This window comes from Aquitalea sp. ASV15, from assembly GCF_016429115.1.
Lineage (GTDB): Bacteria > Pseudomonadota > Gammaproteobacteria > Burkholderiales > Chromobacteriaceae > Aquitalea > Aquitalea magnusonii.
Map to the genome: position 1 here is coordinate 1 of NZ_JAELTZ010000020.1, position 57,058 is coordinate 57,058.

The 57,058-nt window shown below is 62.0% G+C and carries 53 protein-coding genes (1 of these 53 cut by a window edge); 35 read left to right on the forward strand and 18 right to left on the reverse strand.

Translation table 11 applies throughout. The annotated features are described in order from the left end of the window. Positions 1–309: 309 nt before the first annotated feature. From JHD64_RS10780 to JHD64_RS10805, 6 genes are all read right to left on the reverse strand, one after another. A complete protein-coding gene (locus JHD64_RS10780; protein ID WP_199053230.1) occupies positions 310–684 on the reverse strand; it encodes a hypothetical protein in 375 nt (124 codons plus the stop codon). 79 nt (positions 685–763) lie between these two features. Then, positions 764–1,216, reverse strand: a complete 453-nt coding sequence (locus JHD64_RS10785) for a DUF2214 family protein (protein WP_199053231.1) — start codon at positions 1,214–1,216, stop codon at positions 764–766. A 167-nt stretch (positions 1,217–1,383) separates the two neighbouring features. Next, positions 1,384–2,643: a glutamate-5-semialdehyde dehydrogenase gene (locus JHD64_RS10790; RefSeq protein WP_199053232.1), complete on the reverse strand. Its 1,260-nt coding sequence runs from the start codon at positions 2,641–2,643 to the stop codon at positions 1,384–1,386. Between the two features lie 108 nt (positions 2,644–2,751). Further along, positions 2,752–3,138 (reverse strand): DUF1987 domain-containing protein, encoded by a 387-nt coding sequence (locus JHD64_RS10795; RefSeq protein ID WP_103523007.1) that lies wholly within the window; start codon positions 3,136–3,138, stop codon positions 2,752–2,754. Between the two features lie 11 nt (positions 3,139–3,149). Beyond that, positions 3,150–3,710, reverse strand: a complete 561-nt coding sequence (locus JHD64_RS10800; protein WP_059287137.1) for a SiaB family protein kinase — start codon at positions 3,708–3,710, stop codon at positions 3,150–3,152. 32 nt (positions 3,711–3,742) lie between these two features. Beyond that, positions 3,743–4,984 carry a PP2C family protein-serine/threonine phosphatase gene (locus JHD64_RS10805; protein WP_059287138.1) on the reverse strand — a complete coding sequence of 414 codons (1,242 nt, stop codon included), beginning with the start codon at positions 4,982–4,984 and terminating at the stop codon, positions 3,743–3,745. A gap of 306 nt (positions 4,985–5,290) precedes the next feature. Here JHD64_RS10805 and JHD64_RS10810 point away from each other — a divergent pair, with 306 nt between their 5' ends. Beyond that, positions 5,291–7,189 (forward strand): propionate--CoA ligase, encoded by a 1,899-nt coding sequence (locus JHD64_RS10810; RefSeq protein WP_199053233.1) that lies wholly within the window; start codon positions 5,291–5,293, stop codon positions 7,187–7,189. Between the two features lie 105 nt (positions 7,190–7,294). Here JHD64_RS10810 and JHD64_RS10815 read toward each other — a convergent pair whose 3' ends face one another. Together JHD64_RS10815 and JHD64_RS10820 are read right to left on the reverse strand one after the other, a co-directional pair. Next, positions 7,295–8,920 (reverse strand): methyl-accepting chemotaxis protein, encoded by a 1,626-nt coding sequence (locus tag JHD64_RS10815; protein WP_199053234.1) that lies wholly within the window; start codon positions 8,918–8,920, stop codon positions 7,295–7,297. A gap of 370 nt (positions 8,921–9,290) precedes the next feature. Next, the gene (locus JHD64_RS10820; RefSeq protein ID WP_199053235.1) at positions 9,291–10,616 is read right to left on the reverse strand and encodes a DUF3422 family protein; all 1,326 of its coding nucleotides are present in this window, start codon (positions 10,614–10,616) and stop codon (positions 9,291–9,293) included. A gap of 419 nt (positions 10,617–11,035) precedes the next feature. Between JHD64_RS10820 and JHD64_RS10825 the strand changes: the two genes are divergently transcribed. From JHD64_RS10825 to JHD64_RS10840, 4 genes are read left to right on the forward strand one after another with little or no spacing between them, the layout of a single operon-like run. Beyond that, positions 11,036–12,028 carry a sulfate ABC transporter substrate-binding protein gene (locus JHD64_RS10825; RefSeq protein ID WP_199053236.1) on the forward strand — a complete coding sequence of 331 codons (993 nt, stop codon included), beginning with the start codon at positions 11,036–11,038 and terminating at the stop codon, positions 12,026–12,028. A gap of 20 nt (positions 12,029–12,048) precedes the next feature. Next, entirely contained in the window at positions 12,049–12,879 is an 831-nt protein-coding gene (cysT, locus tag JHD64_RS10830) for a sulfate ABC transporter permease subunit CysT (RefSeq protein ID WP_110313098.1), read from the forward strand. 9 nt (positions 12,880–12,888) lie between these two features. Continuing rightward, positions 12,889–13,767 carry a sulfate ABC transporter permease subunit CysW gene (gene cysW / locus JHD64_RS10835; protein ID WP_059287492.1) on the forward strand — a complete coding sequence of 293 codons (879 nt, stop codon included), beginning with the start codon at positions 12,889–12,891 and terminating at the stop codon, positions 13,765–13,767. A gap of 47 nt (positions 13,768–13,814) precedes the next feature. Continuing rightward, on the forward strand, positions 13,815–14,897 hold the full coding sequence (locus JHD64_RS10840; RefSeq protein ID WP_199053237.1) for a sulfate/molybdate ABC transporter ATP-binding protein: 1,083 nt from the start codon (positions 13,815–13,817) through the stop codon (positions 14,895–14,897). Between the two features lie 97 nt (positions 14,898–14,994). Here the strand turns inward: JHD64_RS10840 and JHD64_RS10845 are convergent, their stop codons facing one another. From JHD64_RS10845 to JHD64_RS10870, 6 genes are all read right to left on the reverse strand, one after another. Continuing rightward, positions 14,995–16,605 carry an inorganic phosphate transporter gene (locus JHD64_RS10845; RefSeq protein WP_199053238.1) on the reverse strand — a complete coding sequence of 537 codons (1,611 nt, stop codon included), beginning with the start codon at positions 16,603–16,605 and terminating at the stop codon, positions 14,995–14,997. Between the two features lie 160 nt (positions 16,606–16,765). Continuing rightward, entirely contained in the window at positions 16,766–17,197 is a 432-nt protein-coding gene (locus JHD64_RS10850) for a DUF721 domain-containing protein (RefSeq protein WP_110313039.1), read from the reverse strand. A gap of 118 nt (positions 17,198–17,315) precedes the next feature. Beyond that, entirely contained in the window at positions 17,316–18,257 is a 942-nt protein-coding gene (locus JHD64_RS10855) for a fimbrial protein (protein ID WP_146215911.1), read from the reverse strand. Between the two features lie 651 nt (positions 18,258–18,908). Beyond that, positions 18,909–20,225 carry an AAA-associated domain-containing protein gene (locus JHD64_RS10860; RefSeq protein WP_059285983.1) on the reverse strand — a complete coding sequence of 439 codons (1,317 nt, stop codon included), beginning with the start codon at positions 20,223–20,225 and terminating at the stop codon, positions 18,909–18,911. A gap of 13 nt (positions 20,226–20,238) precedes the next feature. Then, positions 20,239–21,978: an ABC transporter permease subunit gene (locus JHD64_RS10865; protein WP_233170441.1), complete on the reverse strand. Its 1,740-nt coding sequence runs from the start codon at positions 21,976–21,978 to the stop codon at positions 20,239–20,241. A 22-nt stretch (positions 21,979–22,000) separates the two neighbouring features. Next, positions 22,001–22,309: a hypothetical protein gene (locus tag JHD64_RS10870; protein ID WP_199053239.1), complete on the reverse strand. Its 309-nt coding sequence runs from the start codon at positions 22,307–22,309 to the stop codon at positions 22,001–22,003. Between the two features lie 157 nt (positions 22,310–22,466). Between JHD64_RS10870 and secA the strand changes: the two genes are divergently transcribed. The 7 genes from secA (at position 22,467) to JHD64_RS10905 (ending at position 30,766) form a co-directional block, all read left to right on the forward strand. Beyond that, entirely contained in the window at positions 22,467–25,184 is a 2,718-nt protein-coding gene (gene secA / locus JHD64_RS10875) for a preprotein translocase subunit SecA (RefSeq protein WP_199053240.1), read from the forward strand. Between the two features lie 176 nt (positions 25,185–25,360). Further along, entirely contained in the window at positions 25,361–25,957 is a 597-nt protein-coding gene (locus JHD64_RS10880; RefSeq protein ID WP_199053241.1) for a nucleoside triphosphate pyrophosphatase, read from the forward strand. Positions 25,958–25,969: 12 nt separating this feature from the next. Further along, positions 25,970–27,466, forward strand: a complete 1,497-nt coding sequence (gene rng / locus JHD64_RS10885) for a ribonuclease G (RefSeq protein ID WP_059285980.1) — start codon at positions 25,970–25,972, stop codon at positions 27,464–27,466. A gap of 45 nt (positions 27,467–27,511) precedes the next feature. Next, a complete protein-coding gene (cysE, locus tag JHD64_RS10890; protein ID WP_059285979.1) occupies positions 27,512–28,294 on the forward strand; it encodes a serine O-acetyltransferase in 783 nt (260 codons plus the stop codon). Next, entirely contained in the window at positions 28,291–29,082 is a 792-nt protein-coding gene (locus tag JHD64_RS10895) for a DUF3658 domain-containing protein (protein ID WP_199053242.1), read from the forward strand. Before cysE ends, JHD64_RS10895 begins: the two co-directional genes overlap by 4 nt. Positions 29,083–29,186: 104 nt before the next feature. Continuing rightward, entirely contained in the window at positions 29,187–30,029 is an 843-nt protein-coding gene (locus JHD64_RS10900) for an isopenicillin N synthase family oxygenase (RefSeq protein ID WP_059285977.1), read from the forward strand. A 269-nt stretch (positions 30,030–30,298) separates the two neighbouring features. Then, entirely contained in the window at positions 30,299–30,766 is a 468-nt protein-coding gene (locus JHD64_RS10905) for a hypothetical protein (RefSeq protein WP_199053243.1), read from the forward strand. On the opposite strand, the gene JHD64_RS10910 is transcribed toward JHD64_RS10905, so the two are convergent. Beyond that, a complete protein-coding gene (locus JHD64_RS10910) occupies positions 30,753–31,433 on the reverse strand; it encodes a flagellar basal body L-ring protein FlgH (RefSeq protein ID WP_255524345.1) in 681 nt (226 codons plus the stop codon). The two genes, JHD64_RS10905 and JHD64_RS10910, sit on opposite strands and share 14 nt — an antisense overlap. Positions 31,434–31,635: 202 nt before the next feature. On the opposite strand from JHD64_RS10910, the gene JHD64_RS10915 reads away from it, so the two are divergent. Beyond that, a complete protein-coding gene (locus tag JHD64_RS10915; RefSeq protein ID WP_199053245.1) occupies positions 31,636–31,863 on the forward strand; it encodes a hypothetical protein in 228 nt (75 codons plus the stop codon). A gap of 41 nt (positions 31,864–31,904) precedes the next feature. On the opposite strand, the gene JHD64_RS10920 is transcribed toward JHD64_RS10915, so the two are convergent. Then, the gene (locus tag JHD64_RS10920; protein ID WP_199053246.1) at positions 31,905–32,681 is read right to left on the reverse strand and encodes an ABC transporter substrate-binding protein; all 777 of its coding nucleotides are present in this window, start codon (positions 32,679–32,681) and stop codon (positions 31,905–31,907) included. A gap of 174 nt (positions 32,682–32,855) precedes the next feature. Here JHD64_RS10920 and JHD64_RS10925 point away from each other — a divergent pair, with 174 nt between their 5' ends. The 18 genes from JHD64_RS10925 (at position 32,856) to JHD64_RS11010 (ending at position 51,060) form a co-directional block, all read left to right on the forward strand. Further along, the gene (locus tag JHD64_RS10925; protein ID WP_199053247.1) at positions 32,856–35,012 is read left to right on the forward strand and encodes a UvrD-helicase domain-containing protein; all 2,157 of its coding nucleotides are present in this window, start codon (positions 32,856–32,858) and stop codon (positions 35,010–35,012) included. A gap of 31 nt (positions 35,013–35,043) precedes the next feature. Continuing rightward, positions 35,044–36,756: a response regulator gene (locus JHD64_RS10930; RefSeq protein ID WP_199053248.1), complete on the forward strand. Its 1,713-nt coding sequence runs from the start codon at positions 35,044–35,046 to the stop codon at positions 36,754–36,756. After that, positions 36,744–37,478: a LytTR family DNA-binding domain-containing protein gene (locus JHD64_RS10935; RefSeq protein WP_110313035.1), complete on the forward strand. Its 735-nt coding sequence runs from the start codon at positions 36,744–36,746 to the stop codon at positions 37,476–37,478. The genes JHD64_RS10930 and JHD64_RS10935 overlap by 13 nt, the downstream gene beginning before the upstream one ends. Before the next feature lie 170 nt (positions 37,479–37,648). After that, the gene (locus tag JHD64_RS10940; protein WP_199053249.1) at positions 37,649–39,154 is read left to right on the forward strand and encodes a sensor domain-containing diguanylate cyclase; all 1,506 of its coding nucleotides are present in this window, start codon (positions 37,649–37,651) and stop codon (positions 39,152–39,154) included. 106 nt (positions 39,155–39,260) lie between these two features. Further along, a complete protein-coding gene (locus JHD64_RS10945; protein WP_059285970.1) occupies positions 39,261–39,440 on the forward strand; it encodes a DUF3460 family protein in 180 nt (59 codons plus the stop codon). Between the two features lie 123 nt (positions 39,441–39,563). Next, the gene (locus JHD64_RS10950) at positions 39,564–40,229 is read left to right on the forward strand and encodes a class I SAM-dependent methyltransferase (protein ID WP_199053250.1); all 666 of its coding nucleotides are present in this window, start codon (positions 39,564–39,566) and stop codon (positions 40,227–40,229) included. A 139-nt stretch (positions 40,230–40,368) separates the two neighbouring features. Then, the gene (locus JHD64_RS10955) at positions 40,369–40,782 is read left to right on the forward strand and encodes a biopolymer transporter ExbD (RefSeq protein ID WP_199053251.1); all 414 of its coding nucleotides are present in this window, start codon (positions 40,369–40,371) and stop codon (positions 40,780–40,782) included. Between the two features lie 3 nt (positions 40,783–40,785). Next, positions 40,786–41,745 carry an energy transducer TonB gene (locus JHD64_RS10960; RefSeq protein WP_199053252.1) on the forward strand — a complete coding sequence of 320 codons (960 nt, stop codon included), beginning with the start codon at positions 40,786–40,788 and terminating at the stop codon, positions 41,743–41,745. Positions 41,746–41,848: 103 nt separating this feature from the next. Further along, complete coding sequence (gene tolB / locus JHD64_RS10965; RefSeq protein WP_233170442.1) at positions 41,849–43,114, forward strand: Tol-Pal system beta propeller repeat protein TolB; 1,266 nt, start codon at positions 41,849–41,851, stop codon at positions 43,112–43,114. A gap of 31 nt (positions 43,115–43,145) precedes the next feature. Continuing rightward, positions 43,146–43,676: a peptidoglycan-associated lipoprotein Pal gene (gene pal / locus JHD64_RS10970; protein WP_199053254.1), complete on the forward strand. Its 531-nt coding sequence runs from the start codon at positions 43,146–43,148 to the stop codon at positions 43,674–43,676. Between the two features lie 134 nt (positions 43,677–43,810). Beyond that, positions 43,811–44,563 (forward strand): tol-pal system protein YbgF, encoded by a 753-nt coding sequence (gene ybgF, locus JHD64_RS10975; protein ID WP_199053255.1) that lies wholly within the window; start codon positions 43,811–43,813, stop codon positions 44,561–44,563. A gap of 53 nt (positions 44,564–44,616) precedes the next feature. Further along, on the forward strand, positions 44,617–45,438 hold the full coding sequence (locus JHD64_RS10980) for a CPBP family intramembrane glutamic endopeptidase (RefSeq protein ID WP_199053256.1): 822 nt from the start codon (positions 44,617–44,619) through the stop codon (positions 45,436–45,438). 120 nt (positions 45,439–45,558) lie between these two features. Next, positions 45,559–46,047, forward strand: coding sequence for a 5-(carboxyamino)imidazole ribonucleotide mutase (gene purE / locus JHD64_RS10985; protein ID WP_059286675.1), 489 nt, complete (start codon positions 45,559–45,561; stop codon positions 46,045–46,047). After that, the gene (locus JHD64_RS10990) at positions 46,048–47,178 is read left to right on the forward strand and encodes a 5-(carboxyamino)imidazole ribonucleotide synthase (protein ID WP_199053257.1); all 1,131 of its coding nucleotides are present in this window, start codon (positions 46,048–46,050) and stop codon (positions 47,176–47,178) included. It begins immediately after the preceding gene. 111 nt (positions 47,179–47,289) lie between these two features. After that, the gene (locus JHD64_RS10995) at positions 47,290–48,171 is read left to right on the forward strand and encodes a phosphoribosylaminoimidazolesuccinocarboxamide synthase (RefSeq protein ID WP_199053258.1); all 882 of its coding nucleotides are present in this window, start codon (positions 47,290–47,292) and stop codon (positions 48,169–48,171) included. Between the two features lie 129 nt (positions 48,172–48,300). Next, the gene (locus JHD64_RS11000; RefSeq protein ID WP_199053259.1) at positions 48,301–48,882 is read left to right on the forward strand and encodes a GNAT family N-acetyltransferase; all 582 of its coding nucleotides are present in this window, start codon (positions 48,301–48,303) and stop codon (positions 48,880–48,882) included. Between the two features lie 190 nt (positions 48,883–49,072). Beyond that, entirely contained in the window at positions 49,073–50,014 is a 942-nt protein-coding gene (locus tag JHD64_RS11005) for an AEC family transporter (protein WP_199053260.1), read from the forward strand. A 62-nt stretch (positions 50,015–50,076) separates the two neighbouring features. Further along, positions 50,077–51,060, forward strand: coding sequence for an alpha/beta hydrolase (locus JHD64_RS11010; RefSeq protein ID WP_233170443.1), 984 nt, complete (start codon positions 50,077–50,079; stop codon positions 51,058–51,060). Positions 51,061–51,070: 10 nt separating this feature from the next. Here the strand turns inward: JHD64_RS11010 and JHD64_RS11015 are convergent, their stop codons facing one another. Next, positions 51,071–51,439: a DUF1294 domain-containing protein gene (locus JHD64_RS11015; RefSeq protein WP_199053261.1), complete on the reverse strand. Its 369-nt coding sequence runs from the start codon at positions 51,437–51,439 to the stop codon at positions 51,071–51,073. A 238-nt stretch (positions 51,440–51,677) separates the two neighbouring features. Between JHD64_RS11015 and JHD64_RS11020 the strand changes: the two genes are divergently transcribed. Next, complete coding sequence (locus tag JHD64_RS11020; RefSeq protein WP_199053262.1) at positions 51,678–53,699, forward strand: NADPH-dependent 2,4-dienoyl-CoA reductase; 2,022 nt, start codon at positions 51,678–51,680, stop codon at positions 53,697–53,699. Positions 53,700–53,777: 78 nt separating this feature from the next. Here JHD64_RS11020 and JHD64_RS11025 read toward each other — a convergent pair whose 3' ends face one another. Next, positions 53,778–54,266 (reverse strand): TlpA disulfide reductase family protein, encoded by a 489-nt coding sequence (locus tag JHD64_RS11025; protein WP_110313032.1) that lies wholly within the window; start codon positions 54,264–54,266, stop codon positions 53,778–53,780. Positions 54,267–54,512: 246 nt separating this feature from the next. On the opposite strand from JHD64_RS11025, the gene gshA reads away from it, so the two are divergent. The 3 genes in view from gshA to gshB are tightly spaced (at most 57 nt apart) and all read left to right on the forward strand, a layout consistent with a single transcriptional unit that may run on beyond the window. Further along, the gene (gshA, locus tag JHD64_RS11030) at positions 54,513–55,796 is read left to right on the forward strand and encodes a glutamate--cysteine ligase (RefSeq protein ID WP_059286682.1); all 1,284 of its coding nucleotides are present in this window, start codon (positions 54,513–54,515) and stop codon (positions 55,794–55,796) included. Positions 55,797–55,800: 4 nt separating this feature from the next. Beyond that, positions 55,801–56,733 carry a lysozyme inhibitor LprI family protein gene (locus JHD64_RS11035; protein WP_199053263.1) on the forward strand — a complete coding sequence of 311 codons (933 nt, stop codon included), beginning with the start codon at positions 55,801–55,803 and terminating at the stop codon, positions 56,731–56,733. A gap of 57 nt (positions 56,734–56,790) precedes the next feature. Continuing rightward, positions 56,791–57,058, forward strand: partial view of a glutathione synthase gene (gene gshB, locus JHD64_RS11040; RefSeq protein ID WP_199053264.1) — the 5' end (the start) only. Its footprint extends 689 nt past the window's final position; 268 of the gene's 957 nt are visible here — the first part of the coding sequence; its start codon is at positions 56,791–56,793; its stop codon lies off the right edge, out of view.

Below are 57,058 nucleotides of genomic sequence, written 5' to 3' on the forward strand. Positions count from 1 at the left end.
TTGCAGCAGGCAGTGCAGCAATTGCTGGCGCTCGTGCCGGGCCGCTGCGGGATGGGTGGAAGGCGCCGTCTGAAGCCGGGGGCGGGTGAGGGTCATGCCGATTTTATCCACAGATTCATGCACAGGCTGTGCACAATATCCACAGCAGAATGGCCATCTGGAAAAATATGCACAGCGGCGGCGGCGCCATGTGCGGGGCATTGTCACGCATTGCGGGCAGGTTGCGCATATCTTATGCACAGCTTGTTCAGGTTTTATCCCGCTCATCCACAGCGCAGACGCTACAGGTGGACTTGTCCACAGCTGGCGTCAGCTGGCGCAGCGCTTGATCAGGCGCAACCAGGGCGGGGTCAGCGGGATGCCGTTCTGGTCGACCTGCAGCCGGCTGTGCTCGCCATCGGGCTGTACATCCACTTGCAGGCTGGTGTTGCCACTGACCGGGTTGAGTAGCCTGATGGTTTCCGTACCGTCGGCCTTGCTGTCGCGCCGTACATAGTCATCGGGAATCTTCAGCTGGCGGATGCCCTGTTTCAGGCAATCCGCCACCTCTGCGGGCTTTTTGTCGGATGACAGCTGCAAGCTGCTGTCGGCAAGGGTGGTGAGCGGGATGAGCAGCAGGACGGCAAACAGGTGTGCACGGCGAAAAGCTTGGCACAAGGCCGTAAAGAATGGGGGTGTTGGCATGAGGTTCTGCTCTGGCAAGTGATATGCGGATGGAGGCCCGATTGCGCCTGCTGGTTCCGCCAGGCTGCGCCAACAGATGTTAAGGAGTGTTGAACGCGCCGCTTTGCCAGGCGCTGGACAGCATGAGCAACAGCAATAACAGCAGCAATTGCCGCCGGCTCTGGCCTGCCAGCTGGCTGCACAGCTCTTCTGCTGGCAGGCGGCCACGCTCCAGCCGCTGTCGGCACTGGCAGAGCAGCGGGCGGATGCGCCATTCCAGCAGTAGCAGCAGGAGCATGCCCAGCAGCTTGGCCATGGCAAGCGGGACCGGCCGCCCTTGTTGCCACAGCATGGCGGCATGGTAATACGCCAGCCCGGCACCGCTGCACAGCCACAGCAGCAGGCTGAGCCGCCACCAGTTGTCGGCGCGCAGGCAGCGTGTCAGGGCGGCAGCATCCAGTGGCGGAGCCAGGTTGCGGGCTCGCGCCGCCAGCGCGCCCAGGCCGCAGCCCAGGGCCAGCAGATGTAGCGTGGCAAACAGCCATTGCAGCATGATGACCCCCCGGCCAGCCAAGTCTGACTACACTAGTGAAGCCGGCTGCTGCTGGCAAGCATTCAGCGGTATTTGCCTGTCATACTGGCGGCGGCTGTGACATTTGTCCGCCGGCGGCAGGCGCAAAAAAACCGGCCGCAGCCGGTTTCATGGCACCGCAACGGGGGTCAGCCGCGTACCTGGCCATCGCCCAGCACGATCCATTTCTGGCTGGTGAGGCCTTCCAGGCCGACCGGGCCACGGGCATGGATCTTGTCGGTGGAAATGCCGATTTCCGCGCCCAGGCCATATTCGAAGCCATCGGCAAAGCGGGTGCTGGCATTCACCATCACGCTGGAGGAGTCCACCTCGCGCAGGAAGCGGCGGGTACGGCCGTAATCCTCGCTGATGATGGCATCGGTGTGATGGCTGCCGTAGTGGTTGATGTGCTCGATGGCTTCGTCCAGGTCCTTGACCACCTTGATGGCGAGGATGGGTGCCGAGTACTCGGTATACCAGTCGTCCTGGGTGGCCGGCACGATCTTCTCGCCCAGAATCACCCGTGTGCGCTCGCAGCCGCGCAGCTCCACGCCTTTTTCCCAATAGGCTTCCGCCAGGCGCGGCAGGATGAATTCGGCAAAGGCGGTGTGCACCAGCAGGGTTTCCATGGTGTTGCACGGCGCATAGCGCTGGGTTTTTGCGTTGATGGCGATATTGAAGGCTTTTTCCGGATTGGCCGTGTCGTCGATATAGACATGACAGTTGCCATCCAGATGCTTGATCACCGGTACCCGTGCTTCGGCACTGATGCGGGCGATCAGGCTCTTGCCGCCACGCGGCACGATCACGTCCACGTATTCCTGCATGGTGATCAGCTCGCCCACGGCGGCGCGGTCGGTGGTTTCCACCACTTGCACCACTTCGGCCGGCAGGCCGGCCAGGCGCAGGCCTTCGTGCACGCAGGCGGCAATGGCCTGATTGCTGTGGAAGGCTTCCGAGCCGCCACGCAGGATGGTGGCGTTGCCGGATTTCAGGCACAGGCCGGCGGCATCGGCGGTGACGTTGGGGCGGGCTTCGTAAATGATGCCCACCACGCCCAGCGGCACGCGCATCTTGCCCAGCTGGATGCCGGAGGGGCGGTAGCAGAAATCGTCCATCTCGCCCACCGGATCGGGCAGGCTGGCGATCTGGCGCAGGCCTTCGGCCATGCCGGCCACGGTGGCCTCGGACAAGGCCAGGCGGTCGATGAAGGCCGCATCCAGACCGGCGGCACGCGCGGCATCCAGGTCCTGCTGGTTGGCGGCCAGCAATTTGGCGCTGTCGCGCAGGATGGCGTCAGCCATGGCGTTCAGCGCCTGGTTTTTCTGGCGGGTGTCGGCCTTGGCAATCGCGCGGCTGGCTTTGCGCGCCGCCTGGCCGACGCGCTGCATGTAGTCCTTCACATTCATGGCAATGTCCTGATGCTGATCACTGTTCGGGTAGTGAGCCAGATTACCGCAAAACTGCCTGGCCAAGCCAGTGACAAGCAGGTGGATATTGTCGGACAGCGTGCCGCCCTAGCCCACCATGGCGCAGGGATGGAAGTCCAGTGCCATGAAATCGTCTGCCACTTCCTGGCCGAATTCGAGAATGGTTTCGTCGTCTTCGATGTAATGCCAGTTCAGGGTGACATAGTTGCCGGCCACGGCAGCGTCGTTGAACAGGCTGAACAGTTCCAGCAGCACCTTGGTACTGGAGCTGTTGAAGTAGGCCAGCTGGATGTCGACGGTGATCTGGGTGGATTGCAGGCTGGGCAGGTAGTTTTGCACCGCCTGCATGATGGGGCCGAAAAAGGCTTGCGCGTTTTCCGGGTAGCTTTCTCCGCGCAGACTCAGCTGGTGCTGGTCGAACTGGAAGTTCACTTCCGGCGTGGACGAAGTCGGGGCGATATACAGGTTTTGCATGGCTCGGTGCTTTAAATGGTGGCTTTGAGATAAAAGGTGGTGAACGGGCCGGCTGTGCCGGTTTCATCGACGAAATCAAATTCGATGGGATTGCTGGAGTCGCGGGCCACGGTGAGGAAGCCCAGGCCGGCGCCCTTGCTGCCGGCTTCGCCTTCGGCGCGCAGCTTTTCCTTGTACAGGGCCTTGATTTCGTCATTGGTCATGGTGCGCAGCGGTTCCAGCTTGGCGCGGATATGCGCGGCCCCTTCGCTGCTGATGGGATTGGCACATACCACGTAGTAGTGGCCGTCGGCCTCGCCCACCCACAGCGAACCCATGCGGATTTCATGGTCGGATTCATCGGTGGCGGTCAGGTGATCAGCCGAGTAATGCACCACGTTCTGCGCCATTTCCACGAATACGGAAAACAGCTTGCGGCGGGCGGTCTGGCTGGCGTCCAGGCTGGACAGGCGCAGGCGCAGCGAGTCACCCATGGCGGTGACAATGCTTTGCGAGAAATAGCCGGTGTAATAGAACACCACGTTTTCCTGGCGGGCCAGTTCCTTGAAGCGGTGGAAATCGGTCAGGCTCATGTGCGTTCTTTCTTGATGGGTGGTCGCTGGAATCAGAGCAGGTGGACGCCAAACAGGCTGACGTCATCGCGGCGGCTGTTGTCGCCCTGCCATTTGAGGAAGGCGTCGATCAGCTGCTTCTGTTGTTGCTGCATCGGCTTGTCGGCATGTTTGAGGATGTTTTCCTTCAGGCGCTTCTTGCCAAAGCAGATGCGCTTGGGGCCGCCGATCTGGTCGATGATGCCGTCGGTGCTGATATACAGGCGGCTGCCCGGCGGCAGCTGCACGGCGTGGTTGTCCCATTGGTAGTCCAGCGGTGTGCCGACATAGCCCACGCCCTTCTTGTTGGCATCCAGGGTGTGGACTTCGTCCGCGCCCGGCTCCAGCACGAACAGCGGGGTCTTGGCCGAGGCATAGGTGAGGGTGCGGCTGGCGTAGTCGAACCAGCAGAAGGCACCGTCCATGCCGTCGTCGGAGTTCAGCTCCGGGTGGTCGGCGAGGCCGGCTTCTTCCGGGGTAAGCTGGCCCAGCGACTGCTTGACCTGCTGGTTGATCGCCTGCAACAGGGCTGCCGGGTTGTGCAGGTCGTGGCTGGTCAGCACCTGCTTGAGCGTGGAGGCCATGATCAGCGTCATGAAGGCGCCCGGCACGCCGTGGCCGGTGCAGTCGATGACCGCGACAAAGAAACCATCCGGCCGTTTGACAAAGTAGTAGTAGTCGCCGCCGACGATGTCACGCGGGGCCCATACCATGAAGTAATCGTCCAGTGCGGCCGCCATGTCACGGCGCGAGCTTTGCAGGAAGGATTGCTGGATCACGCTGGCGTAATTGATGCTCTCCATCATCTGGCGGTGTTTTTCCGCCTGCTGGTCGGCCAGGGCCTGCATCAGCGACACGCCCAGTCCCATGCCGGCATAGGCATTGTCCAGATTGATGATGAAGCCGTCCGACAGCACTTTCTTGTCCGCTTCCAGCGCCATGAAGGACAGCTCGGTAATCGGCGTCAGGTAGTCGACGATCAGCGGGCTGGCGTTCATGAAGGCGGTGCAGGGCTTGCGGCCGAAGATTTCGCGGTGGAAGGGCCGGGCCAGCGTGCTCATGAAGGTATTGCGGTTGATGATGCCGATTGCGCGCTGCTGCTCCACCACCGGGATATTGCTCAGCCCTTCATCCTGGGTGAACAGTTCCAGCACGTGGTAGTTGTTGTCATTGGGGCTGACAGTCGGCGGCGTTTGCAGCAGATGTCCCGCCATGGATTGCGAGCGAGCGGCGTGGGGGGTGCTATCTAGCGGCATGATGTTCTCGGCGGAATTGACGTGGCCGCAGTCTAGTTTTGCCGGATGATGATTCGGTTACTACAAGATGAATTTTGTTTTATTGCTAACTAAACTCGGTGTTATTTATTAGATGTTTTGATTATTGAATGAATACAAGCTGGCAGATCCATGGCCTGTTGTTTCGCCCCGACGGCTATTGGCGCCGGCCTGCCCGAGATGGCGATGCTGCTTGACCCTGTGGCATAAAGGGCTTATTTTGCTTGTCTAGCAACCGCTTGGTTGATAAATAAAACAAAGATCTAGCTACCATCCTCGGGAGAATGCATGAGCGACTATCAAGAATTCCATCGCCGTTCCATCGAGCAGCCAGAAGCATTCTGGGGTGCCGAGGCCGCGCGCATTTACTGGCACAAGCCCTATACCCAGGTATTGCAGTACGACAATCCCCCCTTTCGCCAGTGGTTTGCCGGCGGCGAAACCAATCTCTGCTACAACGCGGTAGACCGCCATCTGGAAACCCGGCCCGACCAGGCCGCGCTGATTCATGTTTCCAGCGAAACCGGTGCCGAACTCACCTACACCTACCGCCAGCTGCATGAGGAAGTCAGCCGCTTTGCCGCCATCATGCAGGCGCAGGGCGTGGGCAAGGGCGACCGGGTATTGATTTACATGCCGATGATTCCGGAGGCGCTGTTTGCCATGCTGGCCACGGTACGGTTGGGGGCGATTCATTCGGTGGTGTTTGGTGGTTTTGCTTCGGCCAGCCTGGCCACCCGCATCGAGGACGCCGCCCCCAAGCTGCTGGTCACCGCCGATGCCGGCATGCGTGGCGGCAAGGTGATTGCCTACAAGCCACTGGTGGATGAGGCGATGGAGCTGGCCGGCAGCGCGGCCGCGGACAAGGTGATCCTGGTCAATCGCGGTCTGGCCGAAGCGCCGATGATGAAGCCGGGGCGCGACCTGGATTACGCTACCCTGCGTGAGCAGCACTGGCATGACCGGGCCGAAGTGGAGTGGGTGGAGTCCAACCATCCCAGCTACATCCTGTATACCTCGGGCACCACCGGCAAACCCAAGGGCGTGCAGCGCGATACCGGCGGCTATGCCGTGGCGCTGGCCTCCACCATGGACTACATCTATGGCGGCAAGCCGGGCGAAACCTATTTTTCCACCTCGGACATCGGCTGGGTGGTGGGGCACTCCTACATCGTGTATGCCCCGCTGATTTGCGGCATGGCCACGCTGGTGTATGAAGGTCTGCCCGTCCGCCCCGATCCGGGCATCTGGTGGCAGCTGGTGGAGAAATACCGCGCCACGGTGATGTTCTCGGCTCCCACTGCCTTGCGCGTGCTGAAAAAGCAGGACCCGGCATGGCTGCACAAATACGATCTGTCCAGCCTGCGTGCCCTGTTCCTGGCCGGCGAGCCGCTGGACGAGCCGACGGCCAGCTGGATTGCCGACGAGCTGAAGATTCCGGTGCTGGACAATTACTGGCAGACCGAAACCGGCTGGCCGATGCTGACCGTGTGCAATGGCGTACAGCCGCTGCCCACCAAGCTGGGCAGCCCCGGCCTGCCGGTGTATGGCTATAACGTCAAGCTGCTGGACGAGGCGACCGGTGCGGAAGTGCCGGTGGGCGAGAAGGGGGTGATCGCGGTGATTCCGCCGCTGCCGCCCGGCTGCATGAGCACGGTGTGGCGGCAGGACGAACGCTTTGTGAATACCTATTTCAGCCTGTTCCAGGACCGCAAGGTGTATTCCTCGTTTGACTGGGGGGTGCGTGATGCCGACGGCTATTTCACCATTCTTGGCCGTACCGATGATGTGATCAATGTCGCCGGCCACCGGCTGGGCACGCGGGAAATCGAAGAAGCGGTGTCCGGACACTCTGCCATTGCCGAAGTGGCGGTGGTGGGGGTACATGACACACTGAAAGGCCAGGTGCCGCAGGCGTTTGCCGTGCTGCGCGATCCCTCGGTGCTCAAGGACCCGGAAAAGAAGGCCGCGCTGGAAAAAGAGGTGATTGCCAAGGTGGCGTCACAGCTGGGGGCCATTGCCAATCCGGCACGGGTGTATTTTGTCAATCAGCTGCCCAAGACCCGCTCCGGCAAGGTGCTGCGCCGTTCGATACAGGCGCTGGCCGAGGGGCGTGATCCGGGCGACCTGACCACGCTGGATGATCCGACCGGCCTGGAACAGGTACGCGAGGCCGTGCAGTCTTGAACTGAAGGTGGGTGGACACGGCCGGCACGGGTCAGTTGCCGGCTGTGGATTCAGCCGCATCCTGTCATGGGATGCGGCATTTTTGCGTCCGTCTGCTTGTCCGGCTTAGCTGCGGAAGACGCTGACCGCCGCATTGAGCGCCTTGGCATGGCTGTTCAGCTGGTCGGAGGCGGTGGCGGAAGCCTCCACCGTGACCTGATTGGCTTCGGTCATGCTGGCAATCACCTCGATGCGCTGCGCCATGTCGCCCATGGCGCTTTGCTGCTCGCGCAGCGCCAGGCTGATGCCCTGGATGTGCTCGACGATCTGGTCGGTATTCTGGCGGATGCCGCTGATGGCCTCGCGTGCCTTGTGGGTCTGCTCCACCCCGTGGTTGGAGGCATCCACGCTGCTTTGCATGACGCCGACCACCCCGGTCATGCCCTGGCGTATGGTTTCGATCTGCCCGGAAATCTCTACCGTGGCCACGCCCGTGCGCTCGGCCAGCTTGCGCACTTCATCGGCCACCACGGCAAAGCCGCGGCCCATTTCCCCGGCGCGCGCGGCTTCGATGGCGGCATTGAGCGCCAGGAGATTGGTCTGGTCGGCGATGTCGTGAATGGTGCGGGTGATGGAGGCAATGGCGTCGGTCTGCTTGTTCAGGTCGTCGATGGCGTTGGCGGCATTGCCGATGCGCTCGGCGATATGGCTGATATCGCTGGCAGTCGCATGGATCAGCTGCTCGCAATCGCTGACCATCTGTCCGGCACCTTGCGCCTCGCCGCCCACATCCTGACTCTGGCTGCCCAGTTGCTGGATGCTTTGCAGCACTTCTTCCACCGACACGCTCATGGAACGGGTCGATTCGCTCTGCACTGCGCTGGATTTCTGCAGCTGGTGCGCCGCGCCGCTCATGCTGTCGGCGCTGCTGTCCAGTTCGCCGGACAGGTTGCGGATATTGCTGGTGATGGTGCGCAGCTGGCCCTGCATGTCGGCCAGGCTGTGCAGCAGGCTGCCTTCGCTATCTGCCGGCAGCACGATGCGCTGGCTCAGGTCGCCGCTGGCAATGCGGTTGGCCACTTCCATGGCCACAGCCGGTTCGCCGCCCAGCACGCCGAACACCCGACGGTACAGCAGCACGCCGCCCAGGACGACCACGATCACCAGCACGGCGGCCAGGCCCAGAATCATGTCCCGCAGATGGGTGGTGGTCTGGTTCATGGCGGCGTAGGCGGCATCATCGGCCTTGTTGATATGCTCGTTCAGCGCTTCCACCTGCTTGGTCAGTTCTTCCGCACGGTCGTCAAAGCCACTGCCCTTTTCCTTCATCAGTACATTGCCGGCTTCGCGGCCACCCTCGACATAAGCCTTGGCCATGCGCTTGCCCACGCTGTAGAACTGCTCCACGGCCTGCTGCATGGCGTTGACCTTGCCCGCCAGCGACGGGTCGAGCCGGCTGATGGTGGGCAGATTCTTTTGCAGTGCCTGGTAGTGTTCCTCGGCATCCTTGTAGCCATCGGCATCACCGGTGGCGCTGACATCGGTGAGGAACTGCTGGATCTGCACCACGTGGTAGCGCACATCGGTCATGTTCTGCACCAGGCTGTTGGTGACATCCTGTTCGTAGTGGGTGGTTTCGTCGATACGCTGCAGGCTGAACAGGGTGACCAGTCCAAGCGTCAGCAGCAGGGCAACGACAATGGCAATGAAACCGACCAGGATGGGCTTGAGTTTTTGTGTTTTGCTGGGCATGTGTTCACTTGCTGTTGGTAGGGTGGCCAGGCGGTAATGGCACCGTATGTGTTATTCAGATTGTCCAGGCTGCTGCGGATCCGGCTTGCCGTGGCGGGCCTTGCCGGATGGCAACCCCGCGACGGTCAGGGTTGATTTTGGCGGAAACAAAATTGTCTGACAATAAGAATTGTTTTTGTTTTTATGGCCTACATCAAATGCACCGGCTATTTTCGCTAAGGAGTTGAAAAACAAGCAATCAGCATGGGGAATCGCTGCGCTGGATGGAGCGCGTGGCCCGCATCCGTCACGGATCCGGGCCACGCCAGGCCGGCAGCCGGCCATGTTGCTGCAGTATGGGCTGCCGCCGCGCGGGGAATGTGCAGCAGGTTTAGCGCAATAGCTCGCTATCCTGATGGGCGTCCTGTCCCTTGTTCAGCGATGCTTTCAGCCGGCGCATGCTCAGCCATACGGTCAGAGCCACCAGCGGAATGGCCAGGCCGGTCAGCAGTTCCACATTCAGATGCATGCCGGCCGCTTCCACCGCTGCCAGCAGATGGTGCAAGAGGCTGACCATATAGTAGGTCAGCACACCAACCGACAAGCCTTCCACGGTTTCCTGCAGCCGCAGTTGCAAGGCGGCGCGGCGGTCCATGCTGGCCAGCAAGGCACGGTTCTGTTCTTCATGCAGGACTTCGACCCGGGTGCGCAGCAGGGCGGTGGTGCGTTGCAGGCGGGCGGTGATGCGGTCCTGGCGGCGTGCCACGGTTTCGCAGGTATTCATGGCCGGGGACAGCCGCCGTTCCATGAACTCGCGGAAGGGCTGCATGCCGGAGATGCGTTGTTCGCGCAATTCGCTGATGCGCGCTTCCACCAGCCGGTAATAGGCGTGAGCCGCCGAAAAACGGTACTGGCTTTCCGCAATCAGCTGCTCCACCCGGGTGGCCAGCCCGGTCAGCTCCGACAGCAGCTGGGCATCCGAGCCATTGCCATCCGGTGCCGCCATGCGTTCGGTGATGGCGCGCAGGGCGATCCCCAGATTGTCCAGATCGCGCATCTGCTTCTTGGCAATCGGCAGCGCCAGCAGGGTGAGCATGCGATAGGTTTCCAGTTCGAACAGCCGCTGCAGCATGCGGCCGGACTGGCTGGCGCCCATGGCGCGGTCCACCACCACATAACGGGAAAAACCTTCGGCCAGCCGGGCGTCGGGGTGCAGGCGCAAATCGGTATAGGCCGCGCCGTTGCCATCACCGATTTCCGCGCCGATCAGGTCGCGTCCGCCAAACCAGCGGCTGGACATGTCGGCCAGCTCGGTTTCGCGCTCGGCGGGCAGCAGCACGGCATGCAGTGCCACCAGCACCACGCCGGGCAGCTCGCGCAACCAGGCGGCGGGAATGCGGTCCAGTGCCGTGCGTTCGAATGGATCGGCGCAATCGCCGCCAACGATGAAGGTGTAGCGGGCAAATTCGGTATGCAGCGACCAGCGCACCGTCAGGTCGCCGGCACTGGCCGAGTAATACGCCTGTTCCGCCAGCGGCGCCGGCAGGCCGATGCGCTCGGCCAGGTCGGCCAGCGCGGCGCGTTGCGGTGCGTCGTCGAAATCGTAATACAGGCTGAGCGAGGTCAGCCGGGCCGGGGAGGGAATGGCGGCATAGGGCCGCGCATGGGCTTCCTCGTTCAGTTCACGGCGCAGGTGGTGCGGGGTGAGTGTCGTCATCGGTGGGTCCTGAAAGGTAAACGGTTTCAGTGCTGGGGAGGCCGCCGGACCCGCCAGGACTCAAACCGCTCGAGCGCACCAGCATACCCGATACGCCTTTGGCCACACCATGCAATTAGCGCGCCAGTCCGTGCCGGCCTGGCTGAACACCATTCAGCTGTGGCAGGCAGCCTGTTTGCGGCCCGCGCTGGCTGAAGCAGCCTGCCGCTAGTGGAAAGCCGCTTGTCAGCGCTGCTAAGCGCCGCTAACAAAAACCCTGCAGCTGCGGTGCGCCTCCTTGCCATGCCGATTGGTCGCGGCTGTAGCGGCGCGCTCAGGTTGAATAGTATTTTTCGATATAAATGTATCTCACAATATTATTAATGGGAATATGGCGGCTGGGTTAGCATGATGTCAGTTCAATCTTCCCGGAGTCCGTCATGAAATTGCGCGCTTTGTTCGGCCTGGTGGCCGCCGTGCTGTCCGCCCATGCGCTGGCAGATGTCACTTTGCTGAATGTTTCTTACGATGTGATGCGCGATTTCTACAAAGACTACAACCCGGCCTTCCAGAAAGCCTACAAGGCCAAGACCGGCGAAACCGTCAGCATCCAGCAGTCGCATGGCGGCTCCAGCAAGCAGGCGCTGTCGGTGGCCAATGGCCTGGCGGCAGATGTGATCACCATGAACCAGGCGTCGGATATCGACCTGCTGGCCACGCGCGGGTTGATTCCGGCCAACTGGGCCAGCCACCTGCCCAATGCCTCGGTGCCGTTCACTTCCCCCACGGTGTTCCTGGTGCGCAAGGGTAATCCGCACAAGCTGCGCGACTGGAACGACCTGGCCAAGCCGGGTGTGCAGGTGATCATTCCCAATCCGAAAACCTCGGGCAATGGCCGCTACAGCTATCTGGCCGCCTGGGGTTACGGCCTGAAACAGCCGGGTGGCAGCGAAGCCAAGGCGCGTGCGCTGGTGGCCGGCATCTTCAAGAATGTGCCGGTGCTGGATGGCGGTGGCCGCGCCGCCACCACCACCTTCATGCAGCGCCAGATCGGCGATGTGCTGGTGACCTTCGAAAACGAAGCCGAGCTGATCGCCCGCGAGTTTGGCCGTGGCAGCTTTGAAATCGTCTACCCGCCGCTGTCGGTGCTGGCGGAAAACCCGGTGGCCATTGTCGACAAGGTGGTGGACAAGAAAGGCACGCGCAAGCAGGCGGAAGACTATCTGCGCTTCCTGTGGAGTACCGAAGGCCAGACCATTGCCGCACAAAACTATCTGCGTCCGCAGGACAAGGCGGTGGCGCAGAAATTCGATGCCCAGTTTCCCTATGTGAAAACCTTTACCGTGCAAAGCGTGTTCGGTTCATGGGCGGCGGTCAATAAAAAGCACTTTGCCGATGGCGGCGTGTTTGACCAGATTTACAGCAAGCATTAAGCGGAGCCAGCGTGAGCAATATCCTCAATCTGCGCCATAGCGTGCTGCCCGGTTTCCGGCTCAGCTTTGGCATTACCCTGTTCTGGCTGGCGCTGATCGTGCTGCTGCCCTTTGCTGCCCTGGTGTATTCCACTGTCGGCATGGGCTGGGACGGTTTTGCCGCCGCGGTAGGCAGCCCGCGGGTGATCGCCGCCATCCGGCTGTCGTTCTTCACGGCCGGCCTGTCCGCCCTCATCAATCTGGTATTCGGCTTTCTGGTGGCCTGGGTGCTGGTGCGCTACCCCTTTCCCGGCAAGCGGCTGGTGGATGCGCTGGTCGACCTGCCGTTTGCCCTGCCCACCGCGGTGGCCGGCATCGCGCTGACCACGCTGTATGCGCCCAATGGCTGGATCGGCCAGTATCTGGCGCCGCTGGGCATCAAGGTGTCGTTTACCCCGCTGGGCATCATCGTGGCGCTGACCTTTATCGGCCTGCCCTTTGTGGTGCGCACGGTGCAGCCGGTGCTGGAAGACCTGGAAAAGGAGCTGGAAGAGGCCGCCACCTGCCTGGGCGCCAGCCGCTGGGACATTTTCCGCCGGGTGATTTTCCCGGCCACGCTGCCCTCGCTGATTACCGGCGGCACCATGGCCTTTGCCCGTGCTACCGGCGAATACGGCTCGGTCATCTTCATTGCCGGCAACATCCCCATGGTGTCGGAAATCGCGCCGCTGATCATCGTCTCCAAGCTGGACCAGTTCGACCAGCAAGGCGCCACCGCGGTGGCGCTGGTGATGCTGGGCATTTCCTTTGTCTTCCTGTTGTTGATCAACCTGATCCAGTGGTGGGCCGCACGCCGCCACGGTGCGCGCTAAGGGGTAAACATGGCCACTCTGACCACTGAAAGCCGCCCGGTACGCTATGCCCTGACTGCCGTGGCACTGGTGTTTTTGTTCCTGTTCCTGCTGCTGCCCTTGATCGGGGTGTTCTGGGAGGCGCTGCACAAGGGCTGGCAGCTCTACCTGGCCGCGCTGGTGGAGCCGGAGGCACTGTCCGCCATCCGGCTGACACTGATTGCCGCTGGCATTGCCGTGCCGCTGAATCTGGTGTTTGGCGTGGCGGCAGCCTGGGCGATTGCGCGCTTTGATTTTCGTGGCAAAAGCCTGCTGACCACGCTGATCGACCTGCCGTTCGCGGTGTCGCCGGTGGTGGCCGGGCTGATGTTCATCCTGCTGTTCGGGGCCAATACCGTGGTGGGGGGCTGGCTGCAAGACCACGGTCTGCAGGTGATTTTTGCCGTGCCGGGCATTGTGCTGGCCACGGTATTCGTCACCTTCCCCTTTGTCGCGCGTGAGCTGATCCCGCTGATGCAGTCGCAAGGCGCGGACGAGGAACAGGCTGCCATCGTGCTGGGCGCCAGCGGCTGGCAGACCTTCCGCAAGGTGACCCTGCCCAATATCAAGTGGGGCCTGCTGTACGGGGTGATTCTCACCAATGCCCGCGCCATGGGCGAATTTGGCGCGGTCAGCGTGGTGTCCGGCCATATCCGGGGCGAAACCAACACCATCCCGCTGCATGTGGAAATCCTTTACAACGAATACAACTTTGTTGGCGCCTTTGCCTGCGCCTCGCTGCTGGCCTTGCTGGCGCTGGTGACCCTGCTGGTGAAATCGCTGGTGGAATGGCGGCTGCACCGCCAGCAACAGGCTTCCACCCTGCGTACTGCCGCAGCCCGCCTGCAAGCCCAGGCAGCACAACCCTGAACCGAATGATGTGAACCGCTGCCAGGGGCGGCGGCCGGAGAACCACGATGAGCATTGAAATCCGCAATATCCGCAAACAGTTTGGCCAGTTCACCGCGCTGGACAATGTCAGCCTTGATATCGCTGCCGGCGAGTTGCTGGCCTTGCTGGGGCCATCCGGCTGCGGCAAGACCACCTTGCTGCGCATCATTGCCGGGCTGGAAAAGCCGGATGCCGGCCAGGTGCTGTTTGGTGGTGCCGACGCCACCCACACCCATGTGGCCGAGCGTCAGGTGGGTTTTGTGTTCCAGCATTACGCGCTGTTCCGTCACATGACGGTATTCGACAACGTGGCCTTTGGCCTGTCGGTGAAACCGCGCCGCGAACGCCCCTCGCAAGAGGAAATCCGCGAGCGGGTGATGAAGCTGCTGAAAATGGTGCAACTGGACTGGCTGGCCGATGCCTATCCCGGCCAGTTGTCCGGCGGCCAGCGCCAGCGTATCGCCCTGGCGCGTTCGCTGGCGGTAGAGCCCAAGGTGCTGCTGCTGGATGAACCCTTTGGCGCGCTGGATGCCAAGGTACGCAAGGACTTGCGCCGCTGGCTGCGCGAACTGCACAACGACATGCATATCACCAGCGTGTTTGTGACCCACGATCAGGAAGAGGCGCTGGAAGTGTCCGACCGCGTGGTGGTGATGGATCACGGCCATATCGAACAAGTGGGCCACCCGGACGACATCTACGAACATCCGGCCACCCCCTTTGTCACCCAGTTCCTGGGCGATGTGAACCTGTTCCACGGCCGGGTGGATGCCGGTCAGCTGACCATCGGCAGTTATGAACAGGCGCTGGGCCAGCATCAGGATGCTGACGGCGATGCCGCCGTGGCCTATGTGCGCCCGCACGATCTGGACCTCACCCTGCAAGCCGCTGGTGCTTTGGCACAGGGCCGGGTCGAGCATATCCATGCCGTCGGGCCGGTGGTGCGGGTGGAGCTGCAACAGGCGGATGGCCAGACCATCGAGGCGGCGGTCAGCAAGGAGCGCTTCCGCGCACTGGGCATCGTGCCGGGCGACACCGTCTACGTCACCCCGCGCAAGCTGGCCGTCTTTCTGCAAGAGGATGCCGGACAGCAGGATTACGTGATCTGATTCCGTCCGCGCTGCGCATGACAAAGCCGCCCGTGGGCGGCTTTGCTGTTTGGCTGCCGCTCAGCATGCGCTGGGCGGCAGCGCTTGCGGCTCAGCTTCAGACAAACAGCTTGCTGAATACCCAGTACAGGCTGGCCGACAGCGCAATGGCTACCGGCAGGGTCAGCACCCAGGCCATCAGCAGATTGCGGATGGTGTCGATTTGCAGGCCGGAACGGTTGGCCGCCATGGTGCCGGCCACGCCGGACGACAGCACATGGGTGGTGGACACCGGCAGGCCGAAGGCATCGGCCGCGCCAATGGTGGCCATGGCCACCAGTTCGGCCGATGCGCCCTGGGCATAGGTCAGATGGGTTTTGCCGATTTTCTCGCCCACGGTCACCACGATGCGGCGCCAGCCTACCATGGTGCCCAGCCCCAGCGCGATGGCCACCGTCACTTTCACCCAGGTCGGAATGAATTTGGTCGAGGCATCCAGCTCGCCCTTGAAGGTTTTCAGATTGGCCAGCGTGGCCTGATCCAGATGTGCCTCCTTGCTTTGCTGCAGCAGGCGGATGGATTCGGAGGCCAGATACATGTCATTGCGCACATTGCCCACCGACGCCTCCGGTACCGACGCCAGGCTGCCATAGGCTGCGATCTGCTGGCCGATCTGGCCGGTCACTGCAGCCAGAGCCGGCACCACATCCGGCTGCCAGTGCTGGCCGCGGATATAACGGGTCAGCACGGCGCGCGGCTGCTCCGGCGCCGCTGCCGGCACCGCCTGTTGCAGCGACTGCTGGGTGGCCTGCGCCACCAGTGCGAACTTGCCCATTTCGCTGGCCGGCAAGGCGCGGTTCAGGCCATAGGACAGCGGTACGGTGCCGACCAGGATCAGCATGATCAGGCCCATGCCCTTCTGGCCATCGTTGGAACCGTGAGCAAACGATACCCCGGAACAGGTGAGTACCAGCAGGCTGCGAATCCACCACGGCGGTGCTTCTTTGTTCTTGGGGGCATCAAACAGCTGGGCTTGCTTGACCACCCGCTTGAGCAGTACCAGCAGCAGGGCGGCGCAGAAAAAGCCCACCAGCGGCGACAGCAGCAGCGAATAGCCCACCTTGCTCACCTGGGCCCAGTCCACACCGCTGGTGCCGTCGCGACCATGCATCAGCGCATTGGCAATGCCGACGCCGATGATGGAGCCGATCAGCGTATGCGAGGAGGAGGCCGGCAGGCCCAGCCACCAGGTACCCAGATTCCACAGGATGGCGGAAATCAGCAGGGCAAACACCATGGCGAAGCCGGCGCTGGAACCCACTTGCAGGATCAGCTCCACCGGCAGCAGCGAAATGATGCCAAAGGCCACCGCGCCGCTGGAGGTGAGTACCCCGAGGAAATTGAACAGGCCCGACCACACCACGGCCACATGTGGTGGCAGCGAATGGGTGTAAATCACCGTGGCCACGGCATTGGCCGTGTCATGGAAGCCATTGACGAATTCGAAACCCAGGGCGATCAGCAGGGCCAGGATCAGCAGCAGGATGGCAATCCAGCTGCCATGGCGGGACATGGTGTCATTGACATCGTGAAACAGGTTGAGTCCGGCAAACAGCAGGCCACCGATCAGCAAGGCTACAAACAATAATACGGTGCTGCTGCTGGTGGGGCGGTGCACTGCCGTTGCGGCGGTGCTGCGGCTGAGCGCCACCTCGGAAGACTGGTCCATGAAAGCTCCTTGAAAATATTCAAGAAGCATTAATACGCCAGACAGATTGCAAGGTGGTGACAGTAAGCCCTTGTTGATTGATTTGAAACAAAATTTAACATGCAAGCCCGCTCCGGCGGCGCTGCGGCCCCGCCAGACTGTGGCGTCCTGGCCGCAGTGCTCAGCGCTGGCGGTGGTGGGCGATCAGCCGTGCCAGCGCCGCGCTCACCAGCGGGTTGCTCACCTGTTGTGCGCCTGCCTCGATTTCTTCCAGCGCCTGCTGGCTGATGCCGATGCGCTTGGGCGCTGGCGGTGGCGGGTTCAGATGAATGTCCACCTTGATGCGGATCTTGCTGGCGCTGTAGCCGCGCGACTCCAGCGGGGCCAGCAGGCTGTTGCCCATCATGCGCAGCCGGGCGGCCACGATGCCGTTATGGGCAAACACCACCAGCTCGCCATCGCGAATGCGCACCGCGCGGCAGGCCTCGGCCAGCTGCGGCGGCAGCTGGCTGCGAAATGCCTGGTCCAGCGCCATCAGCGCATTGGCTTCGCGCGTCAGCTGGCGCAGCGTGCTGTCGCCGCGGGCGATATCCTGAAATTGACGTTCTGACATGGGGTATTGGCGGTAAGGGCAGGGGGCCATTGTAGCCCAAGGGGGCATGTGTGACAGTGCTGTTGCCTTGTTCTGGTCGGGCGGCCAGCCACATCAGGTGGCGCCCGCGCTGCCCGGGCTACTGGTAGGACAGGGTGAATGTTGCCACCGCCTTCACCGTGCCACCTTGCACCGCGCCAGTACGGATGTATCGGGCAGTGAACGGAATGGTGACATTGCCAAGCAGGTTGGTGCCAATTAAAAACTGATTGGTATTGCCCGCTGCACTGGAGTCTGGCCCCAGCAGGACCGGATTGCCGTTGCGCAAAACCTGGATGCCGATACCGCTGGCCGTGCTGCCACTGCCGGCCAGGCCGATGATGGAAGTCGTGCGGCCGGGATTGCTGTTGTCGGTCAGGGTCATGTAGACGTTTCTGCTGGCCGGACAATTCAGGGTGACATTAAACGGCGTGCTGCCCGCCGTGGCATTGAGCGAGGGTAATACCGCGGTATTGATACTGGGCAAGGATACCGGAATGCTTTGCGTGCTGACCGTGCAGGTGGCAATGGGCACGGTCACCGAACTGCCATTCATATAGACATAGCCAACGGCGGTGTTGGTGGGCGTTACAATCGAGAAAAAAACCAGTGTGGTCTTGGGCAGGGTATAGCTGGCTGCGGTGAGACTGGCGGTTTTGATGAAGCGGACACTGACCGTGAGGTTGATGGTGACATTCGCGGTGACATAACCCGATGCAAGCGTTTGGGCGTTGTAGCCGCTTAGCGCGGTGGGGCTGATTGACGTTCCTGCAGCATTGCCGCTGGTCTTGATAATGTAGCCAATGCCGGGAACCGTTGTGTTGTAAACCGTAAAGCTCAACCCCCCTTCGTTATAAGTGCCCGAGGTCAAATTGGTGACCTGGCTGTGTGACAGGGTGGTGAATACGGGGATGAAATTACCGCCTGTTGGGCAATAAACCAGATTCTGGCTACTCAGGCTATACCAATCACTGATCGGGGTGTTATTCGGTGCGGCGCTTTGCGCTGCCGTCAGCGCCAGTGTGCTTGGAATGGTGGTCATCGGCAGTTGGCTGGCGGTCCAGCCATAATTATTGCAACCGGCCAGTGCAACATGGCTTAGCAGTAAAATGAGCAGGCCCAGGCAAAAGTGAATAAATTGTATAAGGGGCTTTTTCATGCTTGAGTCATGCTTTCAGTAAGATATCGGTCTTGTCCGAGGCGGTCATCATCCAGAGCATGGTTTCCCCGCTAAGGCGATGCGGCATCATCCCCGCGCAGTCAGACACAGCAGCCAGCCCTTACCTATTTTTAGAGAGCGATTTCCGGATCGTCACCTGGCATATGCAGGCAGGTATTGCCCTGTCGCGACACCGGCCCTGCATGGCCTGAGCGTCTGGCCTACTCAGCTTGGGCAAGCTGCTGTGGCTGTCTGGCTTTTGCCTGCCGTGCCAACAGCAGCTGATGCGTGCCGCGCCAGGTGCTATCCCTGCGCGATAGCGTGGCCTTGCCCGGACATGATGCTGGCGAGTAGTCAGGGTGGCATGAGGGCGGGGGAGGGTGAAACAGCCTTGGTGAATTCGGATTATAAAATTGTCAACCGGCAAATAATGCTGAATTTAGACAGGAAAATTCCTAAAAACACGGGCCGCACCCTTTGCAAGGTGCGGCCCGTGTTGATTCGGCACCATCGTGCCGGTATGGAGCGTGGTGCTTACTGCCCGCCTTCCACGTCTTCCATACTGAAGGTTTCGGTGTGGTCGTTGTAGGAGAAGATTTCCGCGTAACGCCCCCAGCTGATCACCGTATCCAGTGTTTCCTCGGCGGCGCTGTCGCTGAGCGAGTCTTCCAGTTCCTGTTCGAAGCGCAGGCGCGGTGCGCGCTGGCCCGGGCGTTCCTGCAACACGCGGCGGATACGTGCCGCCAGCGGGATATGGCGCAGCAGGTGCTCGGCAAACAATACCTTGCGCTCCTGCGTGCCGTAGTCGGCAAACAGTTTGCCGGCAGCGGTCAGTTCGATGTCACCGTCGCGCAGTTCGACAAAGCCCAGGTGCTCCAGGGTTTCGGTCACCGGGAACAGGTCATCCACCTCCAGCAGCAGCTTGCTGCCGATTTCCGGCAGGTCGGCGCGGCCGTTGTATGGCGCGGCGGCCAGCGCTTCCATCAGGCCGGCCATCAGGTTGGTGGACACTTCGGTCAGCGGGCTGCCGATTTCCAGTTGTACCTTGTGCAGGGTGTCGGCGCTGCGGCGCTGGGTCATCAGGGCGTAGATGTCATCCACCATCTTGCGGAAGGCCGGGTCCAGGCGGTTGCGCGGATGGGCAAACGGCACCTTGATCTCGGCCACCACGCGGCCCGGATTGGACGACAGCACCATGATGCGGTCGCACATGAACACCGCTTCCTCGATGTTGTGGGTAACGATCAGGATGGACTTGATCGGCAGCTGCTTCTGGTTCCACAGGTCGAGCAGGTCGGTACGCAGGGTTTCGGCAGTCAGCACGTCCAGCGCGGAGAACGGTTCGTCCATCAGCAGCAGGGTGGGGTTGACCACCAGGCCGCGGGCGAAGCCCACGCGTTGACGCATGCCACCGGACAGTTCGCGCGGATAGGCATTTTCAAAGCCGTCCAGACCGATCAGGTCGATGGCGGCCAGTGCGCGGCGGCGGCGTTCCTTGGGTTCCACCCCCAGTGCTTCCAGGCCGGCTTCCACGTTTTGCAGCACGGTCAGCCAGGGGAACAGGGCAAAGGTCTGGAACACCATGGCCACGCCTTCGGCCGGGCCGTTCAGCGGCTGGCCGCAGTAGTTGACCTCGCCGGCGCTGGCCTGGATCAGGCCGGCAATGATGCGCAGCAGGGTGGATTTGCCCGAGCCGGAGCGGCCGAGCAGGCCGACGATTTCACCTTCGTGCAGGGTGAGGTTGACGTCGTCCAGTACCTGGATGTCTTCTTCCCCCCCCTTGTGATAGCCCTTGTCGACATGCTTGAGGGAGAAGATTTCCTGTCTCAGGGTTGCGGTTTCTTGTGGCATGAGTTTCCCCCTTTTAGTTGAGACGGAGTTTGTTTTCGGCAATGGCGTACAGCGGGCGCCACAGCAAACGGTTGAACAGTACGACAAACAGCGACATCACGCAGATGCCCAGCAGAATCTTGGGGAAATCGCCGGCGGCCGTGGTTTGGGCGATATAGGCACCCAGGCCATGGGCCACAACCTTGTCATTTCCCCAGCTAACGAATTCGGACACGATGCTGGCATTCCAGGCACCACCGGAGGCGGTGATGGCACCGGTGATGTAATAAGGAAAGATGCCCGGCAGCATGACCTGCTTCCACCATTGCCAGCCTTTGATGTGGAAGTTGGTGGCCGCCTCGCGGAAGTCATTGGGGAAGGCACTGGCCCCGGCCACCACGTTGAACAGGATGTACCACTGTGTGCCCAGCACGATCAGCGGGGACAGCCAGATGTCCGGGTTCAGCTTGAAGTGCACGATGAACACCACAAACACCGGGAACAGCAGGTTGGCCGGGAAGGCTGCCAGGAATTGCGCGATCGGCTGGATCGTCTCGGCCAGGCGCGGGCGCAGGCCGATCAGCACGCCCAGCGGCACCCAGATGATGGAGGCCAGCGCAATCAGCACGGTGACGCGCACCAGGGTGATGAAGCCCAGGCCGACAACCCGGATGGTTTCGCCCAGCCCAACTTCACTGCTGATGAAGCTGTACAGCTTCCAGCTGACGTAGCCGCACAGCAGCACCATGAAACCACCCCAGGCGATATCCAGTCCGCGTGACACGCTGGAATGGGATTCGGAGTGGATGGCACGCGGCAGGGCAATGTTCAAGCGCATGCGCGCCAGCTTTTTCAGCAGCTTGCCAAAGGGGCGCAGCAGCTGCTGGATGATGCGGGTGCGCTGGATCAGGTTCAGCACCCAGGATTCCGGTGCCGCCTGCGACATGGTGTCTTCCAGGCGGAACTTGTCGGCCCAGGCCACCAGCGGACGGAACAGGAACTGGTCGTAGATGACGATGACCACCGTCATGGTGAGGATGACCCAGCCCACGGCGGTCAGGTCCTTTTGGCTGATGGCCATGGCCAGATAGGAACCCACGCCGGGCAGGGTGACCGTCTTGTCGCCCACGGTGATGGCTTCGGAGGCCACCACGAAGAACCAGCCGCCGGACATGGACATCATCATGTTCCAGATCATGCCCGGCATGGAGAAGGGCACTTCCAGCTTCCAGAACTTCTGCCAGCCGGACAGGCGCAGGTTTTGCGACACTTCTTTCAGGTCGTTGGGCACCGTGCGCAGCGACTGATAAAAGCTGAAAGTCATATTCCATGCCTGCGAGGTGAAAATCGCAAAAATGGCCGCGAATTCAGCGCCCAGCACCCGGCCGGGGAACAGCGCCAGGAAAAAGGTCACGGTAAACGAGATATAACCGAGCACCGGCACCGATTGCAGGATGTCCAGGATGGGCACCAGCAACTGGCCGGCACGGCGGCTCTTGGCCGCCAGCGTGCCGTAGATCAGCGTGAATACGATGGAAGCGATCATGGCTGCCAGCATGCGCAGCGTGGTGCGCAGTGCATACTCGGGCAGATTGGCCGCGTCCAGCGAAATGGGCTCGGTCTGCAAGGCGCTGATCGGCGCCCAGGTACCCTGGATGCCGGTGGTGGCGAATAGTAAAAAACCCAGGATCAGGGGAAAGGCGATCAGGTCCCAGCGGTTGGGAAGCAGCCGTTTGGCTGTGGCAGGAATAAACGGACGGATAACGGTAGTCATCAGGCCTCTCCGATTGGTGTGGTTAACCTGGCAGAACAGTGCAGGCCCTGTTCCGCTTCTTCATCAGATGAGCACCATCTTTTGTCAGGACACGGCTGGCTGGCCGTGGGCAAACATAAAACTGGCTCTGCAAACGCGCAAGAATAATAACAAGGCGAACATAAAATTTTGATGAAAATTGACAATTTTTTGTATGGATTATGTAACGACACAATTCTGTTGAAAAATAGCTTTCGGCCGCGTTTTTCACAGCCTTTATATTGGCCAGTGGCATTTTCAGAATCAGCCACTGGCCGCCCCGTCCTCCATGCAGCGTGCGGGGCGTGGGCATGACAGGCAGCCTGCCACGCCCCCGCCGCCGTGGCGACAAGTTTGACGGTGCGGGCTTGATTCAGCGCAAGCTCGCCCCCATAAACTTGTGCACGGGATGTGCTACACTTTCGCCTATTTTGTTTTGTCGGCCCGTCCGGGCCTCTGGATTGGAATACATGATTTCCTCGCTACTCAAGAAAGTATTTGGCAGCCGCAATGACCGCCTGCTGAAGCAGTATCGTCAGGAAGTGGCGCGCATCAATGCCCTGGAAGAAGGCATGAAAGCGCTGTCCGACGAGGCTTTGGCGGGAAAGACCGCCGAGTTCAAAAAGCGCATCGTCGATGGCGCCACGCTGGACAGTATCCTGCCCGAGGCCTTTGCCGTGTGCCGCGAAGCTTCGCGCCGCGTGCTGGGCATGCGCCACTTCGACGTGCAGCTGATTGGCGGCATGGTGCTGCATAACGGCAAGATTGCCGAAATGCGTACCGGCGAAGGCAAGACCCTGGTCGGCACCCTGCCGGTCTACCTCAATGCACTCACCGGCAACGGCGTGCATGTCATCACCGTCAACGACTACCTGGCCAGCCGCGACGCCGGCATCATGGGCCGCCTGTACAACTTCCTCGGCCTGACCGTGGGGGTGAACCTGTCGCAGATGGCGCATGACGACAAGCAGGCAGCCTACGCCTGCGACATCACCTACGGCACCAATAACGAATTCGGCTTCGACTACCTGCGCGACAACATGGTGTTCACCACCGGCGAGAAGGTGCAGCGCAAGCTGGCCTTTGCCGTGGTCGACGAAGTGGACTCCATCCTGATCGACGAAGCGCGTACCCCGCTGATCATCTCCGGCCCGGCCGAAGACAATATCGACATGTACCAGCGCATGAACGCGGTGCCGCCGCTGCTCAAGCGCCAGGAAACCGAAGAGGGCGAGGGCGACTACTGGGTGGATGAGAAGGCCCACAGCGTGCTGCTGTCCGAGGCCGGCCACGAGCATTGCGAAGAAATCCTGGTCAATCTGGGCATGCTGAAGGAAGGCGACAGCCTGTACTCGGCCACCAACATCACCCTGATGCACCACCTGATGGCCGCCTTGCGCGCCCATTCGCTCTTCCATCTGGACCAGCACTATGTGGTGCAGGATGACGAAGTGGTGATCGTGGACGAATTCACCGGCCGCCTGATGGCCGGCCGCCGCTGGTCGGAAGGCCTGCACCAGGCGGTGGAAGCCAAGGAAGGCGTGGAGATCAACCGCGAAAACCAGACCCTGGCCTCCATCACCTTCCAGAACTACTTCCGCCTGTACGGCAAGCTGGCCGGCATGACCGGTACGGCCGATACCGAGGCTTACGAATTCCAGAGCATCTACGGCCTGGAAACCGTGGTGATCCCGACCAACCGCCCGATGGTGCGTATCGACTCGCAGGACAAGGTGTATCGTTCCGCCCGCGAAAAATACGAAGCCATCCTGGCCGACATCAAGGACTGCCACGAGCGCGGCCAGCCGGTACTGGTGGGCACCACCAGCATCGAAAACTCCGAGCTGATTGCCGACCTGCTGCAAAAAGCCAAGCTGCCGCACAATGTGCTGAACGCCAAGGAACATGCGCGTGAAGCCGACATCGTGGTGCAGGCCGGCCGCCCCGGCGTGATCACGGTCGCCACCAATATGGCCGGCCGTGGTACCGACATCGTGCTGGGTGGTAATCCGGAACCGGAAATCAAGGCCATCCAGAAGGATGACAGCCTGTCCGACGAAGAGAAGAATGCCCGTATCGAAGCCATCCGTGCCGAATGGAAGCTGCGCCACGACGCGGTGCTGGCCGCCGGCGGCCTGCACATCATCGGTACCGAACGCCACGAATCGCGCCGTATCGACAACCAGCTGCGCGGTCGTTCCGGCCGTCAGGGCGATCCGGGTTCCTCCCGCTTCTACCTGAGCCTGGAAGACCCGCTGCTGCGCATTTTCGCCTCCGACCGCGTGGCCGCCATCATGGACCGTCTGAAAATGCCGGACGGCGAAGCCATCGAACACCCCTGGGTATCGCGCTCCATCGAGAACGCCCAGCGCAAGGTGGAAGGCCGCAACTTCGACATCCGCAAGCAATTGCTGGAATACGATGATGTCGCCAACGACCAGCGCAAGGTGATCTACCAGCAGCGCAATGACATCCTGCAGGACGAGGATGTCAGCGAAGTGGTGGTCAATATGCGCGAAGGCGTGCTGTCCGACCTGGTCGACCTGCACCTGCCGCCGGAGTCCATGGAAGAGCAGTGGGACCTGGTGGGGCTGGAAAAGACCCTGGAAGCCGAATTCCAGCTGGTCGCACCGGTGGCCGAGTGGATCAAGGCCGAGTCCACCCTGGATATTCCGGACATCAAGCAACGCATCCTCACCCTGGCCGCCGAGGTGTATCAGGCCAAGGTCGAGCTGGCTGGCGAGCAGGTGATGCGCCAGTTCGAGCGCAGCCTGGTGCTGCAGATGCTGGACACCCACTGGCGCGAACATCTGGCCGCCATGGACCACCTGCGTCAGGGCATTCACCTGCGCGGCTATGCGCAGAAGAACCCCAAGCAGGAATACAAGCGCGAGGCATTCGAGCTGTTTGCCGACATGCTGGAACGCATCAAGCGCAGCGTGGTGAATGTATTGATGACGGTGCAGATTCGCGGTCAGGAAGACGTGGCCGCGGTCGAGCCGCATCAGCATGGCGAGTACGAGATGCAGCATGCCGAGCCGGGTTCCTCGCTGGGTGCAGACGATGGCGAAGACAATCCGCTGTCGCCGGAAGCCCTGTCCGAACAAGGCCTGCGCGTGGGCCGCAATGACCCTTGTCCCTGCGGCAGCGGTAAAAAGTACAAGCAGTGCCACGGCCGCCTGGCCTGAGTCTGACTACCGTCTGACCCTGCCATGACCGACTAAACGCCCTGCCTTGCCGCAGGGCGTTTTGCGTAGGTGCTATTACGAGGCGGGGCGCTTTTGCAGTGCAGCAGATGGTCGGCCACCGGCCGCTCTGCTACCCTTGCAGCTAATAAATCGATAACACTGGCAGCGACAACATCATGACCCCGAGCGATACCCGTATTTACCTGGCATCCGGCAGCCCACGCCGGCGCGAGTTGCTGGAGCAACTGGGCGTACACTTGGAACGCATTCACGCCGACATCGACGAAGCCGTGCTGCCTGGCGAAGCGGCCGTGGCCTATACCGAACGCCTGGCGCGCGAAAAAGCCGCCGCCGGCTGGGCCGTGGTGCAAAACTGCGGCCTGCCGTCGCGCCCCTTGCTGTCGGCCGACACCACCGTGGTGCTGGATGGCGAAATTTTCGGCAAACCGGTCGATGCAGCCGATGCCGCGCGTATGCTGCGGGCCTTTTCCGGTCGCAGTCATCAGGTAGTCACCAGTGTGGCCGTGCGCCAGGATGAGCGGGTAGAGCTGCGTACCAGCATCACCGAGGTGCATTTCCGTGTACTGAGCGAAACCGATATCCAGCGCTATATCGACAGTGGTGAGCCGTTTGACAAGGCCGGTGCCTATGGCATCCAGGGCCTGGCCGCGGTGTTCATCGACCATATCGCCGGCAGCTATACCGGGGTGATGGGGCTGCCGGTGTTTGAAACTGCCGAACTGCTGGGCCTGTTCGGACACTCATTCCCCTAAGGAGGAAAGACCATGTTGCATCAGTCCATTCCTCTGCCGCGCGATATCCAGCGCCCCAAGGAACAAATCCTCGTCAACATCACCCCGCAGGAAACCCGCGTGGCGGTGCTGGAGGATTCCATCGTGCAGGAACTGCACGTGGAACGCGCCGCCAGCCGCGGCATTGTCGGCAACATCTATCTGGGCCAGGTCAAGCGCGTGCTGCCCGGCATGCAGAGCGCCTTTATCGAAATCGGCCTGGAACGCGCCGCCTTCCTGCATATCGCCGATGTGCTGGAGCAGCGCCAGCACCCCACCGAGCCGCAGCGCATCGAAAAAATGCTGTTTGAAGGCCAGACCGTGCTGGTGCAGGTGATCAAGGACCCCATCGGCACCAAGGGCGCCCGGCTGTCCACGCAAATGTCGCTGGCCGGCCGTTTCCTGGTGCATCTGCCGCAGGAAGAACACATCGGCATCTCGCAAAAGATCGAAAGCGAGTCCGAGCGCCACAGCCTGAAAGCACGGCTGGAAAAACTGCTGCCACCCAATACCCCGCGTGGTTACATCATCCGCACCAGCGCGGAAACCGCCACCGATACCGAGCTGCAGGCCGATATCGAATACCTGTCCAAGCTGTGGGCCGACATCCGCCACAAGTCACAACACCTGCCGGCGCAAAGCCTGCTGTACGAAGACCTGCCGCTGGCGGTGCGCGTGCTGCGCGACATGGTCAGCGACACCACCGAGCATGTGATTGTCGACTCCACCGAAAACTACAGCCGCATGGTGGAATTTGCCGAGCAATACGTGCAGTCCGCCGTGCGCAAGATCGAGCGTTATTCGGGCGAGCGCCCGCTGTTCGAGCTGTTTTCCATCGAAGCGGAAATTGACAAGGCGCTGTCGCGGCGGGTGAACCTGAAGTTTGGCGGCTACCTGATCATCGACCAGACCGAGGCGATGACCACCATCGACGTCAACACTGGCGGCTTTGTCGGCAACCGCAATTTTGACGAAACCATCTTCAAGACCAATCTGGAAGCCACCCAGGCCATTGCCCGCCAGCTGCGGCTGCGCAATCTGGGCGGCATCATCATTGTCGATTTCATCGACATGGACAATGAAGAACATCAGACCGCGGTACTGACCGAGCTGGCCAAGGCCCTGGCACGCGACCGCACCCGCGTCACCCTCAACGGCTTTACCAGCCTGGGCCTGGTGGAAGTCACCCGCAAGCGCACCCGCGAAAGCCTGGCCCATGTCCTGTGCGAACCCTGCCCCACCTGCCAGGGGCGTGGCGAGATCAAGACTGCCCAGACCGTGTGTTACGAGATCCAGCGCGAAATCGTGCGCGAGGCACGCCAGTTCGATGCCAAGGGCTATCGCATCCTGGCGGCCCAGCCGGTGATCGACATGTTCCTCGACGAGGAATCGCAAAGCCTGGCCATGCTGGTGGACTTCATCGGCAAGCCGATTTCGCTGTCGGTGGAAAGCACCTATACCCAGGAACAGTTTGACGTGGTCCTGTTGTAACCATCGCCCCGCCATGCCGGACGATGTGAGAACGGAGTAGCAAGCATGAAGCAAGATTCCGGCGATGCCCTGTGGCTCGCCATCCTGCAGGAAGCCGAACAGGCGGCGCGCGACGAGCCCATGCTGGCCAGCTTCCTGCACATGACGGTATTGCGCCATGGCACGCTGGAAGACGTGCTGGCCTTTCACCTGTCCAGCAAACTGGCCAGCCCGGTGATGGATGCGCGCGCGCTGATGGAGCTGTTCCGCGAGGCCCTGGCCTCCGATCCCGGCATCAGCGCCTCGGCCCGCGCCGATATCCGCGCCTGTTTCGAGCGCGACCCGGCCTGTGACAGCTATTCCACCCCCTTGCTGTATTTCAAGGGCTTTCATGCCCTGCAAAGCCAGCGCATCACCCACTGGCTGTGGCAGCAGCAGCGCAAGACGCTGGCCTTGTTCCTGCAAAACCGCATCTCCGAAGTGACTGGCGCCGACATCCATCCGGCGGCGCGCATCGGCCAGGGCGTGATGCTGGATCACGGCACCGGACTGGTCGTCGGCGAAACGGCCGTCATCGGCAATAATGTGTCCATTTTGCATGGCGTGACGCTGGGCGGCTCCGGCAAGGACCGTGGCGACCGTCACCCCAAGATCGGCGACGGCGTGATGCTGGGTGCCGGCGCTGCCGTGCTGGGCAATATCCGCGTCGGCGACTGTGCCAAGGTTGGGGCCGGCAGCGTGGTGCTGGAGGACGTGCCGCCGCATACCACGGTGGCCGGCGTGCCGGCGCGCATCGTGGCCCAGGTGAATGAAGGCATGCCTTCGCTGGACATGGACCAGCGGGTGTGACGAGCAGCGGCCAGGCTTTGCATGTGGTGCAGGGCGACGCCGCCGCCGCATTGCTGCGCCAGCTGGCGCTGGCAGGCGAGGTACTGGCCTTTGCCGAAGACTTCAGCCACGGCCCGCTGGCCGATGCCGATACCATGGACCCGCAGCTGCGCATGGCCTGGTGGAACCGCATCTGGTGGTCACAGCCCTGGTGGCCGGACATCGACCAGCAATTCCAGCTGGCCTGGTGGCAATGCCGCAAGCGCCTGTTCCGCGCGCTGTCCGAGCGGCAGCCCTTGTGCATCTGGCTGGGCAATACCGTACACGACCAACTGATGCTGGCCATGCTGGCGGCCAATGCCCATGCCGATCAGCTGCTGATGGTGCAGGAGCTGGCCGGGCAAGTGACATCGTGTCACAACGGCTGCTACGCCGTGGCCATGTGTCATGCCGCCGAGCTGCAGCCGCTGAGCGCCCGCCTGCTGCCCGCAGCCGAGCGTGCCCGGCTGGCGGCGACCTGGAGCCATTGGCAGCAGCATGCCCAGGGCTGGCGTGGCCAGATGAATGGCCAGCTGCACGACTATCCGGCCGATCATTTCGATGCCCGCCTGCTGGCCTTGCTGCGACAAGAGGGCGCGCAGCCTGCTGCCCGGCTGGTCGGCCTGCTGATGGGGCAGCTGATGGCGCAGCCGATAGCGGAATTGGTGGGCGACAGCTATCTGTTCTGGCGCCTGGCGGCCTTGGCCGAGTCAGGTCGGCTGCTGCTGGAGCCACAGCCGGACGGCCCGCCGCGGGTGCTGCCGCTGTAAGGCGGGACCGCCTGCTTTGCAGGCAGGCGGCAGGCGGGTAGAATCCGCCGCCGTGGTCCGTCCCGATCTTGCCTGACGGCCATTCCTTGCGAGGAAACCATGCGATGAACGTCCGCGTTGTCGATTACCGCGCAGCCGATGCCGCTGCCCAATTCACCCGCTCCCTGCACGAAACCGGCTTTGGTGTGCTGGTCAACCATCCGCTGCAGCAAGCGCTGGTGGAAAAAATCTATGCCGACTGGCTGGCCTTCTTTGACAGCCCGGCCAAGCACGACTTTGCCTTCGACCCGCAGCGGCAGGATGGCTATTTTTCCACCGCCATTTCGGAAACCGCCAAAGGCGCCAGCCACAAGGACATCAAGGAATATTTCCATTGCTATCCCTGGGGCCGGGTACCGCCGGCGCTGGCCGATGACATCCAGCGCTACTATGCCAGTGCCAATGCGCTGGCGCGCGAACTGCTGGGCTGGGTGGAGCAATACACCCCGGCTGATATTGCCGCCCACTACAGCGAACCCTTGTCGGGGATGATTGCCGACAGCCAGCAAACCTTGCTGCGGGTGCTGCGTTATCCACCGCTGACCGGCCAGGAGCCGGCCGGTTCGCTGCGCGCGGCCGCCCATGGCGATATCAATCTGCTGACCCTCCTGCCTGCTGCCAATGAACCCGGCCTGCAAGTGCAGGACAAGCAGGGCAGCTGGGTGGATGTGCCCTGTGATTTCGGCATGCTCATCATCAATATCGGCGACATGCTGCAAGAGGCCTCGCGCGGCTACTATCCGTCCACCCAGCATCGGGTGGTGAATCCCCAAGGGGAGGCTGCGCGGAGCAGTCGGGTATCACTGCCCTTGTTCCTGCATCCGCGGCCGGAGGTGGTGCTGTCGGAGCGGCATACCGCGGGCAGCTATCTGGATGAAAGATTGCGCGAACTGGGCGTGAAAAAATGAATCGCCCATGGCCGGTTAATTAAATTAATGGATTGTAAATGACTGTAAATGCCCTTCGGGGCATTTTTTTTTGCTGCTAGGGTTGGCCTTGTTTTTATCGTCTGGCGAGTAATAAGGTGAATGATCTGTGGCGCTATCTTATGGCATCGGCTGCACTGTCTTTGAGCGCATGCAGCCTGATTACCTCACCGCTGGTGGCAGGTGTGCAATTGGCCAGTACCGCCGTCACATCGGTGGCCAATATGGCACCCAATACCAGCACCAATGGCATGGTGCACCCGCATGAGGAGTTGCACGATATCTGTATCGAATTGAATGCCAATGTGATTGTTGCGGATTTCATTCCGGAACTGCAAAAGCAGTTACGGGAACGGGAAATAGAAAGCCGTATTTATGCACCAGGTAATATACCGTCGGCTTGTGAGGCAACGCTCTATTACACGGTATTGACGCAATGGGGTTCACCACTGTTCAGCGATGAATTGCGTCCCTATATCACCGACATCAATTTGCTGCTGAAGAAAAACGGCAAGGTATTGGCCAATGCCGCCTACCGGCTGGACGGCATGGCCTATGACAAGTGGAGCAGCACCGGCCACAAGCTGTCGCCGCTGCTGCTGAAGATGTTTGCCAGTGAGAGCATGGCGCAGTGGCAGAATGCTGCAAGCGGTGGCGACGAGGCCAGCCACTTTGAACAAGATGTAGCTAAGCGCGCCGCTGCGGCTACCAGAAATTGATCAGTCCGGCGAAGAAGCGCTGGGCATCGGTGCGCGAGGCCACGTCGCTGGCCACCCCGTTCACCACCTGCTCGATGCGTGCATCACCCACATCAGACGATGACACCACATTGCCCACCTTGATATCGCGTTTGTTCACCACCCCGGAGAAACGCAATATCGTGGTATTGCCACTGGCGGCCACGGCTTTTTCCCCGGCAATGGCCATATAGCCATTGGGTAATACATCGGTGACCGACACCATCAGGCTGCCACTGATCTGGTTGCTATTGCTGACCTGGCCAATGCCTTTCAGGCTGTTGCTGCCACTGGCCTTGCCGTTGTAATCAAATATTTCCTTGAGCAAGCCCCCCATGGAAGAGAGCGCGCCAGGACCGGATTCGGAAATGGAAGAGGTCCGGTTGGTGGTGGTGTTGGCATTATTGCTGGAGGAAAGATTCTCGGCGATATTGATTTTCAGTGCATCGCCCACATGGCTGGCAATCGGCTCTTCAAATAGCAACATGGCCCTGTTTGGCTGGTAAATCGAGCCGGGGCTGTCTTCCAGTGCCACCGGGGTATATTGCGGCCGGATATGTACTGGTGCCGTGACCAGATTTTGCGGCGATGAAGCACAGCCGCTGATCAATCCTGTCAATAAAAGATAAGCCCGGACATGAATAAACATGGTTTTCACTTTGGCCCTCTCTATGGTTGGTATGACTCCTCTGATTCTATTGGGCTGAATGGTTAATTGCGGTTAGCGAGCAGAAAGTAAGGTAAGAAAATGTAAAGCGCATGGCCGTTATCCTTAACGCGGCATAACGTAAATTTACATGCCGGCCGGTCTGGCATCAGAACATGTAAAAAAACGCGATGGGGAGAAGGACATGAGCACAATCAATGGCGTAGCCGCATCGACACCCCCCTTGTCTGCCTACGGGGTGTTGCGACGTGATGTACAGGCGGTGGTCGGCGATGTGGCAGGCGTGGCCACGGCAATCGGCCATGGTCTGGTGGCCGGCAGCAGTGCCACCGGCTCGGCGCTGGGGAATGGACTGAGCGCGGTTGGCGACAGCCTCAGCACGCTTGGCCATACCATCAATACCTATGTCTAGGCCGGCGCAGCGGCCTGTGCCAGGCAGGTCTGGCTGCTGCTTCAGTGCACGGTGAAATCGGCAATATGGGCCGGGACCTTGTCCCGGCCCATGTATTTCTGGCGCAGGCGTTCGGTGTAGCCACTTTGCTCCAGCGCATCCAGCGCGGCCTGCAAGCGCCTGACTGTGTCGTCCGGGGTTTGCCGGTTCAAGGCATACCAGTACTGGCGCGTGTCATCCAGCAGGGCCACGGGCTGCACCAGATGGGCATCCAGCCCAGCCTGCTGCAGTTGCCAGGCCATGGCCCAGTCCAGCATGGCCACCAGATCGACGCGCCCCAGCTGCAGCTTGCCCAGATTCACCGCATCGCTGCGGCCGCTGTCCTGTTCCTGGCCGATGCGCAAACCCAGTTCCAGCAGCCGATTTTGCGTGGCGGACTCGAACAGGGTGCTGGTGCGCAGCTGTCGCAGCTGTTCGATGCTGTGCAACTGAATGTCCCTGCGCCCTGCCAGCCGGTACAGATAGATGCGCCGCGGGCTGATGGGGCCTACCCAGCGGAACAGGTTTTCCCGCTCCGTCGTACGTACCGTGCTGAACAGCAAGCTGCCGGGGGTGGACTGTGTCATGGCATAAGCGCGCGCCCAGGGCAGCAGCTGCAGGCTGAGCGGGATGGCGGCCTTGTCGGCCATGGCCTGCAATAACTCGCTGGAAAAACCGCTGACCTTGTCATGCTGCAGAAAGTTCAGCGGTGGCAATTCCTCGGTATAGGCGAGCAATGTGCTGGCCATGGCCGGATGGCCGCACAGGAGTACAAACAGCAACAGCAGGCGTGAGCACATGGGCAGTCTAAAGATTTTTTTAACAGAATTTATCGTCAGCTTAACAGACGGGCAAGGGCTGGCATCTGCCCGCCCATTGCAGCAGGCCGCCGCGACAATCGTGTGACAGCCCCGGCGGCGTGCCCAGCTGGTGTAAAATGGCCCCTTCGATCAAGCCTTGAAGAAACGCCTGCCATGAGTGAGCTGTTAGCCGGACTGAACAACGAACAACTGCGAGCCGTCACCTGGCCTGCCAAGAGTGCGCTGGTGCTGGCCGGAGCCGGCAGTGGCAAGACACGGGTGCTGACCACCCGCATCGCCTGGCTGATTGCCACCGGGCAGGTGAATCCGGCTGGCGTGCTGGCGGTGACTTTCACCAACAAGGCCGCCCGTGAAATGCACACCCGCCTGGGCGCCATGGTGCCGGTGAATGTGCGCACCATGTGGATCGGCACCTTCCATGGCCTGTGCAACCGCTTTCTGCGCGCCCATTACCGCGATGCCGGCCTGCCGCAGACTTTCCAGATTCTCGACTCGGCCGACCAGCAGGCTGCCATCAAGCGCCTGCTGAAAAGCATGGAGCTGTCGGACGAAAAATACCCGCCGCGGGCGGTACAGAGCTTTATCAATGGCAGCAAGGAAGCCGGCGTGCGTGCCGAGCGCCTGCCGCCGCCGCTGACGCCCTACGAAGCCAAGCTGCACGAGCTGTATGCCGCCTACGACGCCCAGTGCCGCCGCGAAGGCGTGGTGGATTTCGCCGAACTGCTGTTGCGCAGCTACGAGCTGCTGCAGGCCAATGCCGCCTTGCGCGCGCACTACCAGGGCCGCTTCCGCCATATCCTGGTGGACGAGTTCCAGGATACCAACCGCCTGCAATACGCCTGGCTCAAGCTGTTGTCCGGCGAGCACAATGTGCTGTTTGCCGTGGGCGACGACGACCAGTCCATCTACGCCTTCCGCGGTGCGGAAGTGGGCAATATGCGTGCGCTGCTGACCGACTTCCAGGTGGCCGAGCCGGTGCGGCTGGAACAGAACTACCGCTCGGTCGGCACCATCCTGAACGCGGCCAATGCCCTGATCGAGCGCAATGACGGCCGCCTGGGCAAGAATCTGTGGACCGATGCCGGCGAGGGCGAGCAGATCCGCCTGTACGAAGCCTATTCCGATGGCGATGAGGCGCAGTTCATCATCGACGAGGTCAAGAGCCTGCAGCGCGAAGGCATGAATCTGTCCGACATGGCCATCCTCTATCGCTCCAATGCCCAGTCGCGGGTGCTGGAACATGTGCTGGTCAATGCCCAGCTGCCCTACCGCATTTACGGCGGCCTGCGCTTTTTCGAAAGACTGGAAGTCAAGCATGCGCTGGCCTATCTGCGCCTGGTCAGCAATCCGGACGACGACAATGCCCTGCTGCGCGTCATCAATGTACCGGCGCGCGGCATCGGCGCCCGTACCGTGGAAAACCTCCAAGCCATCAGCCGCGAGCAGGGCGTCACCCTGTGGCAGGCCTGCTGCGCAGCCGGCGGGGGCCGTAGCGCGGCCAAGCTGGGCGAATTCGTGCTGCTGATCGAAGCCTTGCGCGCCAAGGCCGAGGGCATGACGCTGGCGGAAACCGTCAGCCTGATCATCGATCATTCCGGCCTGCGTGCCATGTATGAGCAGGACAAGAAAGAGGGCGAGGAACGGCTGGCCAACCTGGACGAACTGATCAATGCCGCTGCCGGTTTCTTCCCGGATGCCGCCGAGCAGGCCATTGTCGAATTCCTCAGCGCCGCCAGCCTGGAAGCCGGCGAGCATCAGGCCGAGGCCGGCGAGGACGCGCTGCAACTGATGACCGTGCATGCGGCCAAGGGCCTGGAGTTTGACGCGGTGTTTGTCTCCGGGCTGGAAGAGGGCCTGTTCCCGCACGAAAACAGCATGAACGACAGCAAGGGTCTGGAAGAAGAGCGCCGGCTGATGTATGTGGCGGTCACCCGCGCCCGCAAGCGCCTGTATCTGTCCTGCGCCCAGAGCCGCATGCTGCATGGCCAGAGCCGCTACCCGATCCGCTCGCGCTTTGTCGAGGAAATTCCGGCCGAGCTGGTCCGCGTACTGTCTGCTACAGTGAAACCTGTGCCGCAAAACACCCATCGCCGCGCCCCCTGGCTGGACGAGGTGGCTGTGCCGGCGGCACCGGTGGCCCCATTGCCGGGTTACCGCATCGGTCAGAGCGTCAGTCACGCCAAGTTCGGTTCCGGCGTGGTGATCAATGCCGAGGGCAGCGGCAGCGATTTGCGCTTGCAGATCAATTTTGCCGAGCACGGGCTGAAGTGGCTGGATTTGCGTTATGCCAAGCTGACCGCCGAACAATGACATTCCATCCGGGTTGGCCGATGATGACGCCATGAATGATATGTACCCTTCCACCAGCTACCAGAGCCTGACCGCAGGGCAGGGGGATGCCGAATCGGCACGCAAGCCCTACGAGGACCCGTACGCCAGCCGCCTGTTCCTGATCATCGACAGCCTGCCGGAGATGCAGCGCGCACTGGCCATGACCCTGGCCTCGTTTGGGGCCGACAAGGTCGAATACGCCAGCAAGGCCGGCGATGCGCTGGCCAAGATGGCCAAGTTCGAGTTCGACGTGGTGCTGTGCGACTACGACCTGGGCAATGGTTACGATGGCCTCTACCTGTTTGAAGAGGTGAAGGAACGCAATCTGATCAAGCAGTCCTGCGTGTTCATGATCGTCACCGGCGAGCGCCGCTCGCAGCGGGTGATTTCCGCCGCCGAGCTGGCGCCGGACGACTATCTGCTCAAGCCCTTTACCGGCGAAGTGCTCAGCCAGCGCCTGGAAAAAGCCATGCGCCGGCGCGAGGCTTTCCGCGTGGTGGACGAAGCCATCATGCGCCACGAGTACCTGGCCGCCATCGATGCCTGTAGCCGCAAGATCAGCCAGCGTGGCGAATTCACCCTCGATTTCATGAAGCTCAAAGGCTCGCTGGCGCAAAAAATCGGCGACTTCGACACCGCGCGCAACCTGTATATGGAAGTGCTGCGCCTCAAGCCGCTGGCCTGGGCCAAGCTGGGGCTGGCCAAGTCGCTCACCGGGCTGAAATCCTATGATGAGGCGCGCCTGCTGTTCGAGGAAGTGCTCACCGACAACGAAAGGGTGATGGAAGCCTACGACTGGCTGGCCAAGCTGCATCGCATTCACCACAACCTGCCGGGCGCGCAAAACACCCTGGAAAAAGCCACCACCCTGTCGCCGGTGGTGTTGCGGCGACAAAAGCAGCTGGCCGAGGTGGCACTGCTGAACAAGGATCTGGAAACCGCCGAGGCCGCCAGCGAAGAAACCCTCAATATCGCCAAGTACACCTGGCACCGCAGCCCCACCCATTACGCCATGCTGGCGCGGGTGCAGATGGCGCGGGGGGAAACCGGCACCGCCGCCCGCACCCTGGGCAATCTGCGCCGTGACTACCGCTACAACGAAGCCGGCGAATGGATGTGTACCGTCATCGACAGCCAGTTGCAAGGCAAGCTGGGCAATCGCGACAAGGCCCGCGCGCTGCTGGCCGAGGCCGAGGCCGGCTACCAGAAGCTGAGCGAAAACCTGCCGGCCGATGCGCAAATGGAGTTCGCCCGTGCCTGTTTTGCCCAGGGCAGACAGGACAGTGGCAATGCCGCCATGCGCGACCTGGTGCGCAACAACCACGACAACGAAGAACTGCTGTCCTCCATCGGTAGCCTGTTCGACGAAATGGGACTGGGGGAAATGGGCCGCCAGCTGATTGCCGAAAACGTGCAGTCGGTGCTGGAGCTGAACAACCAGGCGGTGCGCGAAGCCCAGGCCGGCCGCTTCGACCAGGCCATCGAGCGCTTCGTCAAGGCGCACGAGGAAATGCCGCACAATGTGCAGGTCATGCTTAACCTGGCCAATGCCACCATGGCCTATGTGCATGGCCATGGCTGGCATGAAAGCCATATGCGGCGGGCCTACGACATGCTGGTGCAAGTGCGCACGCTGGCACCGGCCAACAACAAGTTTCAGAAAATCCTCCGCGCCTGGCGGCAGCTGGTGGAAAAGCTGGGCAAACCGCAATGGGTACTGTAGAGCGGCTGCGGGTACTGGTGGTGGACGATGAGCCGCTGGCCCGCGAACGCATGGTGGCACTGGTGGCGCAGTGCGGCGGCAGCGCCGTGGCCGCGCTGGGTGATGCCGCAGCCGCCAGCGACTGGCTGGAGCGGCATGCCGCCGATGTGCTGCTGCTGGATATTTCCATGCCCGGCATCAATGGCGTGGAGCTGGCGCGGCGCCTGCGCCAGCGCCCGCTGCCACCGCAACTGATCTTCACCACCGCTCACGAACACTATGCGGTCGATGCCTTCGAACTGGATGCCGCCGACTACCTGCTCAAGCCGGTCAGGCTGGAGCGCCTGCGCCAGGCGCTGGACAAGGCAGCACGCCGCTGTGGCGGCAAGCCCGCCATCGAAGCCCATTTCAGCGTGCGCCACCGCGACCGCCTGCTCACCATCCCCTTCAGCGAAGTGCGCTATCTCAAGGCCGAGCAGAAATACGTCAGCCTGGTCACCGCTGACGGCGAATACCTGCTGGATGAGTCGCTGGTGGCACTGGAACAGCGGCTGGGCGACAGCGTATTGCGCATCCACCGCAATTGTCTGGTGATGCGCCATGCGCTGCAGGAACTGCTGCGCACCGGCAATGCCGATGAAGAACTCTGGGCCGTGCGCTTGCGCGGCATTACCCAGCCACTGGCAGTCAGCCGCCGCCAGCTGCCCGCCATCCGCGCCAGCCTGCGCCAGATAAGCAGCTAGTTAAGCAGCTGGTTAAGCAGCTGGTTTAGACAGCTGCCGCGATCCCTTGCTATTGCCAGCAATTTGGGTTAAGTGAAATTACTTAACAGGCCGCTTTGCGGCGGTTTGTGCCGCCCAGGCCGCCACGCCTTCTATAGAATCACTGTTTTTCTCCCCTCCAGCAGCTGCCCATGCGGATCAAACTCGCCACCCTGGCTTGTACCCTGCTCTGGTTCGTGTTGAGTGCCTTGATCTCCATGGCCTTCCTCAGCCGGGCGGTGCTGAGCGCCGAGCAAGAGTTCGATCTGCTCGCCACACGGCTGTCCGAGCAGCTGACGCAAAAGCTGCAGGTCAACGACACCATACTCGACAGCTATGCCGCCTTTGCCATGCTGGACCATCAGCATGCCGAACAAGAGCAGCTCTTCGTGCGGCAGATGGCCGCGCGTTACCCGCAGATGGTGTCGCTGGAGCGCATCCGCCGCGTCAGCCAGCAGCAATTGCCAGACTGGAGCAAACAGATGGCCGCGCGCTGGGGCAGCGATTTCCGCCTGCATGCCTATGCCGCCGGCAGCCTGGCCCCCCGCTATCCCTTGCCGGCCTGGCCCGACTACTACCCGATAGAGTCCATCCAGCCCCTGACGCAGGCCGTGCGCCCCCTGCTGGGTGCCGACATCAAGCATGATCCCCAGCTGCAACAGCCCTTGCAGCAGGCACTGCGCAGCGGTCGCGCCAGCATGTCCGCCCCCTTCTTGCTGCGTGAAGGCTATCGCGGCCATGTGCTGTTGCAGCCACTGAACGACAATGCCCTGCTGTTGCAGGGCCGCCCGCCGGAACAGTTTGTCGCGCTGGTGCTGCGTTCCGATTATCTGCGCCCGGCCGACACCACGCTGCCGGCCGGCATGCAGCTGAGCCTGCGCCAGCACGGCCAGCCGCCAACGGCGGCGGCTTATGTCGATATCCCCGGCCAGGCGCATGGCTGGCTGAGTACGCTGGGTTTTCCGCGGCTGCAGCTGGAGCGGACGCTGGGCAGCGAAGCACAGACGCTGGATTTGCGGCTGGACTGGCAGCTGGGCTGGTTTCTGCTCAGCGGTTTCGAACGCAGCGTGATTTTTTGCCAGTCCTTGCTGCTGTTGCTGCTGCTGGCCGTGGCCCTGCGCTTTTACCGCGGCCTGTTGTCCAAGCAGCAGCGGCGGGAAAGCCACCTGTTCTATCTGGCCAATCACGACCGGCTGACCGGTCTGGCCAATCGCAACCTGTTTTACGACCGGCTGCAACATGCCATTTCGCGGCTGAACCGCAATGGCAAGCGGCTGGCGGTGCTGTTTCTGGACATGGACCGCTTCAAGCCGGTCAATGACAGCTATGGTCATGCCACCGGGGACAAGGTCCTGCAGCTGATTGCGGCCCGCATCCTCGCCATCATGCGCAGCGAGGACACCGTGGCGCGGCTGGGCGGGGACGAGTTTGTCCTGCTGATGGAGGATGTCGAGTCCAACCGCGAGGCCGACCGGGTGGTGGAACGGCTCAAGCATGCCATCCAGCAGCCCTACGAGGTGGATGGCCACAGCATCCGGCTGGGGGTGAGCATCGGCATTGCCTACTATCCCGAGGACGGCATGCTGATCGAGGAATTGCTGGATGTGGCCGACCGCAAGATGTATGGCGACAAGCAGCCGGAGATCGAGCGCAGCTGAGCCGCGCTGTGGTGTTTGTGCCGCCGTGCCGGCAAATATCCGGCAATACCATGGCCTCTGCCCGGCGTATCGATTAAAATCCGCCGATCAACGACAGGGGAAAACCATGTACCAGTCCGACTTCACCAAATTCATGAGCGAATTTCTGGACAAGAATCCGGAAGTAGACCAGCAGCGCCGCGAGCTGCGCCTTACCCTGTGGGACCGCAAGGTGAGCCTGGACGACCAGCGCCGCTGGAAGGAATCGCGCGTACCGCAAAAGCCTTACGTCTATCAGCCCGAATAAGCCGTCCCCGGCCCGGCCCATGCCGGGTCCACCCTGAACGCCCCCTGCTGCCAGCCCCGCCCACGCTCTCCGTGCCGGACTGGCAAACCAAGCGGGCGTTTTGTCATTTTGCCGAGAACACCCATGACCAGTCGTACCGTGCCGCTGGACGGCCCACTGCATGATTACCTGATGGCCATTGGCCTGACCGAGCATCCGGTAATGCGCGAACTGCGTGAATTCACCGCCGGCCACCGCATGGCCAAGATGCAGATCGCCCCGGAGCAGGGGCAGTTCATGGGCTGGCTGGTACAGCTGATGGGGGTGCGCCGTTACCTGGAAATCGGCGTATTCACCGGTTACAGCATGCTGGCCGCCATGCTGGCCATGCCGGCCGATGGCGAGGCCGTGGCCTGTGACGTCAGCGCGGAATTCACCACCATCGCACGCGAATACTGGAGCAAGGCCGGGGTGGAATCGCGCATCCGCCTGGTCTTGCAGCCGGCGCTGCAGACGCTGCAACAGCTGTTGGCAGAAGGCCGCGCCGGCCAGTTCGACCTGGTATTCATCGATGCCGACAAACCGTCCTACCAGGACTACTACGAGACCTGCCTGCAACTGGTGCGCCGCGGTGGGGTCATCGCCATCGACAATATCTTCCTGTCCGGCCGCGTGGTGTCGCCAAGACCCGAAGACCCGCCCGGCGTGCAGCTGATGCACGATTTCAATGCCCGGTTGCAACAGGATGCGCGCATCCGCCACTGCGTGCTGCCGATCGGCGACGGCCTGACGCTGTGCACCCGGCTTTGATCCGGGCGAGCGACTGCCGGCTGCGAACTTTCCCAGGATGCCCCGGGTCAGACCCCTTTTTTGTTAAGCAAGATGTTTGTCATCCGGCCCATTCGGGTGCGGTGCTATGATGGCGAACTGAACTTTCGTCCGGACCCCCATGCTGAATCGCCGCCCCCGCCGCCAAATGAACCAGATGAACGTGGTGCCCTACATCGACGTCATGCTGGTGTTGCTGGTCATCTTCATGGTGACTGCGCCCATGTTCACGCCTGGGGTGATCCAGGTGCCCAGCGTATCGCAGGCCGCCGCGCTGGATCAGCCGCCACTGGAGGTGGTGCTGGATGCCGGTGACAAGCTGCAAATCAAGGACGGCGACAAGGTGACTGCGGTGGAATCGCGCAGCACGCTGGCATCCCAGGTGGCCGCCTTGCTGGCCGGTGCCGACCGCCCGGTCGCCATCTCTGCCGACAAGGATCTCAAGTATTCCGATGTGGTGTCCGTGGCCGACGACCTGCACAAGGCCGGCATCAAGCGCGTGGCCCTCACCGTCAAGCAGCAGAATCATCAGTAAGGCATGAAACGCTCCGACACCTCCTTTTCCGGCTCATTGCTGGCCTCGCTGCTGTTCCACGCCGCGGTGGGCGGCCTGTTGCTATGGGCTGGCCTGCACAGCCAGCAACCAGTCAAGGAAGTGCCGCTGGCGCTGGAACTATGGAGCAGCCCGCCGCCGCCCCCGCCCGCCGTGGCTGAGCCGGTCCCCGTGGTGAAACCAGCGCCCGCGCCACCCGTGGTGACTCCGCCCGCCCCGCCGCCGGAACCGCCGGCCGAGGTCAATCTTGGGGCGAAGAAAAAGCCCGAGCCCAAGCCGCAGCACGAAGTAAAACCACCACCGGAGCATGTCAGCAAGCCGGCGCCGGTACAAAAGCTGTTGCCAGAAAAAGCCAAGCCGCAGCCGGTAAAGAAAGTGGAGCCGGAGAAAAAGCCGGAGCCGCCGAAAAAGCAGGACAAGCCGGTGGAAAAACCGCAGACCAAACCGGTCACACCGGCCGTTGCCGACAAGAAAACAGCCAAGACCCCGCCGCCAGCCGTACCGGGCAAGGGCAGCAAGCAGGCCAAGAACTACAACAACGAGGCAGACGATCTGCTGTCCTCGCTGGATAGCCCGAATACCGGCCACAAGGCCAATGCCCGCAGCACGCAGGCGGGCAGCGCCACTGGCATGGCCGGTGGATCGGTCAATGGTTCGGCCGCGGCCAAGGGGGGCTGGATCGACAAGGTCAAGGCCAAGATCACCCCGCTGGTGCAGATTCCTCCCGATCTGAGCGGCAATCCCAAGGTGGTGCTGCTGGTGACCCTGCTGCCGACGCTGGAAGTCAGCAAAGTGCAGCAGATCAGCTCCAGTGGCAACAAGGCGTATGACGAAGCTGTGCAGCGCGCCATCTGGGAGGCGCGTACCTTCCCCAGCCTGCCGGCCGGGGCCAACTTCAACGATGGCTATCGTCAGTTCAAGATGGAATTCCGCCCCCGCTCCTGAGGGCGCAGGTGGGTAATGGCTGAATAATCACAGGTTTTTTACGAAATTTCGTATGTAGAGGGAACTCATGCCGCGCATTCGCACTCTGTTTAAGGCATTGCTAATGTTTGCCTTGCTGGCCAGTGGCGCCGCCCGCGCTGAAATGACTATTGAAATCGTCGGTGGCGGTGCCAGCAAGCATGCTATCGCCGTGGTGCCGTTCAAGGACGAAGGCAGTCGCGTGCGCGAAGCGCTCACGCCCATCATTCGCAGCGACCTGGAGTTGTCCGGTGTGTTTCGCATGGTGGATGGCACGGCGGTCGCCAATGTGCCGGTAGAGCCGGCGGATGTTCGCTACCCGCTGTGGCAGGCTGCCGGCGCACAGTCCATCGCCATCGGCAAGGTCGAGCCAGTGGCCGGCGGCCAGGTCAAGATCAGTTTCCGCTTGCTGGATGTGGCACAGAAAAAGCAGCTGACTTCCGGCGAGTTCACCGTGACGCCGGACCGTGGCCGCGAAGTGGCGCATACCATTGCCGACATGATTTACGAGGCCATCACCGGACAGAAGGGCATTTTCAATACCCGCGTGGTGTATGTGCTGAAAAACGGCCGCAATTATATGTTGCAGGTGGGACTGATCACGGATGTGGACAGCAACCGCGCGCAAACCATCCTGCGCTCGAAAGAGCCGATCATCTCGCCCAGCTGGAGTCCGGATGGCCGCTACCTGGCCTATGTCTCCTTCGAGAGCAAGAAACCCGTGGTATGGGTGCAGGACCTGGCCACCGGCCAGCGCCGCGCCGTGGCCAATTTCAAGGGCAGCAATTCCGCCCCGGCCTGGAGTCCGGATGGCAGCAAGCTGGCGGTGGTGCTGACCACCACCGGCAACTCGCAGATTTATCTGGTGAACACGCTGGGCGGTGCGCCGCGTCGCCTCAGCTATAGCGATGCGATTGATACCGAGCCGGCCTTCACCCCGGATGGCAGCCAGATCTACTTTGTCTCCGACCGTACCGGCGGACCACAAATTTATCGCATGGCTGTCAGCGGCGGGCAGGCCCAGCGCGTTACTTGGCAAGGTAGCTATAACGTTTCGCCACGTGTTTCACCGGATGGCCGCACCCTGACCTTCATCCGGCGCGAGGCGGGCCATTTCCGGGTGATGGCGCAGGATCTCACCACCGGTGATGTGCGCGCGCTGTCGGACAATGGTTATAACGAACGACCCAGCTTCGCCCCCAATGGTCGCATGGTGCTGTATGCCAGCGAGACCGGCGGCAAGAGCGTGCTGTATGCCACCACGCTGGATGGCAGCAGCAAGGTGAAACTGGCAGTCATCAATGGTGAAGTGCAGGACCCGTCATGGGGCCCTTTCAACAATCCGCAATGATGTAATGCATTCAAATCCAAGGAGTGAAGGCATGAACTGGAAGCAACTCGTACTCGGCACCGCCACGGTCACCCTGCTGGCCGCCTGCGCCAGCACCAAACCGGCCCCGGTGGCCCCGGCAGGCAATAATGGCGCAGCCAGCAGCCAGACCACTGCCCCGGTAGATACCGGCAGCAGCAACCAAGGCAATCTGTCGGCAGACCCGCTGCATGATCCGCACAGCCCGCTGGCCAAGCGCAGCGTGTATTTCGACTTTGACTCCTCCACCGTCAAGAGCAGCGACAAGCCCACCGTGGAAGCCCATGCCGGCTATCTGAAAGATCACGCCGATCGCAAGGTCATCATCCAGGGCAACACCGACTCGCGTGGCAGCCGCGAGTATAACCTGGGCCTGGGTCAGCGCCGTGCCGAGGGCGTGAAGCGCTCGCTGGAAGTGCTGGGCGTGAAGGAAAGCCAGGTGGAAGCCGTCAGCCTGGGCAAGGAAAAGCCGAAGGCGACCGGCAATACCGAAGCTGACTTCGCCGAAAACCGCCGCGCCGACATTCTGTACAACGGCGAATAAGGCAGGCGACACCGGCTGCCAGCATGGCAGCCCGCCGCCGGCGCGCATGCAACAGGCCGAACATCAGTCCATGGACATCCACGGGCTGCTATGATGTTCGGCCAACCTGTATTCAACGGACCGAGAACTGCCCCATGAAACGGCTTGCCCTCAGCGCGGCGCTGCTGCTGACCCTGTCAGCCTGCGCCACCACCAGCGACATCGAAGCAACCCGCAACCAGATCGATCAGGTCAATCGCCAGGCCAACGCCAGGTTGTCCGAAGTGGAAAGCAAGCTGTCCAATGAGAAGCTGCTGGAAATGGTCAATCAGGTAGACAGCCTCAAGGCCGAAGTCGCCAAGTTGCGCGGCGAGGTGGAAGTGGCCAATTACAATCTGCAAACCACGCAGAAGCGGCAGAACGATTTGTATAACGATCTGGATGGCCGTCTGAGCCATCTGGAGAGCGCCGGCAAGGAAGCCGCGGCCCAGCAGGCCGCCAGCCAGCCCGCCGCCAACAGCGCCGCCGCGGCCGATACCCAGACCAGCCCGGACTACGACAAGGCACTGAACCTGCTGCGCGCCCGTGATTTCCCCAAGGCCACCGCCGCGCTCAGCCTGTATATCCAGCAGAATCCCGGTGCGCCACAGGCGGTGGATGCCCTGTACTGGCTGGGCGTCGCCCATACCGCGCAGCGCCAGTACGATGCCGCCATCGAGATACACCGCCGCTTTGCCGAGCAATACCCGGACAATCCCAAGGCACCGGACGCGCTGCGTAATGTGGTCAACTGCCAGCGCGACCTGGGCCAGGCCGACAGTGCCAAGACCACGCTCAAGCGGCTGATCAAGCTGTACCCTGCCAGCAGCGCCGCGCAGAAGGCGCGCGAGCAACTCAGCAAAATGTAAGTCACCACAGCCCGCCACGCGGCAGACGCCGCCTGGCGGGCTGGGCCCATCCCATGATGCTACCCGCCCCCCTGGAACTGGCCGGCTTCGGCCTGCTGGCCACCGCCTTGCTGCTGCAAAGCCTCAGCCTGCCACGCTCGTCCGTGCTGGCCGGTGGCGCTGCCATTGTGCTGGCCGTATACAGCGGTTTGCTGCAGCCGCTGGGCTTGCTGGCCGTCTTGCTGGCTGCCGTTCTCAGCTATCTGGTTTACCGGCGCCCCCGCGCCGAGCTGCAGGTGCTGTGGATAGCCCTGTTGCTGGCGCTGGCCCTGCATGCCTTGCCCGGCTTTGACAATCCCTTGCTGTGGCAGGGCAGGGCCACCCCCGGCAGCGAGGTCTACCGGCTGTTCTGGAGTTTCGACAAGGGCGTGGCCGGCTGGCTGCTGCTATTGGGCTTGCATGATGCGCCCCATCGTGGTCGCGCCTGGGGTGGCACCGTGGCCGCAGTCGGGCTGTTGCTGCTGCTATTGGTACTGGCGCTGGCGCAGGAAAGCGGCATGATCGCCTATGCCCCCAAACTGCCGGCCTGGTTGCTGCCCTGGCTGTTTGCCAATTTCTTTCTCACTGCCCTGCCGGAAGAGGCGCTATTCCGCCACGGCCTGCAGCGCTGGCTGGAAAACCGGGTGGAACCCCTGCCCGCGCTGATTGCCGCCTCGCTGTTGTTCGGCGCGGCCCACCTTGCCGGCGGCTGGGGCTGGGTGGGGCTGGCCACCCTGGCCGGCCTGGGCTATGGCCTGACCTACGCCGCCACCCGCCAGGTAGCGCTGGCGGCACTGGCGCATCTGGCCTTCAATACCGTCCACCTGTTGTTGTTCACTTATCCGCGGCCGGGCTGAGGCGGGCTGGCCTGGCCGCACAGTGCGACAAATGTCTTGATATCAAAATAAAAAACCATTCCGGCCCACCCCTGCTCTCAGGTAAAATCACCTCTTTATTCCTCCCCGAGCTGCACCGCCATGATTGAAGTCGGCATCGTGATGGGTAGCAACAGCGACTGGGAAGTCATGCAGAACGCCGCCCGCGTACTGAAGGACTTCGGCGTTGCTTTTGAAACCCGCGTCGTCTCCGCCCACCGTACCCCGGACCTGCTGTTCAACTACGCCGAAACCGCTGCTGCGCGCGGTCTGAAAGCCATCATCGCCGGTGCTGGCGGTGCTGCCCACCTGCCGGGCATGCTGGCGGCCAAGACCCACCTGCCGGTGCTGGGCGTGCCGGTGCCGTCCAAATACCTGCGCGGCGAAGATTCGCTGCTGTCCATCGTGCAAATGCCCAAGGGCATTCCGGTGGCCACCTTCGCCATCGGCGAAGCCGGTGCCGCCAATGCCGCGCTGTTTGCCGTGGCCATGCTGGCCAATACCGTGCCGGAACTGGCGGAAAAGCTGATCGCCTTCCGCAAGCGCCAGGAAGAAACCGTGCTGGCGATGTCGCTGCCGGAGGTCGAATAAATGGCTGCCATCCTGCCGCCGTCCATGCTGGGCATACTCGGCGGCGGCCAGCTGGGCCGCATGTTTGCCGTGGCCGCCAAGACCATGGGCTACCGCGTGACGGTGCTGGACCCGGATGCCAATGCGCCGGCCGCCCAGTTTGCCGATGTGCACCTGTGTGCGCCCTTCAATGACGCCGCTGCCCTCAAGACCCTGGCGCAGACCTGTGCTGCGGTCACCACCGAATTCGAAAACGTCAACGCCGACGCCATGCGCGAACTGGCCCGCACCACCCGTGTATCGCCGTCTGGTGATTGCGTGGCCATCGCCCAGGACCGCATTGCCGAAAAGTCGTGGATCAACAAGGCCGGCCTGCCGACGGCGCCGTATCTGGCCATTGAAAGCGTGGAAGACATCCAGGTCGACCTGACGCCCTACCTGCCGGGTATCCTCAAGACTGCCCGTCTGGGTTACGACGGCAAGGGCCAGGTGCGGGTCAGCACCCAGGACGAAGCCCGCGCCGCCTATGCCAATCTGGGTGGTCAGGCTTGCGTGCTGGAAAAAATGCTGGACCTCAAGCTGGAAGTGTCGGCCATTGTCACCCGTGTCAGCACGGCGCAGATGGCGGTATTCCCGGTCGCGGAAAACAGCCACAAGAACGGCATTCTGGATGTGTCCATCGTACCGGCGCGCATTGCCCCGGCGCTGGCCGCATCGGCCCAGCAGATGGCGCAAAGCCTGGCCGAAGCGCTGGACTATGTGGGCGTGCTGGCGGTGGAATTCTTTGTGCTGGACGACGACAGCCTGGTGGTGAATGAAATCGCCCCGCGCCCGCACAATTCCGGCCATTACACCCTGACGGCCTGCCTGACCGACCAGTTCCAGCAGCAAGTGCGCGCCATGTGCGGCCTGCTGCCGGGCCGCACCGACCTGCTCAGCCCGGTGGTGATGGTGAACCTGCTGGGTGATGTATGGAAGGAAGACGGCCGCGAACCCAACTGGGACGTGCTGGCCGAGGCCCCCAATGCCCAGCTGCACCTGTACGGCAAGAAGCAGGCGCGGCCGGGGCGCAAGATGGGCCACTTCAACGTGATGGCCGCCACTGCCGACGAGGCTCTGGAACAGGCCGAAGCGCTGAAGGATACGCTGTAAGCCATTCCGGCTCCGCCAGCTGACAAGCGCTTGGCTGCGGAGCCGAGCAGTTTTCAAAATCGCCAGCCCGCCCATAAGGCAGGGTGGCCCAGCCTTTAGCAAGGACGTGTCATGAGCGGACTCAACACCACCAATCTGAAAAGCCTGAAGAAAATCTACTCCGGCAAGGTACGCGATCTGTACGAGATCGACGACAAGCGCATGCTGATGATCGCCACCGACCGCCTGTCCGCCTTCGACGTGATTCTGGATGATCCCATCCCGGCCAAGGGCCAGATCCTTACCGCCATTTCCAACTTCTGGTTTGAAACCCTGAAGGACGTGGTGCCCAATCACCTGACCGGTGACAAGCCGGAAGACGTGGTGTCGGCCGAAGACCTGCCGCAAGTGGAAGGCCGCGCCGTGGTGGCCAAGCGCCTGAAAGCGGTGCCGATCGAGGCCGTGGTACGCGGTTATCTGGCCGGTTCCGGCTGGAAGGAATACCAGAAGTCCGGCACCGTGTGCGGCATTGCGCTGCCGGCCGGCCTGCAGGAATCCAGCCAACTGCCCGAGCCCATCTTCACTCCGTCCACCAAGGCGGCCGTGGGTGATCACGACGAAAACATCAGCTACCAGCAGTGCGAAGCCATTGTCGGTGCCGAGCTGGCGGCCAAGGTGCGCGACACCGCCATCCTGCTGTACAAGACTGCTGCCGAATTCGCCGCCAAGCGCGGCATCATCATCTGTGATACCAAGTTCGAGTTCGGACTGGATGAAGACGGCACCCTGGTGCTGATGGACGAAGCGCTGACCCCGGACTCCAGCCGTTTCTGGCCGGCCGACAGCTATGCTGCCGGCACCAATCCGCCCTCCTTCGACAAGCAGTTCGTGCGCGACTGGCTGGAAGCCTCCGGCTGGAACAAGCAGGCGCCGGCCCCGGCCGTGCCGCTGGAGGTGCGCGAAAAAACCGCCGCCAAGTACCGCGAAGCGCTGGAACGGCTGACCGGCAACTAAGCCGCCACGCACCACGCAGCAAGACCCGACGCCCGGCTTGTCCGGGCGTTGTTGCGTCTGGCAGGCGGCTTGAGTCACCGGTGCGCTGCGCTTACACTCTCAGGCCAACCTCTCTTGCCTGCCGCCGCCATGACCACCATCCAGCCCGTCCTTGCCACGCCACGCCTGCAGCTGTTGCCCGCGCACATCGGCCTGGCGCGTCCCATGCTGGATTATCAAGTGCGCAACCGTCAGCATTTTGCCGCCTGGGACCCCAAGCCGGGCGACATGTTCTTTACCGAGCTGTACTGGACCATGCAGCTGCGCCAGCAGGCGCTGAGCTGGGAACAGGGGCGGGGCGCGCGCTTTTTGCTTACCCAGCCGGAGCAGCCGCGGCAGATCATCGGCACGGTCAGCCTCAGCAATATCGTGCGCGGGGTGTTTCAGGCGGCACATCTGGGTTACGGCATCGACCACAGCCTGCAAGGGCAGGGACTGATGCACGAGGCGGTCGGCGAGATCATCCGCTTTGCCTTTGACGACTTGCGCCTGCATCGCCTGCAAGCCAATTACCAGCCGCATAATCAGCGCAGTGCCGCCTTGTTGCAGCGTCTGGGCTTTGTTGAAGAAGGCCTGGCACGCGACTACCTGTATATCAATGGCGCGTGGCGCGACCATGTGCTGACTTCGCTTACCAATCCACAGTTTGACCCGGCGCGGATGCTGGCCTGATGCTGTCGTGCTGCGCCCGGCGGCACGCTTTGCAAATCACCTTCCCTCCTGTTTGTTCCCAGTATTTTTGGCCAGTTTGCCAGCGCTTCCTGCGCGACCGGCACGGCTGGACCGGCTTTGCCCTGCCATGCACCATGCGCATGCTGCCCTGACACCGCGGGGCAAACCTCATCCTGAAGCCGGGGAAATCATGCTGCACACCATCCTTCTATCTTTGTTGCCCATGTTCTTTGTCCTGAGCCTGGGCTTTTATGCTGGCAAACGGCAGCGTGTAGACAATGTGCATGTCGAATCACTCAACAGCCTGTTGATGCGCTTTGCCTTGCCCTGTTCCTTGTTCCTGACCACGGCGAATGCCTCGCTGGGTTCCTTGCATCAGCAGCTGCCATTGTTTGCCTTGCTGGTGTTGTCCATGCTCTTGCTGTTTGGGCTCAGCTACGCGCTGGAACGGCTGCTGTGGCGGCAAAAGCCACCATTGGCCGCCATGCAGGCCTGTACGGTGGCACTGCCCAACTATGCAGCGGTAGGCCTGCCCTTGCTGGCCACGGTGATGTCGCCAGCAGAATCGCTGGCCGTAGCGGTAGCCATCATTGCCGGCAGCGTGGTCATTTCGCCGCTGACCCTGTTTTTATTACAGGGCAAGCCGGCCGGTGCCGCCGCGTCTGATCACCTGCCACTGCTGCGGACGCTGCTGAACATCCTGCGTAATCCAGTGGTACTGGCACCGCTGCTGGGTAGCTTGCTGGCCGTGCTGCAATGGCCTTTGCCTGATTATCTGCGTGCTGCTTTTTCGATGATGGGGCTGGCCGTGGGCGGTGTCGCCCTGTTTGTGACCGGCTTGCTGGTTTCGGCCCAGCCCTTCCGGCTGGATTGGCATAGCGTGCTCGGTGCGCTGCTGAAAAACATCCTGCATCCGGCTTTGGTATACGGGCTGGCGCTATGGCTGGCATTACCGCGCGAGCTGACGCAGGCGCTGGTGCTGCTGGCCGCCATCCCTTCCGGCTTTTTTGGCATCCTGTTCGGGGTGAGTCTGCGGCTGCCTTATGCGCTGTCGGGCGCCACCTTGCTGTGTAGTACCGTGCTGGGGATTCCCACCCTGGTGCTGACCATTGCCTTGCTGCCCGCCCTGTAGCGGCGGAGCGGATTTGTGCTTGCGACATCTGCCGGCAAGGACGCATGATGGCTGCATCATCAATGCAGCACCGCACCCCAGGTCTGGGCAAGCGGAGCGCACAGCGCAACGAGGAAAACATGGAGCATTTCGATTTGCTGGCGGCCGATGGCCACCGTATTAATGGTTGTTGCTGGTTGCCACCCGAGGGGCAGGCCGTGCGTGCCGTGCTGCTGATTGCCCACGGCATGAGCGAATATGCCGCCCGCTATCAGCCAGTGGCGCTGCAGCTGGCAGCGCAAGGCATCGCGGTCTATGCCCACGACCATCGCGGCCATGGCCCGCATGCGGCCCATCAGGGTTGGTTTGCTGCCGAACAGGGCTGGGACAAGGTGGTGGATGACGTGGAGTGTGTGCGCCGGCACGCCGCGGCACAGCATCCGCAACAGCCTCTGCTGCTGTTTGGCCACAGCATGGGTTCCTTTATCGCGCGCAGTTATTTCCTGCAATACGGCGAGCAATTGTCTGGCCTGCTGCTGTCCGCCACCGGCTATCGCCAGCGCCCGCTGGCGTATGTACTGCGCGCCGTGGCCCGGCTGGCAGGGCGGCTGGGCGGCATGAATGCACCCAGCCGCTTCATGGCCTGGCTGGTGTTTGGCAGCTTCAATCTGGCTTTTATTCCCGCACGCACCCGCATGGACTGGCTGTCACGCGACCGCGCCCAGGTGGATGCCTATATTGCCGATCCGCTGTGTGGTTTTGACCCCACTCCCGGCCTGTGGATCGATCTGTTCGGCGGCATCATCGCGCTGGAGCAGGGCGAGGCCACCGCAGCCGGGCGCCTGCCTCGGCATTGCCCGGTGTATCTGCTGGCCGGCAGCCGCGATCCGGTCAGTCATGGCCGGCTGGCCCTGGGGCAGCTGGAGATCCGCTACCGCGATGCCGGGCTGATCGACATCCACAGCCATGTCTATCCCGGGGGGCGTCACGAAATGCTCAACGAGAGCAATCGGGCCGAAGTATTGCAGGATATGCAGGCATGGCTGGACAGGGTGATCAAGCGCTAGCACCGCCGCTTCAGACGGGGTGGGCGACATGCCACAGCCAGGCAATCCAGCCGCCCCAGGCCAGCCAGTGGGCCAGCACGATCAGCCAGAACATCAGCTGGTAGCTGCGCTTGCTCGACTTGTGCTGCAGCCAGTACTGGCCCAGCAAACCGCCCGGCCAGCCGCCCAGCAGCTCCAGCCAGTGCAGCAGTTTCTCCGGTGTGCGGCGGCGGTGATGGATGGCCTGGCGCTTGTCCCAGCCGTAGAGGGCAAAGGTCAGCACGCTCATGCCGAGATACAGCAGTAGCGGCCAGAACAGGCTGTCGGTGAGGGCAAAGCTGCCGGCGGCCAGCAAGGGCGGCAGGGCAAGCAGATTGGCCAGCGGGCGCGGCAGGGACATGGGTTTTCCGGCAGAAAAGACACAGTGTAAGCAGCCCGTCACCGCAGGCCAAGCCTGCTGGGCATTGTCAGCAAGGGCTTTGCGGGTGTGTGGCATAGCGGGCCGATGGCTTGCGTTGACAACTTACTTACTAGTAAGTATTGTCGAGCGACAATAATCCATGTCATGCCGGCAAATGACCGGCGGCTGAACCACAATCAGGGTGAGCGCCTGCTCGCCACGTCGACGAGGACGAAACATGACTGCCTATCCGCATTTGCTGGCCCCGCTGGATCTGGGTTTTACCACGCTGAAAAACCGTGTGCTGATGGGTTCCATGCACACTGGCCTGGAAGAAGCCCCCGGTGGCTTTGACAAGATGGCGGCTTTTTATGCCGAGCGCGCCCGTGGCGGCGTCGGGCTGATCGTCACTGGCGGGGTGGGACCGAATGCGGAAGGCTGTGTGGCCGAGGGCGCCTCCATGCTGGCGGATGAACAGCATGTGCCGGACCACCGCAAGGTGACCGCTGCCGTGCATGCGGCAGGCGGCAAGATTGCGCTGCAGATCCTGCATTCCGGCCGTTACAGCTTTCAGGAAAAATGCGTGTCGGCCTCACCCTTGATTGCGCCGATCAACTTCTACCGCCCGCGTGAACTGTCCGATGCCGAGGTGTGGCAAACCATTGCCGACTTCGCCCGCTGCGCCAGACTGGCCCAGCAGGCCGGCTATGACGGCGTCGAGGTCATGGGCTCGGAAGGCTATCTGATCAACCAGTTCATCGCCCGCGCCACCAACAAGCGCAGCGATGACTGGGGCGGCAGTTTTGAAAACCGCATCCGCTTTGCCATTGAAACCGTCAAGGCGGTGCGCGCCGCGGTGGGCAGCAACTTCATCATCATCTATCGCCTGTCCATGCTGGACCTGGTGCAGGACGGCAGCAGCTGGGACGAGGTGGTGCAGCTGGCACGGGAAATCGAACGCGCCGGGGCCAGCATCATCAATACCGGCATCGGCTGGCATGAAGCGCGTGTCCCCACCATTGCCACCATGGTGCCGCGTGGCGGCTTTGCCTGGGTCACCAAAAAGCTGATGGGCCAGGTGAACATTCCGCTGATCACCACCAACCGCATCAACACCCCGGAAGTGGCGGAAGACATCCTGGCCAGCGGCTGTGCCGACATGGTGTCGATGGCGCGTCCCTTCCTGGCCGACCCGGATTTCGTCAACAAGGCGGCAGCCGGCAAGGCCGATGAAATCAACACCTGCATCGGCTGCAACCAGGCCTGTCTGGACCACATCTTCCAGGGCAAGCTCACCAGCTGTCTGGTGAACCCGCGTGCCTGTCGCGAAACCGAACTCAACTACACCCCGGCGCAACAGCCCAAGCAGATTGCCGTGGTGGGGGCCGGCCCGGCCGGGCTGGCGTTTGCCACCATTGCCGCCGAGCGCGGTCATCAGGTGACGCTGTTCGATGCCGCAGGCGAGATCGGCGGCCAGTTCAATGTGGCCAAGCGCATTCCCGGCAAGGAAGAATTCCATGAAACCCTGCGCTATTTCGATCGCCGTCTGGCCGCAACCGGCGTGACTTTGCGTCTGAATACCCGTGTGGATGCCGCCATGCTGAAGGACTTCGATGAAGTGGTGCTGGCCACCGGCATTGCGCCGCGCCTGCCGCAGATCGACGGCATCGACCACCCCAAGGTGCTCAATTACCTGGACGTGCTCAAGCACGGCAAGCCGGTGGGCCAGCGTGTGGCCATCATCGGTGCCGGTGGCATCGGCTTTGATACCGCCGAATTCCTCACCCATGAGGGCAGGTCGACATCGCTGGATGTGGCGGCTTTCATGCGCGAATGGGGCGTGGACATGAGTGTGGAACATGCCGGGGGTCTCAGCCCGCAAGGCCCGCAGCCGCATGCCAGCCCGCGCGAGGTTTACCTGTTGCAACGCAAGCAAAGCAAGGTGGGGGATGGCCTGGGCAAGACCACCGGCTGGATTCATCGCGCCAGCCTGCAAATGAAAAAGGTGAAAATGCTGTCTGGCGTCAGCTATCAGAAGATCGACGATGCCGGCCTGCATGTCATCATCAAGGACGAGGCACAGGTGTTGCCGGTGGATAACGTCATCATCTGTGCCGGACAGGACCCGCTGCGCGAATTGCAGCAGCCGCTGCTGGATGCCGGCAAAACCGTACACCTGATTGGCGGTGCCGATGTGGCGGCCGAGCTGGATGCCAAGCGTGCCATCAATCAGGGTGCCACGCTGGCGGCGGCCATCTGATCGGGCGGTGCCCGGTCTTCACCCTGAAAAATCCCCGCAGCGTGCTGCGGGGAGGGTGCTGGCGGTGGTGTAGCGCACTTACAGAAAGTGGCGCAGCGTATCTTCCAGATTCTTTTCGTTCAGCCGCCCCAGCAGGCTGCCCACCTGTTTGCCGTTGCGGTCCAGAATGATGCTGTAGGGCAGGGCACCGGCCGGGTTGCCCAGCGTGCGCAGCAGGCTCAGGGTATCGCTGTCGCCCAGCAGGATGGGATAGCCGATTCTCAGCTGGCGGGCGAAATTGTAAGTCTCTGCCTTGTTGTCCAGCGCAATGCCCACCACCTCCACGCCTTTGGGCGCCAGGCGATCACGCAGGCTATTGAGCATGGGCATTTCTTCGCGGCAGGGGCCACACCAGGTGGCCCAGAAATTCACCAGCACCACCTTGCCCTGATAGGCGCGCAGCGAGACCGAGCTGCCGGCCTGGTCGGTGAAGCGGGTTTGCGCCAGCGTGGGGGCAGCCAGCGCGCCCAGTGGCAGCAGGCAGAACAGGGCGGCCAGCAGGCTGGTGCGCAGGGTAGTCGGGCTCATGTGGCCTCCGTCATGATGAGTGGCAAGTCGCCAGGGGGGAATTTTACCCGGATGATTTTGGAGTGGCAGCCTGTGGTCAAGTTTCCTGTCTGCAGGGCAAAATATGGTGTGCCGCCCTGGCCGCTGCCGCATGATGCCAAACCGGATGCGCTGAAGCATTCCTTCATCCAGCAGGCTTGAATTCCCCGACTGCAACCCCCACCATAGATCAATTCGCTGCAAGTCATCCACCGTCTAGGGGAACCCATGACCGTCCCACATCTGTCCACTGCACTGACCGGCCCGCTGCTGGAACTGGAAAGTCGCATTCTTACCGCCCAACCGCATATCGAACACTGGTTCCGCAGTCAGTGGCATAACCACGCCGCACCGTTTTACGGCTCGGTCGACTTGCGCAACAGCGGTTTCAAACTGGCTCCGGTGGACATGAATCTGTTTCCTGGCGGGCATAACAACCTGAATCCGGACTTCCTGCCCTTGTCCATCCAGGCGGCGCAGGCCGCGGTGGAAAAAGTCTGTCCGGAAGCGCGCAGCATCTTGCTGATTCCGGAAAACCACACCCGCAATACCTTCTACCTGCAAAATGTGGCCACGCTGGTGCATATTTTCGAGCAGGCCGGCCTCAAGGTGCGGCTGGGTACGCTGAATCCGGAAATCACCGAAGTCACCGAGCTGACCAGTGCTGGCGGCGACATCGTCAAGCTGGAACCCATCCTGCGCCAGGGTAACCGTCTGAAACTGGCCGACGGTTTCAACCCCTGCGTGGTGCTGCTTAACAATGACCTGTCCGGCGGCATCCCGGCCATCCTCAAGGATCTGGAACAAAACCTGCTGCCGCCGCTGCATGCCGGCTGGGCAGTACGGCGCAAGAGCAATCACTTCACCGCCTACGATCAGGTGGCCGAGCAGTTCTCGCAGCTGATTTCCATCGACCCGTGGATGATCAACCCCTACTTCGTCAACTGTAGCGGGCTGGATTTCCATGCCCGTCAGGGCGAGGATGCGCTGGCCGAAGCCGTGGCCGGCACGCTGGACAAGATTGCCGTCAAATACCGTGAATACGGCATCAAGAACGACCCCTTCGTCATCGTCAAGGCCGATGCCGGCACCTACGGCATGGGCGTGATGAGCGTGAAGAGCCCGGAAGAAGTCATCGGTCTGAACCGCAAGGCGCGCAACAAGATGTCGGTGGTGAAGGAGGGGCTGGAAGTCTCCGAAGTCATCGTGCAGGAAGGCGTGTACACCTTCGAAACCGTGGACGACGCGGTGGCCGAGCCGGTGGTATACATGATGGACCGCTTTGTCACCGGTGGCTTCTACCGCGTGCATACCGGCCGTGGCATTGACGAAAACCTCAACGCACCGGGCATGCAGTTTGTACCGCTGTCGTTTGAAACCCCCTGCCTGCCGGACAAGCACGGCTCGCCGGACTGTGCGCCCAACCGCTTCTACGCCTATGGCGTGATTGCCCGTCTGGCGCTGCTGGCGGCCGCGCTGGAGCTGGAAAACACCGACCCAGAGCGCGACTGAAACCATGAAGCCGCTGTGTGGCCTGTTGCTACTGCTGTTGCCGATGCTGGCCACAGCCGCCAGCTTTGATTGCAGCAAGGCGGCAAGCGCCACCGAGCAAGCCATTTGCCACCAGCCGGCGCTATCCGCGCTGGACGAGCAAGTGGCTGCCGCCTACCGCCAGCACAATCAGCAAGGTCTACTGCAGGACAATCAGCGCCAGTGGCTGGCTGGCCCGCGTGCCGAGTGCAAGGCGGATGCCAGCTGCCTGCAAAACGTCTATCAGCAGCGGCTGGCGCAATTGCAGCGGGCGCAGTTGATCCACCAGCACATCGACAATGCCACACCGGCATATCGCTTTGACATCGCGCTGCTCGACTGGGGCGAGCAGGACTGGGCAGCCGCCGGCCCGGCCATCATCAATATCATCGACCAGCGCAGTCAGCGCCGCATCCAGCAGCTGCGGCTGGACAATGTCTATATGGCGCATGGCGATGATGGCAAGCCGCTGGTCAATACGGCGCGGCTGTATGATGTGCAGGGGGTGATCAATGTGGCTGATTTCGACTTCGACGGCCATGCCGATTTCGCCGTGCAGAATGGCAACGACGGTCCTTATGGCGGCCCCACCTACAGCGTTTATCTGTACGACACCACCAGCAAGCAGTTTGTGCTGAACGATGAATTATCCACGCTGACCGGTGAAACACTGGGCCTGTTCCAGGTGGATGCCAAGCGCAAGCGGCTACGCACCCTGGCCAAGAGCGGCTGCTGTTACCACGAAACCACCGATTACCAGTTTGATGCCCACCACCGCCTGCAGGCGGTGGAGCGGCTGATTGAAGACGCGCAGGACCCGGCCGGCAAACAGGTGCGCGTAACCCGCGAAACCCTGGTCAACGGCCACTGGAAGAGATCCACCCGGCGCTATGCGCTGGATGCCTACTATCATCAATGAATCCGATGGCCGTCTGCCGGCCCGCCAGTGCCTGCTGGCGAAACCCTGGAGAGCACCATGCGTATCCTGTTCATCGCCGACCCGCTGGAACAGTTCAAGATCTACAAGGACAGCACCTTTGCCATGATGGAAGAGGCGGCACGACGCAATCACGCCATCAGCTTTGCCGAGGCGCGCCAGCTGTCGGTGGAGGGCGGGCGGCTGCTGGTGGATGCCCGTGGCCTCACCGTTACCGACGAACGCAAGGGCGACCACCCGGCCTGGTACAAGCTGGACGATATCCATCGCCAGCCGCTGACCGCCTTCAATGCGGTGGTGATGCGCA

Coding starts and splice junctions, on each gene's coding strand:
- JHD64_RS10780 (WP_199053230.1), bottom strand. CDS start 684: ATGCCAACACCCCCATTCTTTACGGCCTTGTGCCAAGCTTTTCGCCGT.
- JHD64_RS10785 (WP_199053231.1), bottom strand. CDS start 1,216: ATGCTGCAATGGCTGTTTGCCACGCTACATCTGCTGGCCCTGGGCTGC.
- JHD64_RS10790 (WP_199053232.1), bottom strand. CDS start 2,643: ATGAATGTGAAGGACTACATGCAGCGCGTCGGCCAGGCGGCGCGCAAA.
- JHD64_RS10795 (WP_103523007.1), bottom strand. CDS start 3,138: ATGCAAAACCTGTATATCGCCCCGACTTCGTCCACGCCGGAAGTGAAC.
- JHD64_RS10800 (WP_059287137.1), bottom strand. CDS start 3,710: ATGAGCCTGACCGATTTCCACCGCTTCAAGGAACTGGCCCGCCAGGAA.
- JHD64_RS10805 (WP_059287138.1), bottom strand. CDS start 4,984: ATGCCGCTAGATAGCACCCCCCACGCCGCTCGCTCGCAATCCATGGCG.
- JHD64_RS10810 (WP_199053233.1), top strand. CDS start 5,291: ATGAGCGACTATCAAGAATTCCATCGCCGTTCCATCGAGCAGCCAGAA.
- JHD64_RS10815 (WP_199053234.1), bottom strand. CDS start 8,920: ATGCCCAGCAAAACACAAAAACTCAAGCCCATCCTGGTCGGTTTCATT.
- JHD64_RS10820 (WP_199053235.1), bottom strand. CDS start 10,616: ATGACGACACTCACCCCGCACCACCTGCGCCGTGAACTGAACGAGGAA.
- JHD64_RS10825 (WP_199053236.1), top strand. CDS start 11,036: ATGAAATTGCGCGCTTTGTTCGGCCTGGTGGCCGCCGTGCTGTCCGCC.
- cysW (WP_059287492.1), top strand. CDS start 12,889: ATGGCCACTCTGACCACTGAAAGCCGCCCGGTACGCTATGCCCTGACT.
- JHD64_RS10840 (WP_199053237.1), top strand. CDS start 13,815: ATGAGCATTGAAATCCGCAATATCCGCAAACAGTTTGGCCAGTTCACC.
- JHD64_RS10845 (WP_199053238.1), bottom strand. CDS start 16,605: ATGGACCAGTCTTCCGAGGTGGCGCTCAGCCGCAGCACCGCCGCAACG.
- JHD64_RS10850 (WP_110313039.1), bottom strand. CDS start 17,197: ATGTCAGAACGTCAATTTCAGGATATCGCCCGCGGCGACAGCACGCTG.
- JHD64_RS10855 (WP_146215911.1), bottom strand. CDS start 18,257: ATGACCACCATTCCAAGCACACTGGCGCTGACGGCAGCGCAAAGCGCC.
- JHD64_RS10860 (WP_059285983.1), bottom strand. CDS start 20,225: ATGCCACAAGAAACCGCAACCCTGAGACAGGAAATCTTCTCCCTCAAG.
- JHD64_RS10865 (WP_233170441.1), bottom strand. CDS start 21,978: ATGACTACCGTTATCCGTCCGTTTATTCCTGCCACAGCCAAACGGCTG.
- JHD64_RS10870 (WP_199053239.1), bottom strand. CDS start 22,309: ATGCCCACGCCCCGCACGCTGCATGGAGGACGGGGCGGCCAGTGGCTG.
- secA (WP_199053240.1), top strand. CDS start 22,467: ATGATTTCCTCGCTACTCAAGAAAGTATTTGGCAGCCGCAATGACCGC.
- JHD64_RS10880 (WP_199053241.1), top strand. CDS start 25,361: ATGACCCCGAGCGATACCCGTATTTACCTGGCATCCGGCAGCCCACGC.
- rng (WP_059285980.1), top strand. CDS start 25,970: ATGTTGCATCAGTCCATTCCTCTGCCGCGCGATATCCAGCGCCCCAAG.
- cysE (WP_059285979.1), top strand. CDS start 27,512: ATGAAGCAAGATTCCGGCGATGCCCTGTGGCTCGCCATCCTGCAGGAA.
- JHD64_RS10900 (WP_059285977.1), top strand. CDS start 29,187: ATGAACGTCCGCGTTGTCGATTACCGCGCAGCCGATGCCGCTGCCCAA.
- JHD64_RS10905 (WP_199053243.1), top strand. CDS start 30,299: ATGGTGCACCCGCATGAGGAGTTGCACGATATCTGTATCGAATTGAAT.
- JHD64_RS10910 (WP_255524345.1), bottom strand. CDS start 31,433: ATGTTTATTCATGTCCGGGCTTATCTTTTATTGACAGGATTGATCAGC.
- JHD64_RS10915 (WP_199053245.1), top strand. CDS start 31,636: ATGAGCACAATCAATGGCGTAGCCGCATCGACACCCCCCTTGTCTGCC.
- JHD64_RS10920 (WP_199053246.1), bottom strand. CDS start 32,681: ATGTGCTCACGCCTGCTGTTGCTGTTTGTACTCCTGTGCGGCCATCCG.
- JHD64_RS10925 (WP_199053247.1), top strand. CDS start 32,856: ATGAGTGAGCTGTTAGCCGGACTGAACAACGAACAACTGCGAGCCGTC.
- JHD64_RS10930 (WP_199053248.1), top strand. CDS start 35,044: ATGAATGATATGTACCCTTCCACCAGCTACCAGAGCCTGACCGCAGGG.
- JHD64_RS10935 (WP_110313035.1), top strand. CDS start 36,744: ATGGGTACTGTAGAGCGGCTGCGGGTACTGGTGGTGGACGATGAGCCG.
- JHD64_RS10940 (WP_199053249.1), top strand. CDS start 37,649: ATGCGGATCAAACTCGCCACCCTGGCTTGTACCCTGCTCTGGTTCGTG.
- JHD64_RS10945 (WP_059285970.1), top strand. CDS start 39,261: ATGTACCAGTCCGACTTCACCAAATTCATGAGCGAATTTCTGGACAAG.
- JHD64_RS10950 (WP_199053250.1), top strand. CDS start 39,564: ATGACCAGTCGTACCGTGCCGCTGGACGGCCCACTGCATGATTACCTG.
- JHD64_RS10955 (WP_199053251.1), top strand. CDS start 40,369: ATGCTGAATCGCCGCCCCCGCCGCCAAATGAACCAGATGAACGTGGTG.
- JHD64_RS10960 (WP_199053252.1), top strand. CDS start 40,786: ATGAAACGCTCCGACACCTCCTTTTCCGGCTCATTGCTGGCCTCGCTG.
- tolB (WP_233170442.1), top strand. CDS start 41,849: ATGTTTGCCTTGCTGGCCAGTGGCGCCGCCCGCGCTGAAATGACTATT.
- pal (WP_199053254.1), top strand. CDS start 43,146: ATGAACTGGAAGCAACTCGTACTCGGCACCGCCACGGTCACCCTGCTG.
- ybgF (WP_199053255.1), top strand. CDS start 43,811: ATGAAACGGCTTGCCCTCAGCGCGGCGCTGCTGCTGACCCTGTCAGCC.
- JHD64_RS10980 (WP_199053256.1), top strand. CDS start 44,617: ATGATGCTACCCGCCCCCCTGGAACTGGCCGGCTTCGGCCTGCTGGCC.
- purE (WP_059286675.1), top strand. CDS start 45,559: ATGATTGAAGTCGGCATCGTGATGGGTAGCAACAGCGACTGGGAAGTC.
- JHD64_RS10990 (WP_199053257.1), top strand. CDS start 46,048: ATGGCTGCCATCCTGCCGCCGTCCATGCTGGGCATACTCGGCGGCGGC.
- JHD64_RS10995 (WP_199053258.1), top strand. CDS start 47,290: ATGAGCGGACTCAACACCACCAATCTGAAAAGCCTGAAGAAAATCTAC.
- JHD64_RS11000 (WP_199053259.1), top strand. CDS start 48,301: ATGACCACCATCCAGCCCGTCCTTGCCACGCCACGCCTGCAGCTGTTG.
- JHD64_RS11005 (WP_199053260.1), top strand. CDS start 49,073: ATGCTGCACACCATCCTTCTATCTTTGTTGCCCATGTTCTTTGTCCTG.
- JHD64_RS11010 (WP_233170443.1), top strand. CDS start 50,077: ATGCAGCACCGCACCCCAGGTCTGGGCAAGCGGAGCGCACAGCGCAAC.
- JHD64_RS11015 (WP_199053261.1), bottom strand. CDS start 51,439: ATGTCCCTGCCGCGCCCGCTGGCCAATCTGCTTGCCCTGCCGCCCTTG.
- JHD64_RS11020 (WP_199053262.1), top strand. CDS start 51,678: ATGACTGCCTATCCGCATTTGCTGGCCCCGCTGGATCTGGGTTTTACC.
- JHD64_RS11025 (WP_110313032.1), bottom strand. CDS start 54,266: ATGAGCCCGACTACCCTGCGCACCAGCCTGCTGGCCGCCCTGTTCTGC.
- gshA (WP_059286682.1), top strand. CDS start 54,513: ATGACCGTCCCACATCTGTCCACTGCACTGACCGGCCCGCTGCTGGAA.
- JHD64_RS11035 (WP_199053263.1), top strand. CDS start 55,801: ATGAAGCCGCTGTGTGGCCTGTTGCTACTGCTGTTGCCGATGCTGGCC.